The 57,671-nt window shown below is 46.1% G+C and carries 59 protein-coding genes (2 of these 59 only partly in view); 36 read left to right on the forward strand and 23 right to left on the reverse strand.

The annotated features are described in order from the left end of the window. Positions 1 to 69, reverse strand: the 5' portion of a protein-coding gene (locus tag MKY24_RS02835) for a dihydrofolate reductase family protein (protein WP_023986793.1). It extends 471 nt beyond the left edge of the window; 69 of the gene's 540 nt are visible here — the first part of the coding sequence; the start codon lies at positions 67 to 69; its stop codon lies off the left edge, out of view. Positions 70 to 175: 106 nt separating this feature from the next. On the opposite strand from MKY24_RS02835, the gene MKY24_RS02840 reads away from it, so the two are divergent. From MKY24_RS02840 to MKY24_RS02880, 9 genes are all read left to right on the forward strand, one after another. Beyond that, positions 176 to 1,129: a YafY family protein gene (locus MKY24_RS02840; protein ID WP_023986794.1), complete on the forward strand. Its 954-nt coding sequence runs from the start codon at positions 176 to 178 to the stop codon at positions 1,127 to 1,129. A gap of 157 nt (positions 1,130 to 1,286) precedes the next feature. Further along, positions 1,287 to 4,412 carry a DEAD/DEAH box helicase gene (locus MKY24_RS02845; protein WP_254348746.1) on the forward strand — a complete coding sequence of 1,042 codons (3,126 nt, stop codon included), beginning with the start codon at positions 1,287 to 1,289 and terminating at the stop codon, positions 4,410 to 4,412. Positions 4,413 to 4,432: 20 nt separating this feature from the next. Continuing rightward, positions 4,433 to 5,158, forward strand: coding sequence for a phosphoribosylglycinamide synthetase (locus tag MKY24_RS02850; RefSeq protein WP_339201385.1), 726 nt, complete (start codon positions 4,433 to 4,435; stop codon positions 5,156 to 5,158). A 151-nt stretch (positions 5,159 to 5,309) separates the two neighbouring features. Continuing rightward, a complete protein-coding gene (locus MKY24_RS02855; RefSeq protein ID WP_076295416.1) occupies positions 5,310 to 6,215 on the forward strand; it encodes a M15 family metallopeptidase in 906 nt (301 codons plus the stop codon). Between the two features lie 90 nt (positions 6,216 to 6,305). Beyond that, positions 6,306 to 6,863 carry a hypothetical protein gene (locus tag MKY24_RS02860; RefSeq protein ID WP_226887799.1) on the forward strand — a complete coding sequence of 186 codons (558 nt, stop codon included), beginning with the start codon at positions 6,306 to 6,308 and terminating at the stop codon, positions 6,861 to 6,863. Continuing rightward, the gene (locus MKY24_RS02865) at positions 6,863 to 7,201 is read left to right on the forward strand and encodes a hypothetical protein (RefSeq protein ID WP_023986799.1); all 339 of its coding nucleotides are present in this window, start codon (positions 6,863 to 6,865) and stop codon (positions 7,199 to 7,201) included. The genes MKY24_RS02860 and MKY24_RS02865 overlap by 1 nt, the downstream gene beginning before the upstream one ends. 1 nt (position 7,202) lies before the next feature. Next, positions 7,203 to 8,636, forward strand: a complete 1,434-nt coding sequence (locus MKY24_RS02870) for a glutathionylspermidine synthase family protein (RefSeq protein ID WP_076295415.1) — start codon at positions 7,203 to 7,205, stop codon at positions 8,634 to 8,636. A gap of 94 nt (positions 8,637 to 8,730) precedes the next feature. Beyond that, positions 8,731 to 9,144, forward strand: coding sequence for a DUF350 domain-containing protein (locus tag MKY24_RS02875; protein ID WP_023986801.1), 414 nt, complete (start codon positions 8,731 to 8,733; stop codon positions 9,142 to 9,144). A 227-nt stretch (positions 9,145 to 9,371) separates the two neighbouring features. Then, complete coding sequence (locus tag MKY24_RS02880; protein ID WP_071559383.1) at positions 9,372 to 10,448, forward strand: Gfo/Idh/MocA family oxidoreductase; 1,077 nt, start codon at positions 9,372 to 9,374, stop codon at positions 10,446 to 10,448. 158 nt (positions 10,449 to 10,606) lie between these two features. Here MKY24_RS02880 and MKY24_RS02885 read toward each other — a convergent pair whose 3' ends face one another. Next, positions 10,607 to 11,107, reverse strand: a complete 501-nt coding sequence (locus MKY24_RS02885; RefSeq protein WP_071559382.1) for an NUDIX domain-containing protein — start codon at positions 11,105 to 11,107, stop codon at positions 10,607 to 10,609. Between the two features lie 135 nt (positions 11,108 to 11,242). Next, entirely contained in the window at positions 11,243 to 12,712 is a 1,470-nt protein-coding gene (locus MKY24_RS02890) for an MFS transporter (RefSeq protein ID WP_071559381.1), read from the reverse strand. Between the two features lie 164 nt (positions 12,713 to 12,876). Here MKY24_RS02890 and MKY24_RS02895 point away from each other — a divergent pair, with 164 nt between their 5' ends. Next, positions 12,877 to 13,302, forward strand: a complete 426-nt coding sequence (locus MKY24_RS02895; RefSeq protein ID WP_023986805.1) for a MarR family transcriptional regulator — start codon at positions 12,877 to 12,879, stop codon at positions 13,300 to 13,302. A 94-nt stretch (positions 13,303 to 13,396) separates the two neighbouring features. On the opposite strand, the gene MKY24_RS02900 is transcribed toward MKY24_RS02895, so the two are convergent. Then, positions 13,397 to 13,975 carry a TetR/AcrR family transcriptional regulator gene (locus MKY24_RS02900; protein ID WP_028541135.1) on the reverse strand — a complete coding sequence of 193 codons (579 nt, stop codon included), beginning with the start codon at positions 13,973 to 13,975 and terminating at the stop codon, positions 13,397 to 13,399. 188 nt (positions 13,976 to 14,163) lie between these two features. Here MKY24_RS02900 and MKY24_RS02905 point away from each other — a divergent pair, with 188 nt between their 5' ends. After that, entirely contained in the window at positions 14,164 to 15,387 is a 1,224-nt protein-coding gene (locus MKY24_RS02905) for an MFS transporter (protein ID WP_023986807.1), read from the forward strand. A gap of 17 nt (positions 15,388 to 15,404) precedes the next feature. On the opposite strand, the gene MKY24_RS02910 is transcribed toward MKY24_RS02905, so the two are convergent. Next, positions 15,405 to 15,833 (reverse strand): DUF3995 domain-containing protein, encoded by a 429-nt coding sequence (locus MKY24_RS02910; protein ID WP_339201386.1) that lies wholly within the window; start codon positions 15,831 to 15,833, stop codon positions 15,405 to 15,407. Positions 15,834 to 15,854: 21 nt separating this feature from the next. Beyond that, on the reverse strand, positions 15,855 to 16,409 hold the full coding sequence (locus MKY24_RS02915) for a TetR/AcrR family transcriptional regulator (protein ID WP_339201387.1): 555 nt from the start codon (positions 16,407 to 16,409) through the stop codon (positions 15,855 to 15,857). Between the two features lie 120 nt (positions 16,410 to 16,529). Here MKY24_RS02915 and MKY24_RS02920 point away from each other — a divergent pair, with 120 nt between their 5' ends. Together MKY24_RS02920 and thrS are read left to right on the forward strand one after the other, a co-directional pair. Beyond that, positions 16,530 to 16,664, forward strand: coding sequence for a hypothetical protein (locus MKY24_RS02920; protein WP_256715626.1), 135 nt, complete (start codon positions 16,530 to 16,532; stop codon positions 16,662 to 16,664). Between the two features lie 299 nt (positions 16,665 to 16,963). Next, positions 16,964 to 18,877: a threonine--tRNA ligase gene (gene thrS, locus MKY24_RS02925; protein ID WP_068941249.1), complete on the forward strand. Its 1,914-nt coding sequence runs from the start codon at positions 16,964 to 16,966 to the stop codon at positions 18,875 to 18,877. Between the two features lie 158 nt (positions 18,878 to 19,035). Here thrS and MKY24_RS02930 read toward each other — a convergent pair whose 3' ends face one another. Next, positions 19,036 to 19,836, reverse strand: coding sequence for a GTP pyrophosphokinase family protein (locus MKY24_RS02930; RefSeq protein WP_053324541.1), 801 nt, complete (start codon positions 19,834 to 19,836; stop codon positions 19,036 to 19,038). Positions 19,837 to 20,110: 274 nt separating this feature from the next. Between MKY24_RS02930 and MKY24_RS02935 the strand changes: the two genes are divergently transcribed. The 3 genes from MKY24_RS02935 to MKY24_RS02945 are packed head-to-tail and all read left to right on the forward strand — an operon-like array spanning position 20,111 to position 22,262. Further along, positions 20,111 to 20,572: an S-ribosylhomocysteine lyase gene (locus tag MKY24_RS02935; protein WP_007428584.1), complete on the forward strand. Its 462-nt coding sequence runs from the start codon at positions 20,111 to 20,113 to the stop codon at positions 20,570 to 20,572. Between the two features lie 5 nt (positions 20,573 to 20,577). Next, positions 20,578 to 21,348, forward strand: a complete 771-nt coding sequence (locus tag MKY24_RS02940) for an SDR family NAD(P)-dependent oxidoreductase (protein WP_339201388.1) — start codon at positions 20,578 to 20,580, stop codon at positions 21,346 to 21,348. Positions 21,349 to 21,377: 29 nt separating this feature from the next. Beyond that, entirely contained in the window at positions 21,378 to 22,262 is an 885-nt protein-coding gene (locus MKY24_RS02945; RefSeq protein WP_025719774.1) for a MetQ/NlpA family ABC transporter substrate-binding protein, read from the forward strand. Between the two features lie 55 nt (positions 22,263 to 22,317). Here the strand turns inward: MKY24_RS02945 and MKY24_RS02950 are convergent, their stop codons facing one another. After that, positions 22,318 to 23,160, reverse strand: a complete 843-nt coding sequence (locus MKY24_RS02950) for an AraC family transcriptional regulator (protein WP_023986815.1) — start codon at positions 23,158 to 23,160, stop codon at positions 22,318 to 22,320. Positions 23,161 to 23,399: 239 nt separating this feature from the next. Here MKY24_RS02950 and MKY24_RS02955 point away from each other — a divergent pair, with 239 nt between their 5' ends. After that, entirely contained in the window at positions 23,400 to 25,583 is a 2,184-nt protein-coding gene (locus MKY24_RS02955; RefSeq protein WP_339201389.1) for an alpha-galactosidase, read from the forward strand. Between the two features lie 242 nt (positions 25,584 to 25,825). On the opposite strand, the gene MKY24_RS02960 is transcribed toward MKY24_RS02955, so the two are convergent. Continuing rightward, positions 25,826 to 26,719 carry an AraC family transcriptional regulator gene (locus MKY24_RS02960; RefSeq protein ID WP_071559375.1) on the reverse strand — a complete coding sequence of 298 codons (894 nt, stop codon included), beginning with the start codon at positions 26,717 to 26,719 and terminating at the stop codon, positions 25,826 to 25,828. Positions 26,720 to 26,960: 241 nt separating this feature from the next. Here MKY24_RS02960 and MKY24_RS02965 point away from each other — a divergent pair, with 241 nt between their 5' ends. Then, positions 26,961 to 27,782, forward strand: coding sequence for a DMT family transporter (locus tag MKY24_RS02965; protein WP_233903876.1), 822 nt, complete (start codon positions 26,961 to 26,963; stop codon positions 27,780 to 27,782). 56 nt (positions 27,783 to 27,838) lie between these two features. Beyond that, the gene (gene csaA, locus MKY24_RS02970; protein ID WP_053324545.1) at positions 27,839 to 28,171 is read left to right on the forward strand and encodes a chaperone CsaA; all 333 of its coding nucleotides are present in this window, start codon (positions 27,839 to 27,841) and stop codon (positions 28,169 to 28,171) included. 266 nt (positions 28,172 to 28,437) lie between these two features. Here csaA and MKY24_RS02975 read toward each other — a convergent pair whose 3' ends face one another. Beyond that, positions 28,438 to 30,864 (reverse strand): UvrD-helicase domain-containing protein, encoded by a 2,427-nt coding sequence (locus tag MKY24_RS02975; RefSeq protein ID WP_023986820.1) that lies wholly within the window; start codon positions 30,862 to 30,864, stop codon positions 28,438 to 28,440. 311 nt (positions 30,865 to 31,175) lie between these two features. On the opposite strand from MKY24_RS02975, the gene MKY24_RS02980 reads away from it, so the two are divergent. Beyond that, on the forward strand, positions 31,176 to 32,027 hold the full coding sequence (locus MKY24_RS02980; protein ID WP_028541128.1) for a zinc ribbon domain-containing protein: 852 nt from the start codon (positions 31,176 to 31,178) through the stop codon (positions 32,025 to 32,027). 65 nt (positions 32,028 to 32,092) lie between these two features. Next, on the forward strand, positions 32,093 to 32,881 hold the full coding sequence (locus MKY24_RS02985; RefSeq protein ID WP_023986822.1) for a TrmB family transcriptional regulator: 789 nt from the start codon (positions 32,093 to 32,095) through the stop codon (positions 32,879 to 32,881). A 7-nt stretch (positions 32,882 to 32,888) separates the two neighbouring features. Here the strand turns inward: MKY24_RS02985 and MKY24_RS02990 are convergent, their stop codons facing one another. Continuing rightward, positions 32,889 to 33,521, reverse strand: a complete 633-nt coding sequence (locus MKY24_RS02990) for an NUDIX domain-containing protein (protein ID WP_053324547.1) — start codon at positions 33,519 to 33,521, stop codon at positions 32,889 to 32,891. Positions 33,522 to 33,693: 172 nt separating this feature from the next. Here MKY24_RS02990 and MKY24_RS02995 point away from each other — a divergent pair, with 172 nt between their 5' ends. Together MKY24_RS02995 and MKY24_RS03000 are read left to right on the forward strand one after the other, a co-directional pair. Further along, the gene (locus MKY24_RS02995) at positions 33,694 to 33,987 is read left to right on the forward strand and encodes a hypothetical protein (protein ID WP_023986824.1); all 294 of its coding nucleotides are present in this window, start codon (positions 33,694 to 33,696) and stop codon (positions 33,985 to 33,987) included. Positions 33,988 to 34,059: 72 nt separating this feature from the next. Next, positions 34,060 to 34,761 carry a histidine phosphatase family protein gene (locus MKY24_RS03000; protein ID WP_023986825.1) on the forward strand — a complete coding sequence of 234 codons (702 nt, stop codon included), beginning with the start codon at positions 34,060 to 34,062 and terminating at the stop codon, positions 34,759 to 34,761. A gap of 85 nt (positions 34,762 to 34,846) precedes the next feature. On the opposite strand, the gene mscL is transcribed toward MKY24_RS03000, so the two are convergent. Then, a complete protein-coding gene (gene mscL / locus MKY24_RS03005) occupies positions 34,847 to 35,341 on the reverse strand; it encodes a large conductance mechanosensitive channel protein MscL (protein WP_023986826.1) in 495 nt (164 codons plus the stop codon). A gap of 151 nt (positions 35,342 to 35,492) precedes the next feature. Here mscL and MKY24_RS03010 point away from each other — a divergent pair, with 151 nt between their 5' ends. Both MKY24_RS03010 and MKY24_RS03015 read left to right on the forward strand, forming a co-directional pair. Next, entirely contained in the window at positions 35,493 to 35,936 is a 444-nt protein-coding gene (locus tag MKY24_RS03010; RefSeq protein WP_023986827.1) for a carboxymuconolactone decarboxylase family protein, read from the forward strand. A gap of 19 nt (positions 35,937 to 35,955) precedes the next feature. Further along, on the forward strand, positions 35,956 to 36,915 hold the full coding sequence (locus MKY24_RS03015; RefSeq protein ID WP_028541124.1) for a sigma-70 family RNA polymerase sigma factor: 960 nt from the start codon (positions 35,956 to 35,958) through the stop codon (positions 36,913 to 36,915). A 56-nt stretch (positions 36,916 to 36,971) separates the two neighbouring features. On the opposite strand, the gene MKY24_RS03020 is transcribed toward MKY24_RS03015, so the two are convergent. The 4 genes from MKY24_RS03020 to MKY24_RS03035 all read right to left on the reverse strand — a co-directional run bounded on the left by MKY24_RS03020 (position 36,972) and on the right by MKY24_RS03035 (position 40,204). Continuing rightward, the gene (locus MKY24_RS03020) at positions 36,972 to 37,310 is read right to left on the reverse strand and encodes a DUF4870 domain-containing protein (protein WP_023986829.1); all 339 of its coding nucleotides are present in this window, start codon (positions 37,308 to 37,310) and stop codon (positions 36,972 to 36,974) included. Between the two features lie 348 nt (positions 37,311 to 37,658). Further along, positions 37,659 to 37,940, reverse strand: a complete 282-nt coding sequence (locus MKY24_RS03025) for a hypothetical protein (protein WP_023986830.1) — start codon at positions 37,938 to 37,940, stop codon at positions 37,659 to 37,661. 31 nt (positions 37,941 to 37,971) lie between these two features. Next, the gene (locus MKY24_RS03030; protein WP_068941260.1) at positions 37,972 to 39,123 is read right to left on the reverse strand and encodes a glycosyltransferase; all 1,152 of its coding nucleotides are present in this window, start codon (positions 39,121 to 39,123) and stop codon (positions 37,972 to 37,974) included. Positions 39,124 to 39,166: 43 nt separating this feature from the next. Beyond that, positions 39,167 to 40,204: a serine hydrolase gene (locus MKY24_RS03035; RefSeq protein WP_069079838.1), complete on the reverse strand. Its 1,038-nt coding sequence runs from the start codon at positions 40,202 to 40,204 to the stop codon at positions 39,167 to 39,169. A gap of 366 nt (positions 40,205 to 40,570) precedes the next feature. Between MKY24_RS03035 and MKY24_RS03040 the strand changes: the two genes are divergently transcribed. After that, entirely contained in the window at positions 40,571 to 40,759 is a 189-nt protein-coding gene (locus tag MKY24_RS03040; protein ID WP_007428354.1) for a hypothetical protein, read from the forward strand. Positions 40,760 to 40,864: 105 nt separating this feature from the next. Continuing rightward, the gene (gene map / locus MKY24_RS03045) at positions 40,865 to 41,647 is read left to right on the forward strand and encodes a type I methionyl aminopeptidase (protein WP_081327425.1); all 783 of its coding nucleotides are present in this window, start codon (positions 40,865 to 40,867) and stop codon (positions 41,645 to 41,647) included. A 66-nt stretch (positions 41,648 to 41,713) separates the two neighbouring features. Here map and MKY24_RS03050 read toward each other — a convergent pair whose 3' ends face one another. After that, entirely contained in the window at positions 41,714 to 43,000 is a 1,287-nt protein-coding gene (locus MKY24_RS03050) for a hypothetical protein (RefSeq protein ID WP_069079839.1), read from the reverse strand. Positions 43,001 to 43,147: 147 nt separating this feature from the next. Between MKY24_RS03050 and MKY24_RS03055 the strand changes: the two genes are divergently transcribed. Beyond that, complete coding sequence (locus tag MKY24_RS03055) at positions 43,148 to 43,660, forward strand: GNAT family N-acetyltransferase (RefSeq protein WP_075153691.1); 513 nt, start codon at positions 43,148 to 43,150, stop codon at positions 43,658 to 43,660. On the opposite strand, the gene MKY24_RS03060 is transcribed toward MKY24_RS03055, so the two are convergent. Both MKY24_RS03060 and MKY24_RS03065 read right to left on the reverse strand, forming a co-directional pair. Next, positions 43,649 to 44,908, reverse strand: coding sequence for a DUF438 domain-containing protein (locus MKY24_RS03060; RefSeq protein ID WP_075153692.1), 1,260 nt, complete (start codon positions 44,906 to 44,908; stop codon positions 43,649 to 43,651). The two genes, MKY24_RS03055 and MKY24_RS03060, sit on opposite strands and share 12 nt — an antisense overlap. Positions 44,909 to 44,922: 14 nt before the next feature. Further along, positions 44,923 to 45,150 carry a DUF1858 domain-containing protein gene (locus tag MKY24_RS03065; RefSeq protein WP_028541118.1) on the reverse strand — a complete coding sequence of 76 codons (228 nt, stop codon included), beginning with the start codon at positions 45,148 to 45,150 and terminating at the stop codon, positions 44,923 to 44,925. A 235-nt stretch (positions 45,151 to 45,385) separates the two neighbouring features. On the opposite strand from MKY24_RS03065, the gene MKY24_RS03070 reads away from it, so the two are divergent. From MKY24_RS03070 to MKY24_RS03100, 7 genes are all read left to right on the forward strand, one after another. Continuing rightward, a complete protein-coding gene (locus MKY24_RS03070) occupies positions 45,386 to 46,105 on the forward strand; it encodes a hypothetical protein (protein ID WP_053324551.1) in 720 nt (239 codons plus the stop codon). Positions 46,106 to 46,146: 41 nt separating this feature from the next. Beyond that, a complete protein-coding gene (locus MKY24_RS03075) occupies positions 46,147 to 46,548 on the forward strand; it encodes a GntR family transcriptional regulator (protein WP_023986839.1) in 402 nt (133 codons plus the stop codon). A 41-nt stretch (positions 46,549 to 46,589) separates the two neighbouring features. Further along, entirely contained in the window at positions 46,590 to 47,525 is a 936-nt protein-coding gene (locus tag MKY24_RS03080; protein WP_081376928.1) for an ABC transporter ATP-binding protein, read from the forward strand. A gap of 2 nt (positions 47,526 to 47,527) precedes the next feature. Further along, the gene (locus tag MKY24_RS03085; protein ID WP_068941272.1) at positions 47,528 to 48,430 is read left to right on the forward strand and encodes an ATP-binding cassette domain-containing protein; all 903 of its coding nucleotides are present in this window, start codon (positions 47,528 to 47,530) and stop codon (positions 48,428 to 48,430) included. Then, positions 48,423 to 49,742: an ABC transporter permease gene (locus MKY24_RS03090; RefSeq protein ID WP_069079840.1), complete on the forward strand. Its 1,320-nt coding sequence runs from the start codon at positions 48,423 to 48,425 to the stop codon at positions 49,740 to 49,742. The genes MKY24_RS03085 and MKY24_RS03090 overlap by 8 nt, the downstream gene beginning before the upstream one ends. A gap of 333 nt (positions 49,743 to 50,075) precedes the next feature. After that, a complete protein-coding gene (locus MKY24_RS03095) occupies positions 50,076 to 50,213 on the forward strand; it encodes a hypothetical protein (RefSeq protein ID WP_158451739.1) in 138 nt (45 codons plus the stop codon). After that, complete coding sequence (locus MKY24_RS03100) at positions 50,162 to 50,479, forward strand: recombinase family protein (protein ID WP_339201390.1); 318 nt, start codon at positions 50,162 to 50,164, stop codon at positions 50,477 to 50,479. The genes MKY24_RS03095 and MKY24_RS03100 overlap by 52 nt, the downstream gene beginning before the upstream one ends. A gap of 260 nt (positions 50,480 to 50,739) precedes the next feature. Here MKY24_RS03100 and MKY24_RS03105 read toward each other — a convergent pair whose 3' ends face one another. The 3 genes from MKY24_RS03105 to MKY24_RS03115 are packed head-to-tail and all read right to left on the reverse strand — an operon-like array spanning position 50,740 to position 53,457. Then, positions 50,740 to 52,017, reverse strand: a complete 1,278-nt coding sequence (locus MKY24_RS03105) for an MFS transporter (protein ID WP_028541115.1) — start codon at positions 52,015 to 52,017, stop codon at positions 50,740 to 50,742. Positions 52,018 to 52,070: 53 nt separating this feature from the next. Then, on the reverse strand, positions 52,071 to 52,550 hold the full coding sequence (locus MKY24_RS03110) for a GNAT family N-acetyltransferase (protein ID WP_028541114.1): 480 nt from the start codon (positions 52,548 to 52,550) through the stop codon (positions 52,071 to 52,073). A 55-nt stretch (positions 52,551 to 52,605) separates the two neighbouring features. After that, entirely contained in the window at positions 52,606 to 53,457 is an 852-nt protein-coding gene (locus MKY24_RS03115; RefSeq protein WP_339201392.1) for an MBL fold metallo-hydrolase, read from the reverse strand. 206 nt (positions 53,458 to 53,663) lie between these two features. Between MKY24_RS03115 and MKY24_RS03120 the strand changes: the two genes are divergently transcribed. Further along, positions 53,664 to 54,557, forward strand: a complete 894-nt coding sequence (locus tag MKY24_RS03120; RefSeq protein ID WP_023986846.1) for a LysR family transcriptional regulator — start codon at positions 53,664 to 53,666, stop codon at positions 54,555 to 54,557. Between the two features lie 1,308 nt (positions 54,558 to 55,865). Here the strand turns inward: MKY24_RS03120 and MKY24_RS03125 are convergent. Next, a protein-coding gene (locus MKY24_RS03125) for a helix-turn-helix domain-containing protein (protein ID WP_339201394.1) crosses the window boundary here: on the reverse strand, positions 55,866 to 57,671 show its 3' portion. 723 nt of this gene lie beyond the right edge of the window; only the last 1,806 of its 2,529 coding nucleotides appear in the window; its start codon lies beyond the right edge, outside the window; it ends in the stop codon at positions 55,866 to 55,868.

Here is a 57,671-nt window from a genome sequence, read left to right on the forward strand (position 1 = left end):
CAAAGCGATATACCCGTCGAGACTCATGGCAATATACAGCACAACTGCGTTTGATTTCAAATCCTCCATAGTTCATTCACTCCTTTCTATTTCCTAATGTTACAATGTATTTATGACATCCTATGTCGTAGTTAAACGGTCATTTTAAATTAATTTTTGAATCGAGGGGTACCTTATGAACGAACGCAGGATTGCTCTTATGAGGATACTGGATTCCCGAAAAAAATATACGGCGCGTGAGCTGGCTGAACGTTTTGGTGTCTCCGTCAGGACGATACAAAGAGATCTCGACTATTTGCAGCAGACCGGGTTACCCCTTTATACCGAAATGGGTCCTCATGGCGGGTATCGGGCACTCCCCAATCGGCTTCTTCCTCCCCTTCATCTTGCTCGCGACGAGGCTCTGGGTCTTTTCCTCATGCTGCAACTGTTGGAGAACATTCCAGATATCCCTTTTGGCTCGGTTCGTGGACATTTATCTGAGCATTATTATGCCGAGCTTCCACAGGATGTGCAGGACAGTATCGATCAATTAAAGGAGTACATTTCTTTTCGTATGCTGCCGACTCACGCAGAGTCACCCTACACCTCAATCATTTTGGAGGCTGCGCTGAATAAGCGCCGGGTGAATATGCATTACCGCTCGGTTTCCGGTGAAAAGTGGACCGAAGTATATCCGATTGGACTGTATTTTGATCACGGATATTGGTACATGCCAGCGCATAGCAGAGACCGTATCATTCTGTACCGTTCAGATCGGGTGATCACAATAACGATGCGGGACGAAACCTTGGACAGCCTTCCCACACTTCAGGAATGGTTGGCTTCGGAGGATTCCCGTATAGGAATTCCGTCCAAAATAAAATTTACCGCAATGGGTGCCAGGCTGGCCGGGTCAGATACCCTCTTCCAAAATGTTTCCCATCAAGAAGGGCAGGGTCAGGAATGGCAGGGATATATTCCGGTCGAAGAGTTTAGATATGTGTCCCGACTTTTGCTAAAATACGGGCCAGAGGCCGAGGTCATATATCCGAAAGAGCTGCGGATGAGGGTGAAGGAATTGCTGCAAGACAGCCTGAACCCTTATCTGAAGGATGCAAAAGCAGATGATGAAGAAAAAGACAATTAATCCTGTAAATTGATTCTCTTATTTATAGTTAACCACATGAATATTTAAGGTTATTAACTTATGACTTTCCATTTATTTTTGTGATAAAGTTTTGAAAAGAGCCCGTTTTCGTATATGATGAAGAGTAATAATTCAAAAGGCTGGACGGGAGACAGATATGAATCAACCGCTTTATGGAATATGGCTCGGAGATGTGTTTTTTTGCTTTTCTGGTGAGACGTCGGAACCACGTATCGATGCGTGGAGCAGTGTAATCCGCAGGCTGACGCTAAAGGGAGACCTTCGGCCGTTTCGGCAGGCTGCGTTGCGTCTTGCTGAGGTACGGATACCGAACACTGCTCGTGTGGAAACCGCGGGCAGAGGTGGCAAAAGACGTTCCATGCTGGGGCGTACATTGGAGGGTTTGGCGCTGGAACCGCGCGAGACGATGGCACTGTTGACCCGCATGGACGAGAAGGGCTGTGCGGCATCGGGCATTACGCTGGGCGAGGAAATGCAATATTGGCAAAAAGCTGCTTATTTCGCGCTAGAGCTGATGCAGCGGGGCGAAATTGCGCCATCGCTTACAGAGGCGCGTCCATCGGGACCGCGCCGTCGTGGTCCGGAAGCGGCTGTCGGGGTGTGGATTCCTCGACTGTGTCAAGAGGAGGACATACGCCGCTTTTATGAGCTGGCTACTGCAATGCCGGCTGTTTGTATGGCGGCTCCGGCTGTTTTTGCGGGCAAGGAGCCTGAAACACGTGAGGATGCAGCAGGAATCGTGCTGTACTCCTTCTTGTGTGCGGTCATCCATGCGGAAACGACCGCGGTGCTGGCAGCCTCAGACCGTGAGCTGGGCCGATATCGCGCAGAGTATCGGCGCGGAGGATCGCCGCTGGCAGAGCTGTGGTGGAACAGTCTGCTGACAGGTTCCCGCCCGGTGGCGATTCAGGGAACGCCCGCGGAGATGGAGGAGCTGGTGCTTCAAGCGTCCTCTCTTGAGGGAAGCGCAATGCCTGTCACGGAACGGGAAGACAAAGAGCCTATAGAAGGGCAACTGCGGTTGTGCCTTCGTTTGGAGCCTTCGCTGGAAGAGAGTGTGAAGGAATGGCGCATTACCTTTTGGGCAGAAAGCGATGCTGAGCCGGGGTTGCGACTGCCTGCTCTGGCACTGTGGGCGCATCCTGAACGTGATCTGGTTCGAGGCGGAATTGTATATCGTCAAGTGCAGGCGCAACTGTTAATGAGGCTCGGACAGGCGGCTGAAGCGGCACCTATATTGCAAGAAGCGTTGAATCGTCCTTATCCCGAGGGGCTGACACTGGAGCCAGAGTTGTTCTTCCGCTTCCTGACGGAAGCCGTTCCTGCACTACAAAAGAACGGTATCACCGTGCAAATGCCTTCACGCTGGAGCCGGGAGGGCCGAAGACGTGCAGGCTTGCGGCTCAAAATGCGTTCGACAGAGCAGGGTGCCAAGCCAGATGGTGTGATTGCCGATACATCGTCTGTCGGCATTAACCGCATGATTTCGTTTGATGCCGAGGCTGTGCTGGGTGATACGATTTTGACGATGGAGGAACTGGAAAGCATCGTCGCGGCCAATTTGCCGTATGTACGTCTCGGAGGGGAATGGATCGAGGTCGATCCCAAGGAAATCCGTCAGGTGCTGCGCTTTATCAAGCGCGGGGAAAACGGTGAGATGAGCTTGTCCGAATGGATGCATCTAGCTGCAGAAAATGAAAGTGCAGGCGAGGCCTCATGGAAGGGCTTGTCCATCTTTGGCGCGGAATCCGCCGGATTGCTTGCGTCCTTGGCTGAGGGCGGCGTACTCCGTTCGGTAGAGCCACGGCCTGTGCCGGAGACGCTGCATGGCGCATTACGGCCCTATCAAGAGCGCGGCTTTCAATGGCTGGCTGCGATGCGTGGATTGGGCTTTGGCGTCTGCCTTGCGGACGACATGGGACTTGGTAAAACGATTCAGGTCATCACCTGCCTGCTCGACGGTGGCATAGGCGCAGATGATCAACGTCCGGCGTTGATCATCTGTCCGACGTCCTTGCTTGGCAACTGGCAGCGCGAGTTGAAGCGCTTTTCACCGGATTTGTCACTGTATATTCACCATGGCAACCAGCGACTCCACGGCGAGCTGTTTCAGGAAAGTGTACGTGAGTATGATATCGTCCTCACTACCTATCATTTGGCGGGCCGGGACGGCAGCGATTTATCTGCGGTATACTGGTCGTCCATCGTGTTGGATGAGGCGCAATATATAAAAAATGCACGAACAAAGCAAGCACAAAGCGTCATGAAGCTGTCTGCACCACACCGGATTGCCATGACAGGTACTCCGGTAGAAAATCGGCTGAGCGAGCTGTGGTCTATTTTTCAATTCCTGAATCCAGGTTACCTTGGTACGGCTTCTTCATTTCGCCAACGGTACAGTCTGGCGGGAGAGGAGCGGGGGTCCGCGTTGCGTGAGCTTCATCGGCTCGTCTCCCCGTTCATGCTGCGTCGTCTCAAAAGCGACCCAGATATACGCAAGGATTTGCCAGAGAAGCTGGAGTTGAAATCCTACTGTGTACTGACACCAGAGCAGGCCGGATTGTATCGGGGCGTGGTGGATCAATTATTGGGAACACTGGATGGGCAGATCGGTATGGCTCGCAAAGGGCTTGTTCTGTCTTCGCTGACCAAGTTGAAGCAGATTTGTGATCATCCGGGTTTGATCATTCCGGGTCGCGCTGATAGTGGTAAAACTGAAAACTCGGGCAAAATGGAGCGACTGCTGGAATTGGTAGAGACGATTCGCGAGAACGGCGAATCGGCGCTGATATTCACCCAATATGTGTCGATGGGAGAATTGCTGGTCTCTCGTTTGGCCAAAATCTTCGGGGAAGAGCCGTATTTTCTGCATGGAGGACTGGCGAAAACCAGACGTGATGAAATTGTTCACAACTTCCAGCAGGGAGAAGGGCCGAATATATTCGTACTTTCCCTGCGTGCAGGTGGCGTGGGTCTGAACCTGACACGTGCCAGCCATGTCATTCACTATGACCGCTGGTGGAATCCAGCAGTGGAAAACCAGGCGACGGACCGCGTATTCCGTATTGGTCAAAGCCGCAATGTACAAGTGCACAAGCTGATTTGCCAAGGTACGCTGGAGGAGCGGATCGACGAGCTGATTGAGAGCAAAAAGGCACTTTCCGAGCAGGTTGTCGGCTCCGGTGAACATTGGCTCACCGAAATGTCTGATGATGAATTGCGCGGTCTGATTGCGCTGCAAAATGATGTATGGATTGAGTGAGCAGAGAAAGGATGAAGGCGATGACGAGGCCGCGAGTGAAGCTAAAAGTAACTGACGGTCAATGGATAGCGGAATTAGACGGAAAGGGGTTGGGAGGCGAATCAACGGGTGTACCTTCCACACATGCTGTCCAATGGACTGGCCCAGCGCCTGTACTTAACCCCGAACAGCGGAAGGCATGGTTGGAGCAGCTAAAAGCAGATCCTTTGGATATCTACCATTTTTTGCAAGGGGAAACCTGTCTATCGCTGGATGAGATCGTTCAGCTAGCAGCTGAGACAGCCACTTCTAGCATGGAGGATGGCGTGGGTGTAGTCGACGATGTGAAGAAAGCTCTTCAAGCCGGTCTGGAAAGCGAGCCGCAGACCTGTCTGGAACTGATCGGAATGTCGCGGGAAGAGCTGCTGGAGTACGTATTTAGTGCTTGGGCCGGAGAGTTATCCCATGTGCAGGGGACATCCCCCGCGCTTGAGTCTACCTCACGGCCAGAGGGCGGACGTAGCGGATCGGCAGCGATTAGCGAATGGATTGCAGAGTCTGCGGCAGAAGGAGCATTGCATCGTCCCGGTGCGAGCTTTCACGCGATTGAGATTCGTCTGCCGCAGAAGCTTGCTCCTAAGAAGGAAGCGGATATTACGGCTTTGCTGCCGGGTTTACCCCGTGCGGAAGAGGCATTGAAACTCATACGTGAACGGGTAGCTGAGCGGGCCCGAGCTGCAATCCCGCAAAAACGTCATACTCCGTAACAATTCGGGTATATACTTCCTTTTTCGAGTCTATTCGCCTTCATCGAACAGGATAACGGCTTCGAAGAGTGCCAAAAGTTCAGTTACAATGGGGAAACGGAAAAGTGACGGCAAGTCATGCATCAATTGCAATATTGGAGGAGATACCAGCATGAAACGACATATACAACAGACGCGAGCATCTAAGCGCTGGACCAAAGCACTCATTCCAGGGCTGATCCTGCCAGGGCTATTACTGGCAGCCTGCCAGCAGGGAGGATCAGGTGGACAGGAAAGCGAGCCGTTGAAGTCATCTACAGCGGTACAGGAGAATGTGCAGCCTTCCGCCCAGCCGGATGCGGACAATGGCAGCACTAGCGCTGGACAAGCCTCTGCGGGTACAGAAGGCGGACAAGCCGACCCTGTGATGGCGTTGCGGAGCCAGAGTGCGCTGCAAGCCACGGTTAAGGAAGAGGATGGAACCGCGATCGTCACCAATGCGACTTCTGATACAGTCGTTGTGAACAAAAAGCGCAGCTTGCCTGTAGGCTATGTCCCCGATGATCTGGTGGAGCCGCAGGTACCATTTTCCTTCGAGGGACCGCATGAAAAACGGCATTTGCGTAAGGAAGCGGCAGAGGCACTGGAGAAGCTGTTCGACGGGGCTGAAAAAGACGGCATTGAGCTGCGTGCGGTATCGGGATACCGTTCCTATAAGCGTCAGGTATCTATTTTCAACAACAATGTAAAGACAAAGGGGCAGGAATATGCCTCTAAAGTTAGCGCTGTACCGGGTACGAGTGAGCATCAGACAGGTTTGTCCATTGATGTATCCAGCCCAAGCGTAGGTAATGTGCTGGAGCAATCCTTCGGAGCTTCCAAGGAAGGCGAATGGCTGGAAAAACATGCACCGGAATACGGATTTATTATTCGTTATATGAAGGGTAAGGAAGATGTAACCGGCTATGTGTACGAGCCTTGGCATATCCGTTATGTGGGAATAGACATTGCGGAGGATGTAGCCAAGCAGGGGATGACGCTGGAGGAATATTTCGACGAGAACAATATCAAGCTGTAGCAGCTAAAATCAAGCCGTAATCCTAGGGATTGCGGCTTTTTGTCGTGTTTTTCTTCCAAATTGAACCTTTTCAAGGTAGAATCTCGTATAGTGAACGACGACAGAAGCGCTTTGATTTGTTGCAAACCTCATGACAGAAGCGTACAGGAAGGGAAGGGAATCATCATTTATTATTCATTAACGTATCGCGAATGGTCGGAAGACACTCAAAAGGAACTGCGCAGCCTGACACGGGAATCCGTATCGGGAGATGAGCTGTTTCTACGCAAGCTTGTAGACGCTACGCGTCTCCATGACAAACTATGGTCGCATATATCGAATGAAAGTGAGGAACATACGGATCATTCCGTCTATGTGACTGAATTTACAGGGGAACGTGCAAAGCCTTACGGTGCCTCCATCACAGACCTCGTGCTTGCCAGTGAGGGAGGTTACACTTCCACATTCAGTGCAATGTACTGGATATGGCATGAACCTGCATTCCGTAGTATGGATCAGCGGGAAGGTTCAGTATTTACTTTGGAGTTGGCCCAACGACTATTAGATCACTATACAGTATTGGGTGGCAAAACATATGAATTTATATATTCGGTACTGGACCCTCAGCTGAAAAAGGTACATCTGTTTGTGAAGGAGGTCGATCTGTGATGGAGCATTCTTGGGAAAAAATGAAATCCAAGCCCGGCTCTCGTACACGGATGGCGGCCTTTGCCCTGATGTTGGCTGTCCCGGCCGCTCTGACGGGTTGCGGTGACGACGAGTATTATGACTGCGATGAGCTTCCTGTATCGGAACAAACGGCGTGTCGGGATTCAGGCAGCAGCGGGTATTACTATGGTGGATCGACATATTATAGTGGAGGTTCCTCATACCATAGTAGTCGTTCATCTTCCAGTTCTTACCGAAAAAGCTCATCCTCATCTTCCAGCTCACACAGCGGTTTTGGCAGCAGCGGCTCACGCAGCGGCTTTTTCTCTGGGGGTTAAGATGAGCATGCGTAAGATTCGGCAATTGCCTTATGAACATGATGAGCTTTTTAAGGGTGAAATCAGCCGTAGAATTCCGTATCATCGCATGTATGGTAAATCCTATTGCGTGCCAGCCTTAACGGTATATCGGGAAAGCGAGCTGGCAGAGCTTCAGACTGCTTCTGAGGCGGTACATCGTATTTATCGCAAGGTTCAGCAATTCGTCCAGCGCTATATGCCGGATGAATACCTGGTGGAACGGTTGGGGATTCATCCGGGCTTGCTGCGTGCTGCACGAATGGAGGCCGAGCCGGATGGGATAACCCGCCAGGACTGGATTGTGGGGGAAGCGGGTATCAAGTGCATAGAGAATAACACCGATACCCCAACCGGGATTCCCGAGGTGGCTTATCTTGAAGGAAAGCTGCTGGAGGTGCTGAGTAGGGATGGAATATCGGCGGATGACAATGCATTACATGGACCCTCATCTGGAATGGACGAGGCGATTCAGTCTGCCTTGACGGAGTTCATTCATTTTTATAGCAATAAGGGATTAGGAACAAAGGTGTATTTCACTTGCTATGACTGGCACATCGAGGATCAGACGAACACCAAATATATTATGCATTTATGTGGACAAGCCGGGTTTGAAGTGGTTTATGCGCCTTTGGAAGAACTGGAGATTATCCCGAATGAAGGATTGTATCACCGGGGAGAGCAGATCCACATTCTCTATCGCCTGTATCCGCTGGAATATCTAATTGATGACCGGGAGGAGGATACGGGGCTTGAGGTGGGGCAGGCGCTAATGGATATGGTGGCAGACGGGAAAATAGGATTAATCAACCCGCCGCAGCATATCATTACCCAGAGCAAAGGGTTCACCGCAACCGTGTGGTCGCTATATGAGCGCAATGAGCAGACACCAGAGTTCTGTGGTTTTCGTTTGTTTGACGATCGCGAGCTGGAGGTGATACGAACCTACCTGCTACCTACGTATTTTGAACCCTCGGTGTTTATGCAAAATAAAGAGCCTTATGTGGCCAAAGGTATATGGGGGCGGGAGGGTAAAGGGACGCACTTGATTGAACATCCTCAATCCGAAGAGATGCTGAAAGGTGCTTTGGGAGAGGTTGAACCTGCGCAGACTGACAACCCTGATCTGCTTCACCAAGCTGATGGTCCACGAACGCCTGAGCAGGAGGAAGCCGCACATATTGCCGCTTATTACGAGGGACAGCCTAAGATTTATCAGCGGCTGTGGCCGATGCAGAGCGCAGAGGTACAGACCGAGGAAGGGCTATTTCACGGCTATGTGCTGACAGGCATATTCGTGATCGGGGGGCGTTTTGCGGGTGTCCTGCCGCGAATCGGTGAAAAGGTAACAGGTGATATGGCCTATTATTGCGCCGCCGCTGTTGCCACCGTACCTCCTAATCCGCCCGTTATATAAGCTGAATTAAACAATGTACCATATTCGAACATATCTGTTATTTTCACAAGTGAGGATTTTGCAAAATCCTGAAGTATCATAAGGAGGAAGAAAATTGGACTCTCATATCAGTTTGGGCAACGCATTGGGCAATGTAGGTATCGGCCTGCTTATCCTGTTTGCCATCTTAATCGTAGGTTATTTTGTGTTCAGCTTGCTGACACGTTATAACGATAATCAAGAAATCGCACGCGGCAATGAGGCGGCAGGCATCTATATGGGTGCAAAGCTGCTAGGTCTGTGTATCATCGTGGGAATGGTGTCGTACAGCAGTCATTCATGGCTAGATATGCTAACCTGGTCGGCTGTGGGCATTGTAGTGCTGTGTCTGGTCTATGTGATTTTTGATCTGGTGACGCCGCGTACCAAAGTGTGTGAGGAAATTGCCAACGGCAATGTGGCTCTGGCACAGCTGCTGCGCTCGGTCATCGTCGGGGTGTCTTTTGTGGTAGGTACATTTTTGATGTAGTCGATATAGAGAAGGGATACAAAGGATCTGCAACACCGGACAACGGAGCTGCAGATCCTTTTTTATGGAACATTGTATTCACTGCCCGGCATCAGACTGTTGAATTGAAGGTTGTGACGATCACTTCCTGTGGGGACTATTCTACAAAGCAACGGGTGATACTGCATAGCAAAAAGGAATTTGCTACAGAGTTCAAACCAAATAGAAGAGAAGGGAATTCTGAACATATGAGTACCTCCACCTCCCCAACCAAACAAGTTCGGATGGGTATCATTGGCCTGGGTCTGATCGCTGAATATCACATGAGATCACTGCACACCATCTCGGGGGTATCTATTGTGGCCGTTAGTGATGTGAATCCCAATCGCCTTCAAGCCATCGGAGAACAATTGCAACTACCTGCTTCCAAGCGGTACGCCCATTATGAAGCATTAATCCGTGACCCAGAGGTAGATGCGATTCTGTCGCTGACACCCAATGATGTGCATTTTGACATTATTCGTATTGCGCTGGAAGAACACAAAGCTGTACTGGCAGAAAAACCATTGACTCTTACATGGGAAGAAGCGGATCAGTTGAAAAAGCTATACAAAGCGAATCCGGTGCCTTTGCTGGTTCACTATAAGCATCGCTACGGGGCGGCCTTCCAATATACCAAGCAACTGCTGGATGAGCAAAAGCTGGGTAAAATCTATAACATTCAATTTCGTTATCTAATGGATGCATTTGCGCCATATCGTCAGCATCCATATACATGGCGTCACAATTTAGCCAAGGCTGGTTCTGGAGTAGTGGGGGATACAGCCTCACATATCATTGATCTGGCCCGTTTTTTGGTGGGTGAATTTAAAAGTGTCGCAGCGCTGTTACATACCATTACACCCGAGCGGTTCGATCCGATCACGGGTCTGCCTGTAAAAGTAGATGTGGAAGATCTTGCTGCCTTTCATGGCATCGTAGGCGACAATACCGTGGGAACCTTTATCACTCATAAAAATGCCATCGGCATACGGCACGATATCGAAGTCGATATCTATGGAGAACTTGGTACGCTGCACGCCAGCCTCAATAACCCGGAAAGTATCCGCATTGTGCTGCGTGACTTGGAACACCCAGGTACCGAATACGAGACTTGGGCTGTCCCTGTAATCTATAATCATACGGCTTATGAAGATTTTGTTGAGCTGGCAAGGGGAAAATCTGTGGATCGTGCTCCCATATTCGAGGACGGCTACAAAAATCAGTGGGTACTTGAAAAAATACTGCAATCCTGGAAAGAGAATGGACGTTTAGTAGAAATGTAGGGGATGTGAGGGGAATAGCTGAAATTCCAGCAATGACAAAGAGTATAAACATGCTGTGACCCGCAAGAGGGTTCCTTTGAAGAGCAGCCATCTTGCGGTTTAGCAATTCAATATATTCTGTAAATTCATCATTTTGGCATCGCCACGCTTATATCACTTCAAATGAATCCTGCCTCAATCTTTTCAATAATGGTCAGCAAGAAGGATTCCGCTAAGCTGTTTTTCAAAATAGCTTGCTTGGCTTCCTCCAGTGTAAACCAACGTGCTTGATCTACCTCCGTACTAAGAACATCCAACTGATCGTCATTCACAATGGATACAAAATTCAGCATCAGTGTATTGCTTCGTTCAAAATACTCACTGCGCATATATTGATACTCATCGACTTGTAATCCTACTTCTTCCTTAACTTCACGCACCAATGTCTGCTCGGCGGATTCACCCTTGCTCACATAACCTGCCAATAAAATGAAGCCCTGAATATTGTACTGCTGTATGAGCAGCACCTTATCTCTCTGACTATTCAATACAGCGGTACTGATCGCAGTGCTGAATATCGGGAAACGAAAGACCTGGCATGTATGACAAAAGGGGATAGGGCCCTCACCTTCACACTCCTTCACCATCAATTTTGTTCCGCATTCATAGCAATATTTCATGTAAGCGCCACCCTTGTATCACATTTTTAAAATTGTAAATGTTGTTTTTAATGCCGTGTTTGTACTGCAATACTCATCATCTTAATCCTACGATTATTGTTCTGTCTACGGACGCTTTATTTCTTCTCTTGGTCTTTATCCCTTTTCTTGCTGCGTTTTTGCCCGTCTAGCCCCAATCAGCCGCCAGCCTGTTAACAATGCCGCCACAAGACAGATGGACGCGGACGTCATAAAGACTACATGCATGCCTGCCAGAAAAATTTCTGGATGACCCGGGACCAAGCCGGTGACCCGATAACCAGCCTCTTTACTCATAATATAAAAGAGGATCGATGTGGCCAAAGTGATCCCCACAACCATGCCGACGTTGCGAACCAGCGAATTGACACTCCCGGCTGAGCCGAGCTGTGTGCGGGGTACCGTGGACATAATCAGCGAGTTGTTCGGCGATTGGAATAAACCACTGCCAATGCCCAGCATGGCAATCCACAGACCCACGAGCGGGATGGAGCTGCCTGCATGCAGTTGGGCCAATCCAATTTGGGCAATGACCATAACGACCAGCCCGGCGAATGTAAGCAGTTCAGATCCGATTTTATCGGAAAGTGCACCGCTGAGAGGGGCCACAATAACCATCGAGATGGGGAGCAGCATCAGCAGGAACCCGGCATGAAAAGGCGACAAGTTCAGCATATTCTGCGCATAGAAAGGCGAAATGATGTTAAAGCAAAAATTAGCGACGAACACCAGAAAAGCACACAAAATACTGAGCGAAAATAACGGATTTTTGAATAGCGCGAGCTGTAACAGCGGCCCAGAACGACGAAGTTCCAACCTAATGAACATGGCAAAAGCAACTACAGCCACCACCAGCGAAGCAACGATACGTTTGTCTCCATACCCGACCTGCTGTCCCAGCAACAATCCGACGAACAAAGTGAGAATAAAAATAGCAAACACCAAGCTACCGGGAATGTCAATTTTATCTTTCACCTTGATCAAATCCTTCGGCAAAAGCTTCCAGCCAAGAAAGACAGCTACCAGCCCTACCGGTACATTGACCCAGAAAATATACTGCCAGCCCAGCGACGAGACAATAATACCGCCCAAGCTTGGCCCGGCGATACTGCCCAGAGAAACGAAGGTTCCAATGAGGCCAAGTGCTTTGCCCCGTTCATTGGACGGGAAGATATCTGTCACGATCCCCTGGCTGTTCGCCATGGTCATGGACGCTCCAAACGCCTGAATAATACGGGAAATCAGCAGCATAGAGAGCGAAGAGCTAAGACCGCACAATAGGGAGCCAAGAATGAATACGATTGTGCCGATTTTGAATATTTTGATTTTACCAACGATATCTCCAAGCTTGCCAAAAAATAAGATAGCGGTACATATCGCCATTAAATAGGCGGTTGTCACCCATTCAATCTGTGCCACGGGTAAATGTAACGTGCGAGACAACACAGGAAGAGCGATATTGACGATGCTTCCATCCAATGTGGACATAAATGTAAACAGATTCAAAACAATTAAAATCAGCCAACGTTTCTTCTGGACGTCGATATTCTCTTGATAGGTTGTAGCCGTTATAGCAGTTGAACTCATCATTACACCTCGTTATCGTTAACAATTTCTATTTAGTTGCACGCGCAACTAAATGAACGGTTCTAGTGTACAGCAAATTAGTTGCGTGTGCAACAATGTTATTGTAAACTTTGCTTTGGTCCCAACTGGGGATGTGTCATTTTTAAGCCAATGAGGTGTATTTGATGAGAAAAAAACAACCGATTGGAAAGCTAATTTCCCACCTGTACCGTCGTAATCAAAAAATATTGTCCAAAAAACTGACTCCTTACGGAATCGGCAGTGGAGGACAACACAGCTTTTTAAAGCTCATTTTGCAGCGGCCGGGCATTACACAAGAGCAGTTGACGAATGAACTTAAATTTGACAAGGCAACCACGGCACGCTCTGTGAAACAATTGGAGGAATCAGGCTACATTGAACGGAAAACAGACCCAAATGACCGCCGTTCCCATCTTTTGTCTCCTACGGCCAAGGCGCTAGAATTTTCCCCTGTCCTACAAGGAATATTGGACGAGTCCAATGTCAGCCTTGTCTACAATCTATCCGAAGAGGAAGAGGAGCTTCTTATCGATTTACTGCAAAAAATTAGTATAGACCCTGACGAATAAACAAATCAGGAGTTAGCCAGAGGATCGTGGCAGGTAAAAGAAAAAGCAGCCCTCACAGAGGATACTCTGTGAGGGCTGCTTGATGCCACGTCATTCAGTCCAAGCCAATTCCTTTGAACGCATTTATGACTAACTGTCGCACATAGGAATCGTCTAATGGATAACCGGTTACCAACAATCGATAAAAAACCGGCCCATAAATGAGATCGATACATAATTCAATATCGAGATTTTCCTTCAATTCTCCGCGCTCTATTCCGCGCTCAATAAGAAGCCTAGCCTCAAGTCGCCGAGGGTGGAAATATCGGGTCCGGTATGCCTCTGACAATCCTGAATCAAGTTGCCCTTCGCCTATTAACTCCGTAATGATTTTACCCTCTCGGCTTATTAAGAACCGCACTAAATTCGTGGCATGAATGAGAATGTCATCTAATACACAACCCGTGTCGGGCACGGGCAATCTTGCTATGGTGGCTGACAGGAAGCCATCCATCACTACTGCAGCTTTGTTAGGCCACCATTTATAAATGGTGGCTTTGCTAACTTTCGCTCGCTCAGCAATTTTTTCTACCGTAACCGCCCCAAAGCCTTGCTCCAACAGTAGATCATAGGAAGCGTTAAGGATAGATTTTTGCGTCTCGACATTACGTGGACGTCCTCTTTTGCTCTGCACTGGAATGCTCACCTTCTTAACGGATATAAGTAAACGCGAAAAATAAACTATACGTTCAGTATATCAAATATTATGTGAAATAAAAAAGTTGATTTCGCCTATTTACAAAACGAAACGTTCAGTATATTATTTGATTATATAATTAATGAACTATACGTTTAGTATTTAAATTAATGAGGAGGATTATCATGCAAAGAGAACAACAAGCCTTAGAAAGTAACCGTATCTCAAATTGGATGATGTTTTTGTTGGCAGCCGCATGCGGCCTTATTGTTGCCAACCTGTACTATGCTCAAACCCTTGTAGGACCTATTCACATTGCTATGGGTCTTTCTTCTACAGCAGCGGGCTTCATTGTCACCTTGACTCAAATCGGTTATGTGGTGGGATTGCTATTTATCGTACCGCTCAGCGACATTATTGAAAATCGACGGCTCATGGTCATATCGCTAATCATCACAGTCTGTGCATTGGTTGTTGCCGCTTTTGCCACCAATGCCCCGTTGTTCCTGACCGCATCCTTATTCATTGGAATTGGATCTGTGGTAGCCCAAATACTGGTGCCGTACGCCACCTATTTAGCATCCGAAGAGCAGCGCGGCCGCGTTGTTGGGAATGTCATGAGCGGACTCTTGCTAGGCATTATGTTCGCACGGCCAGTAGCAAGCTTTATCACCAGCATCTGGGGATGGCAAGCCGTATTTATTTTGTCAGCCATTGTCTTGACGCTGTTGACGATTCTGCTCTCGCGAGCTCTTCCAGAGCGCAAGCCTGTGCCTACGGTATCTTACAGTAAATTGATTTTCTCGTTAGGCACTCTTTTAAAACAAACGCCTGCATTGCGTCGCCGTGCCCTCTATCAAGCCTGCCTATTTGGGGCCTTCAGCCTATTTTGGACTGTTGTTCCTTTACGATTGGCGGATGATTTCGGAATGTCTCAACAAGGGATTGCATTGTTTGCTTTGGTAGGCGTAGGCGGTGCAGTAGCTGCTCCGATTGCTGGGAGATTGGCTGATAAAGGCTGGAGCAAAGGTTTAACCGGGTTAGCTATGATCATTGCAGCCTTGTCTTTTTTGCTCATCTATCTTTTTCAAAGTCATTCGACCGTTGCGCTCGTACTTCTCTTTATTTCAGCGATTACACTGGATATGGCTGTATCGGGAAACCTTGTACTTGGACAACGTGTGATTTACTCCTTGGGAAGTGAAGCGAGAGGGCGTTTGAACGGATTATTCATGTCTATTTTTTTCATAGGCGGAGCGATTGGATCATCATTAGGGGGTTGGTCGTATGCGTTAGGAGGTTGGAATTTCAGTTCTCTGATTGGAGTCGTCCTGCCTGTGCTGGCTTTGCTGTACTTTTTCACTGAGAAAGAAACGAGTGGAGACGTGCGAAAGAAACAAACCACCTGATAGAGGTCAGCTTTAAGCTATGCCGTACGCAAAAACATAATGATTAAAGTGGCTGTTCCCAAGAGAAAACAAAGGGGCGAGTAGAGCACAGTGTCCCACTTTGCAAAAACAGTTCCTTTTTTTCTCTTGAAGAACCCTACCCATTTGAAATCTCCTATAGAACGTAAAATAAATATGCACGATAATAAACCTGCACCGTAGGAATGAAAGGAACTGAAAAACAGGAATTGTGTAACTCCACCTAGTTCTAGTACGAACCAAGCGGCTAAAGCTAGTAGAATAGCTACAATTGATGTCCCTATCTTGGAGGGCTCAAAGAGCAAAGCTGTTCCTGTGCTTGGGATCGCTGCCTTTGCACCTTTTTGTCCGCCGAATACCCAATATAGATGCATGCCGCTCAGTACCCATAGAATTCCGCCAACTGCCCATGTAAGTAACTCCAACATGTGGCACCCTCCTTAATTGAATTAATTCGAAATCCACTCTGTCCAAATCATGTGAATATGCCGTTGAATGGCTTCGTCACTTAATGTCTCTTGCTTGTGACGCTCATACCAGCCTAAGTAGTAATGGTACAACATCCATGATCTCTGAAAGGCTTTCTCTGGTTGCATTCCCTTCTGTATTAAAAGCTGCTTCATAAACTCCATTCTCATCTGTTCGACTTCATTGAGCAGGGAATGGTAAGTATCATCCTTCAATGACAGTTTTCGCAGATAAAACAGAAAATCTCCTCGTTTCGTCTTTCCGAACATCTGGGTTAACAACTCTCTGATCCGCTCATCTGCGGCAGCATGGATGATGGACGCTGCAATAACCTGTTGTGTCGTCTGTTCCTTCCATGTCTCCACAATCTGTCTAATGTAGCTGCTGCGATTGTTAAAATACCAATAAAAACTACTCTTACTGCACCCTAAAGCAACGGCCATTTTCTCAACTACGAGTTGATCAATCCCACCCTGTTCAAAACGTTCGATTCCTTTCTGAATCCATTGTTCTTCTGTGACAATAATTTTAGGCATCTCTCCCTCTCCCTCTCCCTTTCTGTACGGTATCGTCTAGATGAGTATATATTATAGTGTTTTTAGAGCTGTGTAAATATGGGCACATTAGCTCCCTGAGCCAGCTGATGCATAGGAGGCATGAACTTACATAAACGCCCACTTGAAATACCTGCGAATTTGATCTATAATGCTGTAGCATATAGTGATATTCAAGGCATTGACCAAAGACATGATTTCCTTGAAGGGCCGTTCAGAGAGAAAAGACGAGGCTGAGAGCTTTTCCGGCAACCGCATGTGAAGTTACCCCTTTGTAGCCGTGACGTTGAACATGTAGCTGTGCAATCTGGCAGTAACATCAGTAAACGCCTACCGCTTTATCCCCGTTAACGGATACCAATGGAGGGTCACGCATGTCGTGCATGAGTATGTTCCGATGAACATAAATGTACGCACAGGAGCGGGCCGAACTAGGGTGGAACCACGAGCTGAACGCACTCGTCCCTTGAGGGAGAGAGGCGTTTTTTTGCGTTCAATTTTGATATAGCACACAATTTGAAATGGAGGCTTTAATCGTGAGTATTCAAGTGAAATTGCCGGATGGAGCCGTACGCGAGTACGAGCAGGGCGTAACGATCGCCGACGTGGCGGGTTCGATCAGCTCCGGGCTGAAAAAGAACGCAGTAGCAGGTAAAGTGAACGGGAAGGCTGTAGATCTGAACACCGTTTTGGATCAGAACGTTGACCTTGAAATTATTACGCTGGACGGTGCAGACGGTCTGGAAATTTACCGCCACAGTACAGCGCATTTGCTCGCTCAGGCGCTCAAACGCATTTACGGTGAGAAAAACGTGAAGCTGGGTATCGGTCCGGTCATCGACAGCGGCTTCTACTATGACATTGATATCGAAAACCCATTGTCCGTTGACGACTTGGCCAAGATCGAGAAGGAAATGACGAAGATCGCACAGGAAAATCTGCCGATTACACGTCGTGTGGTTAGCCGTGAGGAAGCCACTCGTATTTTTGGAGAGTTGGAAGATCCACTGAAGCTGGAACTGATTCGTGATTTGCCGGAAGAAGCGGAAATTACAATCTATGATCAAGGCGAATTTTTTGACCTGTGTCGTGGCCCGCATTTGCCATCTACTGGCCGCATCAAAGCTTTTAAACTGTTGAGTGTAGCGGGCGCATACTGGAGAGGCGATTCCAACAACAAGATGCTGCAACGTATCTACGGAACAGCATTCCCGAAAAAAGCACAACTGGATGAGCACCTGCATTTGCTGGAAGAAGCGAAAAAACGCGACCATCGCAAGCTGGGTAAAGAGCTGGAACTGTTCATGTTCTCCGAAGAAGCACCGGGCATGCCGTTCTACCTGCCTAAAGGTATGGTTGTCCGCACTGCATTGGAAGATTACTCCCGTGACATTCAACGTCTGCATGGCTATGAGGAAGTACGTACACCGCTGATGATGAACAATCGTCTGTGGGAACAATCGGGACACTATGAGCATTACAAGGAAAACATGTACTTCTCCGAAGTGGATGAAACTACATTTGCTCTGAAACCGATGAACTGTCCAGGGCATATGCTTGTGTTTAAAAATGAGCTTCACTCCTACCGCGATCTGCCAATTCGTATAGCCGAATTTGGACAAGTGCATCGCCATGAGCTGTCCGGCGCGTTGAACGGTATGATGCGTGTTCGTACATTCTGCCAGGATGATGCGCATATTTTCGTCACACCAGGTCAGATTGAACAAGAAATTACAGACGTGATTAAGCTGATTAACGAAATGTATAGTGTGTTTGGCTTTGACTTCACAGTGGAATTGTCCACACGTCCAGATGACTTTATGGGCGAGCCAGTGCTGTGGGATCAAGCGGAACAAGCTCTGCAAAACGTGCTGGATCACCTGGGCATCAACTACCGTATTAATGCGGGAGATGGAGCATTTTACGGTCCAAAAATTGACTTCCACATTCTCGATGCGCTCAAACGCAGCTGGCAGTGCGGAACGATCCAATTGGACTTCCAAATGCCTGAAAAATTCGACCTCACTTATGTGGGCGAGGACAACCAGAAGCACCGTCCAGTCGTTATTCATCGTGCCATCTACGGTTCGATTGACCGCTTCATGGGCATCCTGACTGAGCATTTTACAGGTGCATTCCCATTGTGGTTGGCTCCTGTTCATGCGAAGCTGTTGCCAGTATCCGAGAACTATATCGAGACTGCTAATGAGATACAGGATGTGTTGCTGAAAGCAGGTCTGCGCGTCGAAGTGGATACTCGCAATGAGAAGCTTGGTTATAAAATCCGCGAGGCGCAATTGGAGAAGGTTCCATATATGTTCGTTATCGGGGAAAATGAAAAAACAACCGGTACTGTAGCGGTTCGTAAACGCGGCGAAGGCGATCTGGGATCACTCAGCATTGCGGACATCGTAGAGAAAATCAGCACAGAAATTCGCGACAAGCAGTAATATTTGATCGAAAAAATGTGTAAAAGAGCCATCAAAACCATGATGAACGTGGTTTTGATGGCTCTTATTTATACCCAATACATAAGAATCCAGCGTAAGAATGAACCATAGTTGTTGCAGCCTCGACTGAATTCTTAAGTTATCTTGTGCACAAAAACTTAGCAGGTTTGTGGCCGTGAAGTGGCGTGATCTGCAGGGAGGTAGAGTGTCTTCAAGGACGACTCTTCGGATTGTTTCGCCGGGGATTCTTCCGCATCCTGTTCCTCGCTAAGCGATAAAATTTCGCCGCGCAACTTCAGCATTTTCTGATCCAGCTCGTAGGTTGCACGTGCGGCTTCGGTCAATCCATTAACGACATGTTCAGGCACTTTCTTATCGAACTTATAGTACAAAATATGCTCCATACTGGCCCAGAAATCCATAGCCAATGTGCGCAATTGAATTTCAACCTTGATCCAGCGTGTGCCCTCAAACAGGATCAGCGGAATTTCCACAATGACATGTAGGCTCTGATAGCCGTTGGGCTTAGGATGGGCTATATAGTCCTTGACCTCCAGAATACGAATGTCTTCCCGTGTGTGAAGATGATCCATCAGACGATAAATATCTTTCACAAAAGCGCATACCACGCGCATTCCCGCGATATCATGAATTTCACGCAATATATTGTCCAAGGTCACTTCATGCCCTTTGCGCCGAACCTTTTCCACGATGCTGTGGGGCTCTTTGATCCGGGTTTTAATATGCTCAATCGGGCTAAAACCGTCTAACAGCTTCCATTCCGTCTGAATCAGCTTAATTTTATTCTTTAATTCCTCCAGAGCCAGCTGATAAAGGACGGGAATCTTTCTCCACTCCTCTAGTTGCTTGGCGTTAACACTGTTTTGATCCAGCTGTAGCTGAAATTCCTGCAAGGGTAATGGGACAGCATTCAGGTGCTTCCAATCCGGTTCATTCACAGAGCATTCTCCTAAATGAGGCTTATGATGTCCTCGATCTTTTTCGTAAAAATGCATTATCGTATACATTGTACACTATGTCAAAACCTACAGGCAAAGGAGCGACGGTCAAAGAAAAAAGAAATACAACAAGAATTATGGTGGTAAAACCGAGTAATCCGATGTATAATTACAAAAATGCTGATTTGGAGCATTTAATTCTTTGAAAAAATCACAAATGTAGAGTATCCATCATTAGATTAAAAATATAAATTACAGAAAAGAGGAAAAGAAAATGGCAAAAGTAGAAAGTTTTCAATTAGATCACACGATTGTAAAGGCTCCTTATGTAAGAGCAGCGGGAGTAGAGCATGACGAAAAAGGAAGCACAGTACAAAAGTATGACTTGAGATTTTTGCAACCTAATGAAGACGCACTTCCGACAGCAGCTGTACATACGCTGGAGCACTTATTAGCGACGTACCTGAGAGATGAAATCAAAGGAATTATTGATATCTCTCCTATGGGATGCAGAACGGGGTTCTACTTGATTTTGTGGAATGAACATGAGCCAGAGGAAATTGCACTCGCTTTGGAAAAAACCTTGAAAAGAATTCTGGAAACGACAGAGGTTCCGGCTGTTACTGCTTTGGAATGCGGGAACTACAAGGACCACTCTCTTTTTTCAGCGCAGGAATATGTGAAGATTGTATTAGAGGCGGGTATTAGCCGCGATCCTTTCGAAAGAGTATTTTAAAATCTATGATTTCGATTGACCTATCTCATCAGACAGCGGTAGTGACAGGCGGCAAGTCAGGCATAGGCAAGGGAATTGTAGAGCTTTTCATTAAAAGCGGAGCTAAAGTGATTTCTGCTGATATTTCTTATGAAGAGCCGTATAGAGTGGTCAATCCACAGTTGGTTGAAACGCAATTGGACATATCCAAACCGGATGATATCGAAAGATGGTGCGATCTACTAATCAGCGAAGCGGGAGTGCCTGATATATTGGTGAACTGTGCTGGTACTTCTACGATGGATTATGTCATTGATAGTGAGTTGGCTGATTGGGAGAAAGTATTTTCGATCAATTCAACTGGGCTGTATGTAGCGTCCAAACGGTTTGCCAAGGAAATGGTGGATGCTCGTAAATCAGGACGAATTATCCAAATTGCTTCGCAGGCTGGAAAAAATGGATATCGGGCGATGGGCGGATATTGTGCTTCCAAACATGCGGTTCTCGGCTTGACCAAGGTGATGGCCATTGAGCTTGCCCGGCAAAATATTTTGGTAAATGCGGTCTGCCCCGGCATTGTAGAAACGCCGATGAAGCATCGTGAACGGATTGAAGGGGGCGTCATTCGCGGAATGACCGCTCAAGAAATATACGAAGAAGATTGTTCACAGGTACCTTTGGGGAGAACGGCTGAGGTGGAGGATGTCGCCAATGTGGTGCTATTTCTGGCAAGTCCGCTCTCTGCATATATGACAGGACAAGCGATTAATGTTACAGGTGGAATGACGATGCACTAGCATACTAGCATGATCTGGGGGAAAACAACATGAGGAAATCGTTCGTTTTACTATTAGGGATTAGTTTATTATTGGTTGCCGCAGGATGTGGTAATAAAAGTTCAGACAGCAATGGCTCCAGCGCCGCTTCCGGTTCGGAAACGCAAAAAGTAGTCATCGGCTCCATGGGCTCTGACGCCCAGATATGGAAGCATATTGCCCAGTCCCAGGCCGCCAAGGATGCCAAGCTGGACATTGAAGTGAAAGAAATTAACGGCGGAATCGAAACGAACAATGCGACCAAAGAAGGCGAAGTAGATGTGAATGCATTCCAATCGTGGGCGTACCTGGTTAGCTATAACAAAGAGAGCAAAGCCGATTTGAAGGCTATAGCCACAACCTACCTGGAGCCTATGGGGATTTATTCGCAAAAATTCAAAAGCATCGATGAAGTGACCGACGGGGCTCTGGTAGCTTTGGCAGATAACCCGGCCAATACAGCAAGAGGTTTAAAGTTATTGGAAGCCTCCGGTTTGATTAAGCTTAAGGCTGACTTTAATGATGCCTTGGGTACTGTCAATGATATTACTAGCAATCCTAAAAACCTGAAATTTGAACTAATTGATGACAAAACAGGACCACGAGTGATTCAAGATGTAGGCTTGGTGCTGATTGGGAATACAATTGCTTTAGAAGGGGGTCTGAATGTACTGAAAGATTCCTTGTTCCATGAGGAGATCAGTCAGGCAACCAAAAATAATATTAACGTCCTGGTGACTTCATCTGATAAGGCGAATGACAAAGGGCTGCAAAAGTTAGCGGATCTCTATCATAACGAGGATACTCAAAAATACATTAAAGATGAATTTGGCGGTACCAAAGTAGAGGTTAAAGAGCCGGTTTCTTATTTGGAAGGACAAACTACAACAAAATAAACTTATGAGATCAGCCAGTTTTTCTGGCTGATCTTTTTTGTTCGTAAGAGGCCTCTTACCAGTAGTCGGCTTGACTTTGAGCATGGGTTTCAGTTCGATAATGTTTGGGGGAGAATCCCTTTACCTTTTTAAAAATTTTCGAGAAGAGTAAAGAGTCGTTATAGCCGACTGAACGGGAAATATCACCTATCGAAAGTTCAGCGTTTCCCATCATTTCACATGCTTTGTTGATCCTATAGCGAACCAAATAATCCTGAATGCTTGTGTTTACTTGTTGTTTGAATAACGAACATAAATAGCTTCGATTGAGTCCGATAAAATTTGCAATGTGCTCAATGGTAATTTTCTGAGCATAATTCATTTCAATAAAATCCTTCACTTTTTCCACGTAAATTTCCGCCCGGCTTTCCTTTTGTTCGGGGGGCGTTACCGGGCCGAACTCTATAAGCTCCGATAACATTAAGCATAGCAGACCGGTTAGTCTGGTTTCCCGAGCTTTATGGCATCCACTTGATTCATTCATGAGCTGCAAATATTGATAAATCAAATGGTCTCCTTCAAAGTTGAGGATTGGACGCGTCATCGTTAGACCTGCTTGCTTGAGGAGTGTTTCTGCCAGTGCCCCGTCAAATCCAAACCAGCAATAAGACCAAGGATTCACTACATCGGCTTGATAATAAGTAATGACCTGGGGGCAGATTAGAAACCACTGTCCTTTCCGTAAGCGATAACTGAACCCACCGACCTCGAAGGTACCTTCTCCGTCCAAAATATAATGAAGCAGATAGTGATCTCTTATCGCAGGTCCAAAAAAGTGACTCGGTATGCATTCCTCTATGCCAAACTGAGTTAGATACAATTCAGAATGCTGCTTACTACGCGGCAAATATTCTATCACGCTAAATCTCCTTATGTAAATTATCAAGCATTATAACATAAATAGTGAGCACCATGCCATGTACTTCATATCTAAAATTAATATATCATTTCTGTAGAACCTATTGCGACTAACGAGGAGCTTATCAAGCTTTACACCATGTGAACTTAGTTGGTGGTGTTACAAAAAGGTTCTTCTATGTCCTTTTTTAGGTGCGGATTTCCGAGGGGTATGATCTAGAGGGAGGGGTTGTTTTTCCAATGGGTATCATTGTTCAAGAGCAAACGGGGCTGTTTCATCTACAGTCGTCGGGCATGAGTTATATTATTCAGATTGTGGATGGATTTCCTGTGCATGTATATTGGGGAGATAGGCTGAAGCACCGCGAATCAATGACCGATCTATTGCTTCACACTTCTGCGACGGCTGGATTGGATCGGCTACCGCAAGAGTACCCGCAGTATGGGAGTGGGGACTTCCGTAACCCTGCGTATCAAGTAGAACTTGAAGATGGAACTCGTATCACGGAGTTAAAGTGCGACGGTTACCGGATCATCAAGGGAAAGCCATCATTAACCGGGCTTCCGGCCGTATATACCGAGAATGAAGACGAAGCGGATACGTTGGAACTGGAGTTAAAAGATGACTTTTCAGGTCTTAAAGTTGTTCTTCTTTACACCGTCTTCGCGGATCGAAACGTAATCGCTCGTTCGGCTCGTTTGAGTAATACGGGAGCCAAGAATCTTCGACTTCTCCGTGCTCTAAGTGCCAGTGTCGATTTTTCAGGTAAAAGCGATTTAGAGTTCATGTATCTTTCGGGAGCATGGGCTCGGGAGGGGAATATTACCCGCAAACCGATTCTTCAAGGTGAAACCCGAATTGATAGTAAAAGGGGCATGAGCAGCCATCAACTCAACCCTTTTGCTGCATTGGTCACTCGGGGAACAACGGAAAGCTATGGTGAGGTATTCGGCTTTAGCCTCGTGTACAGCGGGGGCTTTGAGGCGGGAGCGGAAATAGATTCATTTGGCTCTACACGGTTTAACATCGGCGTGAACTCCTTTGACTTTTCGTGGTTACTGAGCCCAAGGGAGAGTTTCCAAACGCCAGAAGCCGTTATGGTTTACTCCGGTCAAGGACTGGGAGATATGTCGCGGACGTATCATCGCTTGTATCGGACTCGACTTTGCCGAGGGAAATATCGGGACGAAGAACGCCCTATTCTGGTCAATAACTGGGAAGCTACCTATTTTGACTTCAATGCAGATAAGTTGGTATCGATAGCGAAAGAGGGGGCTGAGCTAGGCATCGAACTATTTGTCTTAGATGACGGTTGGTTCGGAAAACGGGATTCCGACAATTCGTCTCTCGGCGATTGGTACGAGGATCGTCGGAAGCTGCCAGACGGACTCGCGGATGTCGCGAACCGTATCAATCGGCTGGGTCTTAAATTCGGGCTCTGGTTCGAGCCAGAGATGATCTCTCCGGACAGTGAGTTGTACCGGGAGCATCCGGACTGGTGCCTCCACGTTCCGGGACGCAGGCGCAGCGAAGCCAGATGGCAGCTAGTGCTGGACTATACTCGCAAGGAAGTGCGCGATTTCATCTACGATTCGCTTGTTGCCATTTTCTCCAGCGTGCCAGTCTCTTATGTGAAATGGGATATGAACCGCTGCCTGACGGAAATCGGTTCCGCTGCTCTGCCGCCGGAACGCCAATCCGAGACTGCCCATCGCTATGTTCTTGGATTGTATGAGCTGTTGGAGCGCATCACCACCGAATTTCCGCATATTCTTTTCGAGAGCTGTTCAAGTGGCGGAGGGCGCTTTGATCCAGGAATGCTTTACTACATGCCCCAAGTCTGGACTAGTGATAATACCGATGCGGTGGAACGCCTGAAAATCCAATATGGAACTAGCCTTGTCTATCCTGTAAGCGCAACCGGGGCGCATGTCTCGGCAGTTCCGAACCATCAAGTTGGACGCATAACGCCCCTTGATTTTCGAGGTGATGTCGCCATGTCCGGAAATTTTGGATATGAGCTTGATCTCACGAAATTCACCGATGAGGAAAAAGAGACGGTCAAACGCCAAATCGCAGTATACAAGCAGATACGTGGCTTAGTACAGAAAGGTGACTTGTATCGCTTAAAGAACCCGTTTGAAGATAACGAATCGGCTTGGATGTTTGTTTCTGAAGACCAAGAGGATGCCATCGTCTACTATTTCCAAGTGATGGCTGTCCCGAACGCGCCTTGGCGAGCCCTGCGCCTTGACGGACTAAATCCAGAGCTCGAATATGAAGTTAAGTCAGGAAATAGCGGGCAAAAGTCTATCCATGGGGGGGATCGGCTTATGAAGTTGGGCCTCCCTCTTCTCTACAGACAGAAAGACTATGAAAGTGGATGGTTCAGGCTTCGGGCAATAAGGTCCGGTAAGGCTTAAGCATCAGTACAACAGTATAATTGCCGAAAGAGAGAAAACAATCGATGGAGTTATGCCCCTTTTTATATGAAAAGGGGCATTTTGCGTACAGCAGCTGTACTGATTGAGGAGGGGGAAGCCATTTTTTTATACGAATGATGAATGACATGAAACTGAGGAAGATGTAGGAGTTACATTTGAATTTTGATTGAAAACAGGATCATCAACAGAGTAAGTCGTTACGCTGACGGCTGCTTCATTCCTTAATTAATGAATTCATTTCTAAATTTCCGGAATTCATTAGGTGTTTTTTTATGATGTTTCTTAAAAGACTGAATGAAGTGATTTACATGATTGAACCCCACTCTGTGGGCTATTTCAGTTATTGTAGAATCTGTTGAAATTAATAACTCACTGCTTTTCTTGATACGGTACTTAATTAAGTAGTCGTAAGGTGTCATATGAATAGTTCTCTTAAAACTACGAGTGCATTCCGAAATACTTAAATGTGCTATAGCAGCAATTTCTTGCAGTGTTATATTGTCTGAGTAGTTTTGATGGATAAAGCTGAGCATTAATTGAAGTCGCTCCTGTTGCAATTTTATGTATTTAGGTGCTTCCTCAGAAGACAGCGAAATATTAGATATTAAGACTAACCATAATTGTACCGTTTTGATGGAAACCTCGTATTCCCAGCCCCATTTTTTTTTCATATCAAATTTCTGTTTCATATCCCAAAGCATTTGCAGTATTTGAATTTGCCATTCAACATCTCCTTTGATTACGAATGACAATAAGAGAGAGTTTGTATAAGGCAGTACATAATTTTTTTCCATCGCACTATCTGCATAAAAGGCCAACAGCTTCTCAGGGAAATTAAAACTGACATATTGACCGTTATGTGTAAGGTGTGTAGTAACGTGAAGAACACCTTTATTAATTAAAATGGCCTGACCTGTTTCTAATTCATGATCAATGCCGTTAACTTGTATCACTAGCTTTCCTTTGGTAACCAAAGTGATTTGTAGTTCCTCATGCCAATGTAAATCGTTGAATCCTCTACCTTCAGGATTACTTGCATGAATAGTATGGGTGTACATGATGTATGGAAATGAAACATCGGGATATAGAATGGTCTCATGCAATTGTTTTTCCATTTTAGCGAGGTCCTTTCTGATGACGATATTTCTATATAAATTAAAGATATAGTTACACAAATAAAATAAAAGTGGTGATATTATTATACCAGATCTTCGGCTTATCATTACAATCCTGTGCACAGGCGATTGGATAAGACATCTTGGAGGCGTACATGTGAAAATAAATCAATCGTCGTTACCATTTCATCCGTATATTTTGCTTTTAATCAGCATACTGTCTGTTTCTATCTCATCCATCATGATAAAATCCTCAGATACTCCAACCTCTGTGGCTGGGATGTACAGATTGTATATGTCAGTACTCATAATGCTTCCTTTTGTACCTTGGAAAATGTTCCGTTCCTTAGAAATGAACAAAAAAGATTGGAGTACCGTTTTCATAGCTGGTCTTTTTCTCGGGTTATATTTCTTATTCTGGATGGAATCTTTAGTATATACCTCAGTTGCGAGCTCCATGGTCATTCTATCGTTACAGCCTTTATTTGTAATGATGGGTTCATACTTTATGTTCAGAGAACGAGCAAACATATTGACCATTCTTTGTTTGATCGCCGCTCTTGTCGGTTCAATCATTATAGCTTGGGGAGACATTGGGATTTCGAGAGAGGCATTAATCGGAGATGGATTATCTTTAGTAGGAACAATTTTGGTTTCAGCATATATGTTGGCAGGACAGAAAGTAAGCCACAAAATAAATGCAAATGTATATAGTGTTATTGTTTTTTTTATTGGTGGCAGCGTCATGCTGGTCTACAATTTGTTGAATCATTATTCCTTGATCGAATATGACTCGTCGGATTGGGTGTATTTCTTTTTACTTGCAGTAATTCCAACTATTTTTGGACAATATATTTTTAATTTGTTGTTGAAATCGATGGGTGCAACTACGGTCTCAGTTGGTATTATTGGAGAGCCTGTTCTTGCCATAATTCTCGCCTACTTATTCTTGGGAGAAATAATCTCTGCATTTCAATTCATAGGTGGAATCATGACTTTATTCGGTATGGGGATGTATTTTTGGGCAAAATCTTTAAAGTATACTACGGTTGCAAAATATTAAATTTGAAATTCATTATCGCGAAATTGAAGAAAACAATCGATGAGGAGAATGTTTAGATGGCAACGATTGATGATTTTTTGAAACTAGATATTCGAGTTGGAACCATAATTAAAGCTGAGTTTTTTGCAGAAGCAAAAGTACCTGCTATTAAACTTGAAATTGATTTTGGACAAGATATCGGAATAAAAGCTTCGAGTGCACAAATCACAAAAAGATATGTGGCTGAAGATATTATAGGGGAACAAATCATAGGTGTAGTCAACTTTCCACCTCGACGGATAGCAGGCTTTAAGTCAGAGGTGTTAGTCCTTGGAGGAATTCCCGAAAAGGGGGATGTGGTTTTATTGAAACCAGATATCAAACTACCTAATGGAACACCTATTGGATGATTGATCGGCTGTTTAATCAGTAAAATATATAACTTCACAACAGGCAGGACATTGAACCTAACGGGATACGATCGTTCAATAGCAAGTTGAAACAGAAAGCGGCAGACTAGGACTTTATTTTCACGTCCTAGTCTGCCGCTTTTTCTATTATTGGTCTGTCTAAAGCTTATTTGATTCATTAAAATCTGCAACAATTAGGCTGGAAATCACGGGTGTCACCAGTCCAGTAAAAGCACAATTCTCCATACCAGCTATATGCCTTATACCTATCTGGCCGGGATGCTGCGCGTCCCCTCTGTCATCGGGGAGGCGCAGAGCGGGCACACCGGCGGTGTGCTTGTGCTAGCCGCGCTTGTACGGCGTCCGCTTGTTGTGTCGCGCCGCATCCACGCCTTGCAGGCGTCGTCGGTGCATTTCCACACGGGCACGTTGATGCGTGGCTCCGCCTGAGACCCTGCCACCGACGAGGTCGTCCGTGTCGTAGCACTGCCTGGTCCCGGCCTGCTGCTCACGCGGGTCGCTGTGCCAGACGCTGGCGATCCAGCGCCAGCACGGCTGCTATACCCGGAAGCACCCTTCGGTTGGCCGAAGCTGCTGCGGCGTGCTTCTGGCTTGGAAACCTCAGGGGTGACCCCATAGGCTTCCAGCAGGAAGCGTGACACGGCGGCAGGCTTGCCATGATTAGAGGCGGGAGAGGTGATGTACAGCAACTCCTTCGCCCGGGTGACGGCCACGTAAGCGAGGCGGCGCTCTTCTTCAAGCGCTGCATCGTTATCCACAGCCGTAGTCGGGGCGGCGCCTGCCCGCCGATCCTCCGGCAGCTCGCTGTGCAGCGCCGAGCTGTGCGGCAGAATGCCTTCGCTGGCTCCGATCCAATATACGCAAGGGAATTCCAGCCCCTTGGCGCGGTGGATCGTCATGAGCCGAACAGCATCGCTGTCTTCCTCTCTGCGCAGCGATTCCATTTGGCGGTGACGCTCGGAAAGCTCGTCCGCAAAGCTGACGAACGCCTCCACGGTGTCAAACCGCTTGGCTGCCGTTTCGAGCTCCTCCAGACTTTCTTGCATCGTTTCCTTATAATGAGTCCACGCGCCCGTATCTCCGCTTTCCAAATATTTGTCATAAAAGATGCGCCGCATTTCTTGAATGGCATAGGCGGGTTTCATTGTAGTGAGACTGCGAATCAGACGAATACGCTCTTTCACCTGCTCACGCTGAAAATCACGTAGTCGATCCCAGCGGCTGAGATGAATCAACGGGTATTTTTTAGCCTGCTGTTTCTCCTCGCGCATAATCCATTCCATACCCGCCTCACGGGAGACGTACAGCGGCCCAAGAGTGCTCGGAATGGATTCCATACGCCGGGGATTCAGCGACAAGCGCAGGTGATCCATTAAGGGACGAATCAGGGACTGATCATAAAATACAGCTCCTGCTCCGTACTGAATAAATGGGACATCTCGCATAATTAATTGCTCAAAAATAGATCGGCTTCCGCTGGCTGTCCGGTGCAAAATAGCGATATCCCGGTAGCGCAGCCGACCTTCCTCTACCTGTCCGAGTAGATGGGTAACAATATGCCCCGCTTCCTCCTCGGGTCCGGATGGGGTGGCAAACTGCGGCGGCAAGCCTTCACGCCCGGCAGCTGAAAGACGTTTGGAGCGTCGATGAACATTTTTGGCGACAATGTTAGAGCCCAGCCCCAAAATCCGCGCATCGCTGCGATAATTAATATCCAGGGTAATGACCTTTGCATCCTTATAGACTTTGTCAAACTCTAGAATGGATTCCTGGCGTGCCCCATTAAAGGTATAGATCGTCTGGTCATCATCCCCCACGACCATCAGATTGCGATGTCGGGCAGCCAATCGCTGCACCATCTCATATTGCAGGGCATTCGTATCCTGAAATTCATCGACCATGATATGTGAAAAACGCTGCTGAAGCGGCTTAAGCACATCCGGGTCACGCAGCAGTGCGGAGGCACGCAACAGAATATCGTCAAAATCCATTTTATTGCGCTCCTGTTTCCACGCTTCATAGGCGAGCATGGCACGCTTGGCATCCGATTCCTCGCGCACGGTTTCCGGTAGCTGGTCCGCGCTGCGGCCTTCCGCTTTCCAAGCGGAGAGAGCAGACAGCAGGCTTTCCGGCTGGAAAGCCTCGCTGAGTCCAAGCTGCCGCAGCATCATTTTCATGACGGTATGCTGGGCCTGCGTTTCACCGAACACTTCATCTTGCACGCCGCGATGACGCAGCATCGCCAAAGCGAATGAGTGAAACGTGCGAGCCTGAACTGCACGTGCAGCGGCAGGGCGCACACCGGGTAATCCCGCGATGCGCAGTTTCATTTCGGCAGCTGCCTTGCTGGTGAAGGTCACCAGCAGAATGGACGATGCAGGGACATCCCGCATCGCCATCAGGTAGCCTGCGCGGGCAGCCAGCACTGTGGTTTTGCCGCAGCCAGCCCCTGCAAGGGTCAGAAGGGGGCCTTTGCCGTGGCGGACGGCCTGGATCTGCGGGCGGTTCAGGTGAATGCCGGCGTTCTCTAAAGCACGAAAATAGGCCGAGTCTTGGTCGGTGTCGGGCACCAGCGTCATACTGGTATCCATGGAAGCACGACGTGCCTGAGGGCTCGACGTTGAATAAGGAACCCCGATGGGTCGGGGGTAAAAAGAAGGATTTGGGTCCATAATCCTGAAACCCCTTTCGTTCTTAAAATCTTCCATTTTCACAAATGGGGGTAGTTTTTGGTATGATAGAGTTCTAGTCAGCTTTAGCTGACGATAAGAACAAGGCGATGGACTAAAATAATGCTGAAATTCATGCGGATCTTGCCGGAGCGACAGAACGTCAATACGTTGACGCTAATGCCAATAGCCTTCAAACAGGCAATATGACCGCATTCCATTATACAGGAGTTCGAGGTTTGCCAACAGAAAAAAACTTTGGGATATACGGACGGTATAGTGAAATCCGGCTGGATAATGGGGAGGAAATAACGATGAAGCTGATTCAACGTATAAAGGAAGGCGCTAATCGCGCAACAGAAAAGGCGCAGCATGCTGTCGAGATTAGTAAGATCAATTCACAAATTACAACGATTCAGCAGGAAATGGATGTTCATTTCTTACGAATGGGTCAGATCTTTTACGAAGGTTACCGTGCATCCGACATGTCGGTGGCAGAAACCGAGATGACACAGCTATCCACTGCATGTGATGAGCTTCAGGATGAAATTGACGAGCTGCGCAGTAGAATTGCAGAATTGAAAAACGCTCATTTATGCACCTGTGGAGCGGTTGTGCCTCTGGATGCGAACTTTTGCCCCAAATGCGGACGCAAGCTCAATGAAGGACAGGCTGCTTCCAAACAAGTAGCTGCTGTGCGTGAAGAGGTGCCAACGGACGTCTATTCTTTTGATCTGCGCAAGCCAGAGGTAGTGAAGGATGCTGCGCCTGCTTACACGGAGTATGCAGAACAGGAAGTAGTCGATCGGCATGAACAGGAACAGGATGAGCGGTATGAAACACACGAACCAGCGGGACTAGACCGCGATTACACAGTATCTGATTTTACACCGGAAGAAAAAGCGGCATTCGACGCTGAGTGGGAGCGCCGTCGTCAGGAAGAACTGGAAAAAGAACACCGTCGTCTTGAAGAACTGGAACGCGAGCGTGAGCGCCAGGAGGAGCTGGACGAGCGAATCCGATATTGGAAGGCCAACAACTCCGGGGCCGAGAAGCCGGCAACGCCGTCTGCACAAGTACGTGAAAATGTAAAATGCCAAATCTGTACTGCAGAACTACCTAAAGGGTCCAAATGGTGCCCGCGTTGCGGAGCTGAACAGATTTGACGCAGCCGAACAGGCTGCTGCAGGACACAGACATAACGCCGGGCAGCATAGGGGGAACAGAATATATGGAGCGTTTGCTGCATCATCTGCGGAATCTGGGTTTTACGGAAATGGAAGCCAAGGTTATGGTCGAGCTTTCGAGGCAAAATGCGGCTTCCGGCTATGAAGTGGCTAAGCGTCTGGGTGCATCGCGCTCCAACGTGTACGCGGCTTTACAGCGTTTGGCCGGGCAGGGATACCTCAGAACCAGTGCTGGAGAGCCTGTACGTTACAGCATGCTGCCACCGGGTGAACTGACCCGGATGATCGAAGGACAAATGCAGGAGTCCCTACGCGCAGTGGAGAAAGAAATGCCACGAACAGAACCAACCAAGCCGACCTTTTATAATGCGGAAGGCGATCGGAAGGTGCTGGAAAGTCTGACACGTGAATTGGAACGGGCAGAGCATGAGATTGTGTTGGATTTGTGGCGCGAGGAAGCTGAGCTGCTGCGGACAGAGTTGGAGAAAGCTGAGAGTCGAGGTGTGCGTCTGCTCTGGTCCTGCGATAACGGAGAAAGCATGATGGGACCGTGGTTACCGTCTGGGTCTGGTACAGACGGACAGGAACCAGCAGGGCGGAAGTTTTCTTTTGTTATTGATCGGCGTTGGTGCATGCTGGGTATGCGGGGAGAGAATTGCCCGACACAGGCGCTTATTACCGAGCATCCGGTAATGACAGGCCTGCTGCTTAATCATTTTGCTCAGGATCTTATTCTGTATGAGCTGGAGCATGATATGGGCAGAGAACTGTCGACCCGGTATGGCTGGCGGTATGAAGGCATTATCGGCAAATATATGTCAGCTGGAGAATAGCTAAAGATTACCGGGTAGGAAGTTCCATCAGTGCCCGGCATATAGATGTAATATAGCCCGCCTTATGAGGCACGAATTGATCCGATGTAATCAGGCGGCGGTTTTTTTCTGGATTTGGCCCCGACGTAATGCCATGGGCTTCGATAAAGGGAATATGGCCTTCAAAAAGGGCCAGTGCTTGGTCAAGATCTGCTTCGTACAGTCCGGCTACTTCTTCTTGCTGGAGGTGATAAGCTTCCAATGGCTGGTTCGATAGCAGTCCAAACACCGAGCTAACCTCCCGATCCCAAAAAGAGGTGCCCTGTGCGGTACCTTTGCTTTCATACCGAACGGTCATCAGCGGTGTTAATGAGGTAAAGGGAACATGAATGCCCAGTTCTTCCTCCAGCTCACGAGCCGCCTGAGACATATCTTCGCCTGCCGTCAAGTGACCGGCTGCTGTAATATCGTAGCATCCGGGGAAGGTGTCCTTCGTATCCTGACGCTGTTGGAACAGCAAGCGACGGCCTGTCGAAGTGTCTCGTGCTAGCCAGCAGTGAAAGGTATGGTGCCAGTATCCCTTGGCATGTGCGTCTTGTCGCGAGGCTGTGCCAAGAGGGTTGTCTTCATCATCGTAGATATCCAGAAGCTCGCTAGTCATCGTGGTTCCTCCTATAGTAAGCAGAAATCAAAGGTCTACTTTACAGTATAACGTGTTTTCTGTCCTGACGATATGAAGGCGGGTGTGGAATGTGGAGTGGCATTTGGGGTATGCTGGGAACATGAGGATTTGCAACATCACACAGATTTACGATTGAAAGGAGCGATTTTACATGGAATGTATAGTACATTTTCGAGTCATGCATCCGGAGGAACCCAAGGAACTGCGCGGGTTGATTATGCTGGAAAGCGGAGGCAAGCCGGGGATTGATCAAATCACGGATATGTTCAAAAATATGGGCTATGATGTCCGCCCAGACAATCCGGAGGAATTGATTTTTAAACCAGTCGATGTCAGAGCTAATTATACATATATCCGGGTTATTGAACTGGATACAGGTGAGGAAGTCTACCAGGAAGACAGGGATTTGCGCGCGATTTTGGAAAATTTGCTGAATAAACGTTAAAGATCAGGAGAACTAATCGATGGAATGAGATAAAGTGATCCTGTCGCCATTCATAGGAACGGAGAACCAATAATGAGATTGTATATTATCCGACACGCAGACCCCGATTACCCCAATAACACCATCACGCCGGAGGGGCATTTGGAAGCCCAGGCACTGGCCAAACGGCTTTCCAGTCACGGACTGGATCGAATTTATGCCTCTCCTTTGGGGCGGGCTTTGGATACAATGCGCTACACCGCCGACTCTCTGGGTATGACTCATGAAGTGGAACACTGGACACAGGAGCTGGCTCTAAAGCTGGAGGAAACTCCATACGGCCGTCTTTCCCATTGGGATTTGCCAGGTGAAGTGATCCGTTCCGAAATGCCCCTGCCGACTCATGACTCTTGGCAGGAGATTTCCTATTATCAGGGAACGCAGAGTCCCGAAACCTTCGAGCGGCTGAAGCTTCATTCCGATGAATTCCTGAAACGGCAAGGCTTTGAGCGGGTGGAGGGCAGGTACCGGATTCTGAAGCATACCGAAGATCAGGTGGCCGTATTTTGTCATGGCGGCTTCGGGCTGACCTGGCTTGCTCATCTGTTGGAGCTGCCATTGGCCTTGGTCTGGTCCGGCTTTTGGATGCCGCCTAGCTCCGTAACCACGATCTTGTTTGATGAGCGCTCTCAGGAATGGGCAGTTCCCCGTTGCATCGGCTTCGGTGATGTTTCCCATCTGTACGCTGAGGGCTTGCCCGTCAGACCCCGTGGCATTATCACCAATTTCAACTAATCAGATCTCTCACACCATACCAAAACGGCTTAAGACGGTACATCGTCTTAAGCCGTTTGTTGTAGTCATATAGGTGTGGGTTGAGTCAGCGTGCTTCGACGTACCCCTCCAGCTTGGAAGTGCAATGTGCGCAACGGGTAGCGGCTACAGGAATTTCGGATAGGCAATGTGGACATTCCTTGATCGTTTTTTCCTGAGGAGGTTTTTCTTCCTCTTTGCGTTTCAGCATGTTAATCCCTTTGACCAGCATGAACACACAGAAGGCTACGATCAGGAAGTCCAGCAGGACGTTAATGAACTGACCATAGGCGAGGACTGCAATCCCTGCTTCCTTGGCCTGTGCCAAAGTCATGCGTGTACCGTCAGCATTTAAAGGATCGGCAGCTCGTAAAGCTACATACAAGTCTGGAAAATTCATGCCGCCCAGAAGTTTACCAATCGGAGGCATGATAATATCGTTTACCACAGAAGTGACAATCTTGCCAAACGCTCCACCGATGATAACACCGACCGCGAGGTCAATCACGTTACCTCGTACAGCGAATTCTTTAAACTCTTTTATAATACCTTTTCCGCTCATATGAGTGCTCACCTTCTTTACATAAAATCATTTATCTATAATACATGCTATGTCAATGGAGGGCAATTCCCAATTGATGTATTGCACTTTGTCACAAAATCACATGTTCATTTGTCTTCTATATGTAAACCAATAATGGAGGCGATGTATCGTGAGTTTGAGATTCAATCACAGAGCAGTGAGTCCTAGCACATTCAAGGTAATGATGGAGATGGAAAAATACATTTCCGGTCGTTTTACAGACAAAGTATTGTACGAACTACTGAAAATTAGAGTATCCCAAATCAATGGATGTTCCTATTGTCTGGATATGCATGCGAAGGATTTGCTCAAGCTGGGGGATTATGCTGACCACATTTTGCAGCTAGCCTTATGGCGGGAGGTTCCTTTGTTCACGGAAAAAGAACGTGTTATGCTTGAATTAGCTGAAGCGGTTACCCGTATCTCTGAACAAGGGGTACCTACGGATTTGTACAATAGGGTCAGAGAACATTTTACAGAGGAAGAATACGTAGATTTGATTACCGCGGTTAACGTGATTAACAGTTGGAACCGGATTGCGATTGCAACGGGAATGTATCCGGGCATTCTTTAAATGAACAGGGGGCTATGCTTTGTCTGGCAAAGAACACAGAATTGAACAAGAATCGGTGGATTTAAATCTGGAGGAGCTGTATCAGAGATATCGCAAATATTCTTTTGCCATTGCTTATCGCATGCTTGGAACGGTTACGGATGCCGAGGATGTAGTTCAAGACTGCTTTGTCGAGCTGAAGAATAAGCCCCTGGATGATATACACAATCCCAAAGCCTATGTAGCCAAAATGACGATGAATCGGTGTCTGAATCTGTTGAACTCTGCGCGCAAGCAAAGAGAGACATATGTAGGACAGTGGCTGCCGGAGCCGTTGGGTGAAAGCGCAGATCTCCCTGCGGATTGGTTAGAGCGTAAAGACATGATATCTTACGCTTTTCTGGTTTTGCTGGAGCAGCTAAAGCCGATAGAGCGGGCTGTTTTTGTGCTGAGGGAAGCTTTTCAATATGATTACAAAGATATTGCGGAATTGCTGGGGAAGACTGAGAGCAACTGTCGTCAGTTGTTCAGTCGCTCCCGTCGTATTCTATCTTCAGGAGAATCTGCTCTTGAGGCTCAGTCCAGTCGTAATATGAATAACTCATCCCGAATAAAACTACTAGAACGTTTTACAACCGCCTTTCTTGCCTACGATGTGACTGCTATGCTGGAACTACTGGCTGAACAACCTGTATTCGTGTCAGATGGCGGAGGTAATGTGCATACGGTGATGAGACCGATGGTTGTGCGCAAAGGCGTTCTTGCCCTGTTGACTTCTCGTCGGGTATTAACCGTTTTACGAGAAAGAGATGTGTTCCACACCGTCATCAATGGCGAGGTCCAGCTGGCATTTCTGGAAGATGGAAAAGTGAGAGAAACCTTATGTCTCAGACTGACACCGGACGGGGAGCATATTCAGAGTTTTTATTTAATGGTTAACCCAGATAAGTTGGGATACATTCATATAGGACAGAAGAAGCGAACATGCGATAAAAAGTAATCATCGAAACAGCAAAAACCTTGAATCCTGCTAAGGATCAAGGTTTTTTGTTGTCTTCACAACTGCCGGGCTTGATGAAGAGCCAGATCACCTACCCAGGGAAGCTTGAGCCACTTGCCTTGTCCCGCGCGAATTAACAGGATGACCCACAATACAAGGCCTGCCAGCGTTAGCAGGGAAGCGAGCAGAGGACCGAGCAGCGGAATGAATCCAACAAGCACATGCCCGATCATGAGGGTGACAAACAGAAATATGGATTGCAGCGCGTGAAATAATACAAATCGACTTTTCTTTTCCAGCATGACAAAGGCCAGTGCGCCAATAAATGCGAACAGATAGCACAGGACAGCTGCTATATTTTCATCCAATCCCGTGGAAGACTTATAGACTGACATGTCAGGCAAATCCCCCTTTATAAGTTATCCGTACTATACAAGCTATGAGGACAGGAATTAAAGATATGCCCGAAACGCCAGAAAAAGTTCAATCAGGGAATGTGTATAAAAACACGAAAAAGACTGAACGAAAAGGATTCGCTCAGTCATTCACAGGGTTATACACAGGTTTTGCACATGTTGTACGCATTTTATCCACTATACGCCACTACTTGTCCACAAAATAAGCATTGGTTATGCACAAATTGTGCACAAACTGTAGACAATATAGCGATTAAGCTCATTTTGCACACAGATTGTCCACAAAATATCAACAGATTGGTATTAACCGTGGATAAGTTGTCTTATTTAGCGATCTCCGCGTTGTAAACGACGGCGTGGATGTGTGATTTTACCCTTTTTATCCTCATCGTCCTCTTTGGGGATAAGTCGTTCATCAGTACGTCCTTCATGATGATTATCAAAGGCGTATTCGGTCATTTTCCACTCGGAAGTACCCAGAACAACATCAGCGGGAAAATGCTGACCTCTGTGCAAATGCTGCTCATGTCCATCCTCATCAATATAAACACCATCCACTTCTACCTTTTCTCCTGTTAGTGGGAGCAAATCCTTCCCTTTGTGTTCCATAGGTATCCCCTCCGTCTGACTTTATTCTTCGTTAATTTGTCCGGACGGAAGGTCTTTTATCCACAAGCTGATGCAAAATATCCTCGGCAATCTGGTCTGCGGGATGAGGTTTACGAAGCAGCTCAATCGCCTGCATCATCTCTTCGGCAAGAGAGGGGGTGGAAATCAGGTCGAGACAATGCTGAATCAGCTCCTCCGTAGTGCGAGCAATACGGGCAGCTCCTTTTTGCTGCAAATACAGAGCATTATTTAGCTCCTGACCGGGTACGGGCTTGAACACAAGAATAGGTAAACCGGATGCAATGCTTTCCGAGAGTGTGATGCCGCCGGGCTTCGTAATCACCAGATTGCTCGCACGCATAAGTGCTGGGACAAAGTCCACGAATCCATAGGTGTAAATGTTTGGGTGGTCTGCATACAGCGCATCCACTTCTGCTTTCAGTTGCTGGTTACGTCCGCAGACGATCAGTAGCCGCAACTGAGGAAGCTGGCTTAATTGCCGACAGATATCCAGTATGCCGGATAGCACACCATAGGCGCCAGCCATAATGAGTAGCGTAGTAGTCTCAGACTGTAGTGATGGAATTACCTGTTCCTGAACAGGAATTTCGTCGGCAGACATGTTATAAAAAGAAGCGTGAATCGGAATACCCGTAGCGATAATGCGTTCAATAGGTATTCCCCGCTGGGCGGCTTCCTGCTGGATATCCTCAGTGGCTACATAGTAGCGGTCAATATCGGGATGCAGCCAGCGCCCATGCAGATCGAAATCTGTAACCACGTTGACAATAGGCAAATTCATTCCCATTTTGCGGCGTAACGCCGGGAGCGCGAGCTGCGGGAACGTATGTATCACGAGATCCGGCAACTCCTTTTTCAGAGTGAGCGTAAGTTGACGCATTCCGAATGAATGCAACACATGGCCGAAGGCCGATTTAGCCTGCATACCGCGCGTGATGTTATAGACCCAGCCGTAAAGCTGAGGAATGGTTTTGAAGCTTTGCATATATACAAATTTGGTCAGACCGTTCAACCAGGGATGAGATTCAGCCATCAGGTCGAGAAGTTGTACCTCGCAGCGTCCGAGTCTTCGCAAACTGTCCATAATTGCCCGAGCGGCCTGCACATGGCCTTCCCCGTAACTGGCGTATAATATTAGAATTTTTGGTGCTGAGACTTCCATGATTGTTTAGCCCCCTATATTCAATAAGCACATGAAGCTCATATCAGGAACGTTCTAAGTTGCGCGAGGATACGGCTGGCAAAACGTAGCGCTCCAGCAGTGTTCGCGGATTTTTCCAACGGCTCACCTTGCTGTCTGCTGTAAATACCACGACTGCGTTCGCTTCTGGCACAAGATAAATTTGCTGTCCTCCATGTCCGTGCGCACACGCGTAGTTGATGCCGTGGAGTCGTCCTGTCCACCATTGGAATCCGTAATCTCCGAATTCTGGATAGCCTTCAACCTGTCGCTGTGTCGCCTGATGCAGCCAATCGGCCGGAATCAATTCTTTTCCGTTCCAGCTGCCTTGATGAAGGCAGCAATCGCCGAATTTAGCCATGTCACGCGATGTCAGATATAGCCCGATGTGTCCCATGGTGTAGCCCTCTGGATCTTGTGCCCAACCACTTCTTCCAAAACCTAAGGGTTCGAACAGATGCTGGAGAGCGTACGTATAGGCGTCAATCCCACAGCATTGGGTCAGCAGCACGGACAACAGGTGCGAATCAACACTACGATATTGGAATACACCGAGTTGATCCTCCTGCACAGGTAAACGTAGGGCAAAGGACGGCCAGCTTTTGCTGCGATGAAAACGGTGGATAAAAGCTTCTCCGAGCTTTTTGCCCGTCTGCCAATACAAGCCGGATGTCATGGTCAACAGATGGCGAATCGTAATCTGCTCTAGCAGTGTTTCCTTCCGCCTAGGTAAATACTCAGACAACAGCTTATGCACAGCCGTCTCTGGCCCGGGCATATCACCGCGAGCCATAGCTATGCCGATGAGCGTGGAAGTGAAGCTTTTGGTCGCGGATCGCAAATCGTTCAGAGAGCTTACTTCATGCCCGTTATAATAGCGTTCCCAGATCAGTTTGCCGTGGCGCAGCAGCAGGAAACTGTGCATTTTAGGAAACTTGGCTTGGATTTCACGGTCTGCCTGATCAAGAAGGGAGACGCTGATGCCCTCCTCTTCACAAGTTCCTATGTTCAGGGCAGACATACGGGCAACAGGTGCAGTGAACAGCGGAGCATAGCGGCTCATCCTTTTCCCTCCTTGTTATGTTTATTTATTTTACCCCAAACACATACACTCCAAAAACCGATAAATAAGGTATACCCTCCTGTGCAACAGCTGATTGAGTACCCCAAATGACATGATGCGTAAAAGATAGGTAAAATCAATGTAAATTTACTGGAAAGCTGAAAGCTGTATCTGAATATGTTATAATGGGGTAGTGATTCAGCCAAAAGAAAATCGGTTAATAATAGTGTCAGGTACATGCCTTGTATAAGGTGTTCCCGACCTAAGCTGCAATTAGACATACTACTTCACTGCATAAGGACATCAATACTTTTCGGCATTCTCTTCAACGGAGCACTTATTTTCAACGTTTTGGGAGGGAGTTACATGGCAACGAAAGGTCACAATGAAGTTAAGGAAAGTCTGCGGGAAATGACTCGAATTTTCCGGCCTAAGGATCCCAAAAAATTTGTAAAGGAATATGTGCGAAAATACCGGATTACAGGAGGGTATGAGGAAGAGTTGACCATGGTGGTGGAAAACGAACTCGGTCGCATAAATTCTTCAGTATCTTAAAGGGTTCGATTACCCGAAAAACTAGAAATACGACTTTTATAAACCGTCTATCCACAGAGGAGACGGTTTTTTTGTGTCCGCCCTGCATACAATGGGATAGGTTTAGTGAATTTGTATGCTCAAAGGAGGCGGATTCCAATAGAGATAGCGATACGAACACCGGAGGAAATCGGCTACATGAGGGAGGCCGGACGTATTTTGGCAGATTGCCATCGTGCGCTGGAAAGTCGTATTCTTCCGGGAATCACAACGCTTGAAATCGATGCTTGGGTGGAGCAGTTTTTAAGCAAGCGTGGAGCCACGCCTGAACAAAAGGGCTATAAAGGTTTCCCTTATGCCACCTGCGCTTCGGTCAACGAGGTAGTATGTCACGGTTTTCCCTCGGAGCGGGTGCTTCATGATGGGGATATTGTGACCATCGACATTGTGGTTAACAAAGATGGTTGGCTGGCTGACCGAGGATGGACCTATGCGGTAGGTAACATTAGCCGCCCGGTAGCACGACTGTTGCGGCAGACCCATAGGGCATTGGTACGCGGTATCGAGGTTGCCCGCCCGGGGAGGACGTTGGGGGATATCGGGCATGCTGTGGAAAAAGCGGCAGGCTGGCGGCGGTTCGGCAACGTCAAGCCTCTGATCGGGCATGGCATTGGCCGCCAAATGCATGAGCCGCCAGAGGTTCTGCACTACGGTCGTCCCAAAACGGGATTACCACTGCGCGAAGGGATGGTGATTACCATTGAGCCGGTATTTACCCTCGGAACCGAGGGGGCCGTGCTCTGGGGGGATGATGGCTGGACCATCAGCACAGCAGATGGCAGTTGGGGGGCTCAATACGAGCACACGATTGCGATTACAAAGAACGGCCCTTATATTTTGACCTCATAAAAGAGAGTTGTGCCATAGGGAGTCAATGTGCGGGGCGTTCGCATAAGGCTCTCTAGGTAAGTTTTTTCAGGATGACACATTCATCGTGGTTGTAGAGATTTTTCGGTAAAGCAACAGATAAATCCCCAGCTCGACAGGGGAGGAAACAGCCATCACAATTCCCGCCACTTTGCCGTCCAGTCCTGGAAAAAAGCAGATACACAGAATAAGCGCGAGAATCGCAAAGCTTACAGAAAACAGCCTGCCGATAAAGATAGGTTTGGTATTACCGATTAATATTGACCTTCCAATAAAATATTCCACCCAAGGATAAAATGCGACATAGACAGCCAGTATGCGAAGCAATCCTCTGGTTTCTAGCAACAATTCTCCTTCCAATCCCAATACATTCCGTAACACAGCATCGCCAGCAAATCCGAAGGAAAGTAACAGGAGTAGCAGCGGCGACAGGATAGACAAAAAGCTCAAAAATATCAGCACTTCCCTGCGCTTGGACGTATAAAATTGAATCACAATTTGATGCAAAGAGCTGCAAAACCAGACCAATAGATTTAGGATTTGCAGTGCTACAGAAAAGGATGCCACGGCCAGAAGTGGATCAGTTGTATTGTTCAGCGCAGCTTGGATGGAAGGATTCAGGATAACCAGCACCAGCGCCGAATATAGCAAAGGAAGATAAAAAGGTAGAAGATGCTTCGCATGATGGATGGTTTGCTCCGCGTTGTCAGGAGGCAGCTTTCTTTTGAGAACTCGGCCTTCTAAAAAAGTAACGACCAGCTCTATGAGAATACCTGCAATAAAAATGGCGGCACCGACTCGTCCGTCATTCGTCCAGCCAGCACGGATCAAAAACCAGGAAGCAATTAGCATCACGATAATACGTATGGACGAGCTGAATGTCATCCATGCCGTTCGGTGCTTGTTAATAATAAGTCCCTGATATATGTTACGGACAGCTACCAATATGTATAGTAAAGTAAGAACCTGAAATACGTTCTTGGTGGGTTCGATCAATACTGGGGACACACCAAATACATATTGAAAGACCAGATTGCCTACGGGCGTCAACCCGATGCTCCAGCCTATGATCAATACAGCCACAGCGACGAACGTACATAAAATACCGATAGAATGAACGGACTTGCGATCATAACCGAATTTCGTGGTCATTTGCCGTACAGCGGTTAACGGAGTTTCCAACAGTAGGCACAGGCTGACGGCGACCGCATAGCTGCTTAATGTAAACGAAGGATGTTCCGAACGAGCAAGCACGGCATTGACGATGACATGCGTTAGTGCAGCAATTAATGACGAAATGCCAAGCGGCACATAAAATGAAACGATTTTATTCAAGTCGAATCCTCCAGTAATGAACGAGTAGTGTAGTGAACGGTTATCCTATCCAACTTCACTAAACAATGAATATTCTTATTATAGATCAAGATTTGGATCGTCGATATAATAGAGTGCATAATATTGGAAACTAGGAGTGGAACTCACATGAACATCAGGGAAGCAACGATATCAGATGCCGAGGGCATCGCCAAGGTGCACGTAGATTGCTGGAGGACGACGTACAAAGATATAATGCCTGCCCAGGTTCTGGAACAGCTTTCCTATGAGCAAAGAACAGAACTGTGGAATGCGAATCTATCCAGTGAAGACGGCCATCGGGTATACGTTGCTGAAAATGAGAAGGGGGAAATCATCGGATTTGTGAGTGGGGGTCCGGAAAAGTCAGGTGAATATCCCCCGTATGGGGGAGAAATAACGGCTATTTACGTTTTGAGTGAATACCATAGTTTAGGCTTGGGAAAGAGACTATTTTTACGTCTGCTTCAACATTTTAATAGTATGGATATTCACTCTGTAATCGTATGGGTGCTAGCAGATAATCCAGCATGTACTTTTTATGAAAAGCTGGGGGCCAAGCTTATAGTAGAACAACATATTATAAATATGAGTGGCAAAAACCTGAACATGTTGGCTTACGGTTGGACACTATTCGGATAGAATACGCTTTTGTCCTTCCAAGGCACGAATTGGTGCGATATTTTGCGTAAATTCCAACGTTCCCAGATAGTGGCCCTCAGCATCACGGATGGCAAAATAACGGATGTAGACAAATTTGTCCTTGATTGGAATCCAAAAATCTTCAGCATCCTTGCGGCCTGCTTTAAAATCTTCCAGCAGCTTCTCAACGACATGCACGCTTTGGGGTGGGTGGCAATTCTGTACGGTACGACCAATGACGGCTTTCGTGCGCGCGAAGATTCGTTCCTTACCATGGGAAAAATAGCGAACAACATCATTTTCATCGATAAAAGTCAGGTCAACGGGTAGATGATTCAACAGCAGTTCCAATTGTTGTACGGATATAATCCCCGTCTCGAATCTCACGAAGCCTTGCGGTGTTCCGGATGTGCCTTCCGTTTGCTCAAGGGCTTCTGCAGGTTCCTCTGCCCGTTCGGGTATCCATTCACGTTCGGGAGCGGTCAGGCAGAACCCGATTTCCTCGCTTTCCCGGGCTATTTTCAGCCACTCATCCTCTGTCAGCTTACTGAGTGCCATCGGTAGCAAAATATTTTCTTCCTTGAATATCATTTCATTCACTTCGCTCATGATATGGGCAAGTGCCTTCCCAATCTGTTCACGATCTCCGTTATATTCGGTGAGCAGACTCTTTGCCTCCTTAATCGCGGCACGAATGCTGTCGTCCACACCCCACATAACTTTAGTTGGACCAAAAATCCCATAGCGTTCTAGATAAGGAAAGACCAGATTTTCTTTGCGGCTATAGTGCTTGTCGAGATCGAGCAGCAGACTTAAATCTTCCAGTAGCTTGTAGATGATTTTGGGGCTGTCGTCCTTTTGAAATTGGTCCGCGTGCAATGACAACCTGAAGTTGACCAATCGTTCGATCTCTCGATTTTCCAGCTTGAAGGTATGAACGGGATGTCCCGGTTGTTCCTCTGGTCCTGAAGGACGGTGAATATCCTCAATGGAACCCTTGAATATCGATGTATGCACGGAACAAAGACGCTGCACTTCCGATACGGGAATTCCCTCCTCAGTCATCAATGCATGCTCCATAGCCGAAATTTCGGCTACGCTTACTCCGCCAACAGCCTCTGCGAAACGCGCTTTGACTTCCTCCACGCTTTTCCCGGCATGTAATTCTTTTATAATTTCCTTTAGCGTTTGTTGGCGTTCCGTTAATTCCTGTGCTGTATGTTCACGGTTGTTAATTAGCTCGCTCATGATCGTTAGCTCCTTTATTTTTGAATGGTAAAACCATGTTGCAAAAACGTGCGTTCCACGGTTTCCATAGCTACTTTTTTTAATGCAATACCTTTGGACAGTGTCATAAAACGACCTGCGGTTTGTAACATGCCAGGCTTGGCGATATCGTGAAAACCCAGCTCTACCATAATGTCCTTCACTTCGGGGTGACGGTTAACAAGGTTAAATATCGGCTCATCCCAGTGCAGTAGCTTATCCATTTGTTCATCCCCTTGATTGAGAACGTTTATCATTTACAGAGTAGCATAGGTCCTGGCGAGCTTTTGTGATTGTACGCACAATTTACATTCAGGTGTTGACAGTTGTAATTCATGGTTTATATACTGTGTATAAGGATATATACAGTAATAACACTGATTACTGTAATAACAACTTCGTATGAAGAGAGAATGAGGTCGTCATTACAGGCAGTGCAGAAGGGATCAGGATAAGAAAATGACAATCATCAAACAGGCATGGAAGATTACCCGGCACGATTTTCGCAACAATCCATATGTCATGCTGTGGACATTGCTGTTTATTGCGTATTTGGGATTTACCATGAGTTTTGCTGTAAGTGTGCATTGGGATGAGCGTGGAAACTTGAGTCCAGTAGCCGATTTTATCATGCTGGTGTTGATTCCGTTTCTCGGATTCATTTATAACCGTCGTGCATTTAAATATCTTCAGGAAGATTCCTATACGCATATGCTAGCCTTTTTCCGCACCTTGCCTATACCGATGAATGCGGTGATTATGAGTCGAATTCAACAGGCGCTTTTGGCGTTTGTTATGAATAGTGTAATATTTTTCACTCTCTTTTTTACGTTGTCAGCTACGTTTCGGGTATATGCGAGTACAGGTTTCTTTGTATCGTTTGCACTTACCTGGATAGGCTACGGAATGCTGATTCAAGCCATTTATATTCATTTAGAATTTCTTAAAAAAGGAAAATCCTACTTTTGGATATCCATTGTCATCATGCTTATTTGTGGGATAGTTACGATTATAGTTCGAGTATGTGGGGCCAATCTGGTATCGATAACGGCATTTTATAGCAAGGAATGGCAGCTGTTGTCTCCGGTAATGTGGGGAGCGCTGCTGGCAGGAGTTCTGGGTATGTGCGTGTCCTATAGGGTGACACAGCGTAGGCTTATGAAACGGGACTTAACTTAGCGGTATGTGTACAAAGATAGATAAAAAGGGGGGAGAAGCAGGTGAATATACCAGTGCAAATTGATGAGAATAGCGCGGAACCACTGTATGCGCAGATTGAAAAGCAACTTCGTTCACTCATCGTAACCGGACAGATTGCAGCGGGAACGCTGCTTCCCTCCATTCGGGAGTTTGCAGGGACGCTCCGCTGCAGCGTCATCACCGTCCGGCGGGTCTATCAGGATTTGGAGAACGAGGGCTTGCTTCGTACCCGGCAGGGGACGGGCACCTTCGTAGCTCTGGTTGAGGACGATAAGCGCTCAGGTTACCGCCTTAAAGCAGTGACTGAGGCGTTGGAAACGGCGATTGACACAGGCATCGCTGTGCAGATGACAGAACAGGAATTGTGGGAGCTTTTCGCAGAAATGGTGAAGAGAAGGTATGAAGTCCAAGTGAAGGAGTGAGGCCCGTGAAGAACGATGTAAATCATCATGTGGAAGTTCCTATGGGGATACAGATAAAAACACCCATTATTGAGATGAGCGAGGTCTATAAAACCCGGGGTAACCGGGAAATTGGACCGATTAATCTAACCATTGAACCGGGATATGTAGTCGCTTTGGCTGGACATAACGGATCGGGCAAAAGTACATTGATTCACCTGCTGACTCAGCTTATCCACCCGGATTCCGGTGAAATCCGTTGGTTCGGTCAAGCGTATCCAGACGGCATGCCAGCAGATACACGACAATGGGTTGGGTATGTGTCAGAGCAGCCAACCCGTGAGGAAGATCGACTCACAGCAGAAGCAGCAGCGGCTTTTCGAGCCTTGTGGTATCCCGGCTGGGATGAAACACGTTTTCAGCGTCTGATGGAACGATTTCAGGTTCCTCAGCATACGAAATTATCGCGTATGTCCAAGGGAGAGCGCCGTAAGTTTGAGCTGGCTGCAGCCTTGGCGCCTCACCCCCGTTTGTTGCTGCTGGATGAGCCTTCGTCGGGTTTAGACCCTTTTGCCTGGAAAATCATGCTGGAAGAACTGCGGGATTGTATGGAGAACGGCAAAACGACGGTCATTATTGCTACTCATATTATAGACGAGATTAAGCGTTTGGCGGATTATATTGTTCTGATGCATGATGGCAGGCTGCTCGGCAAGCTGGAAAAAGACCATTTGCTCGAAAATAGCAAGGAAATGTGGTTTGAAGGCACGCCAGAGGAGGCATCGGAGCTTCCGGGAGTGGTAGAGACGGAGAGCGAAGGCGGATTGCAACGAATTGTAACGTTGGCAGCCGGAGAGACCAGCGCCATATTGGAACAAGCGGGCATTCGCCCCATCCGTGTGCGGCGTTTGGAACTGGATGATATTTTAGTACATTGGTCTGCGGGACAACTATCAGAAGATGTGGAGATATATACGCAGAAAAAAGGAGCGGAGTAATCATGAGCATACTGCAATTGAAAGAGGTCGTGAAGCAATATGGGAACCACACGGCGGTGAACGGAATTTCGCTGAATGTGAACGGCGGGGAGATTTACGGACTACTGGGAGGCAATGGAGCAGGCAAAACGACAACGATGCGCATGGTGCTCGGCCTGATTTACCCTGATGGAGGAAACATTCAATATGAGGGCAAGCCCTACAGCAAGGAGCTCCAACGGACGATGGGTTATTTGCCTGAGGAGCGAGGGTTGTACCCCAAGGTGAAGGTGAGCGAGCAAATTAACTATTTGGGCAGGCTGCGCGGCATGTCGGCCAAGGAGGCGGACAAAAGTCTACGCTACTGGCTGGAGCGCTTTGGGGTGCCGGAATATTACGACAAGCGGATTGAGGAGCTATCCAAGGGGAATCAGCAGAAAATGGGTTTTATTGCTGCTGTAGTGCATCGCCCGACGCTGCTTATTTTGGATGAGGCCTTCAGTGGGCTTGATCCGGTGAACGTTGAATTGCTTAAGGATACGGTGAAAGAGCTGCGGGATGATGGGGCTGCGATTTTATTCTCGACCCACCGCATGGAGCATGTGGAGGAACTATGCCGCCATATTACGATTTTGCATCGCTCAAATACAGTTGTGCAGGGAAGTGTGCAGGAGATTAAGGGCCGTTACCCACGTGAAAAAGTTCGTCTCATTACTACAGGTGAAGTGAACGGACTGGAGCAGCTGCCCGGCGTGCGCCGTGCAGAGCCTATGGATCGCGGCTGGATGCTGCATATTGAGCAGCCGGATGCGGCGAAGTTGATTTTACAAACGGCGTTGGAGCAAACGGATGTGGAGCATTTTGAGATCAAGGAACCTACGCTGAACGAGATTTTCATAAGAGAGGTGGGTGATTCCCATGAATAGACTGGGTACGGTGATCGGTTTTACGTTTCGTCAGAAGGCGAGAACCAAATCTTTTATCATTACAACGCTGGTACTGGCCTTGCTCATTACAATTGGTATGAATCTGCCGTATTTGATTTCATTGTTTAAAGGAGATGGGGCAGGAGGTTCGGGCACAACGGCAGCCGAGCATCATCGCTTGGGACTGATTGCTGGGAGCCAGATAGAAGTGGCGAATCAGCTGGAGCAATTCACCAAGAAGCAATCCAACCCGGCAGCCATCTGGGTGCGTTATGAAAACGTACAAACGCCGGCAATGGAGCAAGCCTTGAAAAACGGGGAGCTGCAAGGTTACGTGCAGTTCACGGAGCCTGCCACCAAGGGAGACACGTTTCCTAAAGTGGAGTACGTCTCTGTAGAAAAAGAGCCATCTCCTGCTGTAATTACATTGTTGCAGACGGGACTTCAGGAAGCTAAGGTCAAAGCCATTATGGGCGGCAATGCATTGACCAGCGATCAAATTCGTGAAATTAGCACACCTGTAATGGTGGATAGCAGGGAAGTAGACAGTCCATCTGAGGCAGGAGGAGCTGTGGGGACAGAGGAAAAAGAAACCTCTATGATTAACTATGGTTTGGTCTATGTACTGATGATTTTATTCTTCACCTCCTCCATGATGACGGGAAATATGATTGCTGCAGAGGTGACATCGGAAAAAAGCTCACGTATCATGGAGATTCTTATCACAAGCGTTTCACCGCTGACCCAGATGTTCGGAAAAATTATCGGCATCTTCCTGGTCGGCCTGCTGCAAATTGCTGTTTTTGCAGCCGTTGTATGTGCCAACCTTATGCTGCCGCATAATAATGTCATTCTTAGCTCAGCCGGGCTGGATCTGTCGCAACTGAATATCGCGGTGTTGGGCTATGGTCTGGTATTCTACATCCTCGGCTACTTTCTGTACGCAGTATTGTTCGCTGCGGTGGGCTCCATCGTTAGCCGTACCGAGGAGTTGGGACAGGCGATCATGCCGATTACCGTGCTGTCACTGGCAGCCTTTTATATCGGTATCTTCAATATCGCCGCACCTGATACGATTTTCGTAAAAGTGGCCGGGTACATCCCATTTTTCTCGCCAACCGTCATGCTGCTGCGGATTGGTCTGGAGCGGGCGAGCCTGCTGGAAATCTGGCTGTCCCTTGGTATTCTGGTCGCCTCCATTTTGTTGTTCGGTTGGCTGGCTGCCAAGATCTACCGTACGGGTGTCTTAATGTATGGTAAACGTCCTTCATTCAAAGAGTTAAGAAAAGCTATGAAGGCTTACAAGATTTAAGAAGCTGTTGTCGATGTGTGATGTGTGGTGTCAGAATTAATGAGAATTTTTTTTCATAATTAGTGAGAAATGAATATTTATGCATCAGTAAACAGTGATTGGACTAGTTTTTAGCTTCTTAGAGTGGTTTTGTGAGTAACCATTATAGCTGAGAAATGTAATTAATAAATGAAATTTTATTTAATATATGTTTTGGACAGAGTGGGGGCCTTGACTCATCAGAAGTACCGATGGATCAAGGCATTTCTACTTTAAATGGTGATGATTAATAATTTGGAGTGAACGAAATTGTAAAAGGAGAAAATTAGTGGTGTTTCTAAACAGAAGCATCAATTGGGTGAACTTCTTTCCAAGATAGCTGCCGATGATACCTTAGTTGTGACTAGAATGGAAGGTCTTGATCGAAATACTGACAGTTGTTGCAGCTGGTTGAACAACTTCGTGAAAGAAACATACATTTTATTATCTTAAACTTAGGAATTGATACAAGAACACCTACTGGTAAATTCTTTTTAACTGTTATGGCAGTATTCAGTGAGCTAGATCGAGAAATGATTAAAGAAAAGCAACGTTCGGGGATAAAATTGGCTAAGCAAAAGGGAAAATATCGAGGAAGGGTAAAAAAAAATACAGATAAACACCCAGGAATGAACCATGCAATTGAATTACGAAAAACAACAGATAAAACTGTAAAGGAAATTTGTACTATTACAGGGGTTAGTCAGGCAGCGTTTTAAAGGAAATAGAGGAAAAAGGAGTATAATAACTGGGGATTATTTTATATGTGGCCTCTCAATCCCCGAATCGTTTCCGTACCCCTCTTAGGAACTAACTACAGGTATTGAACGAATATATTTCATATCCAGTTATCTCCTTACCATTGTTAAATATTATTTTACTATCCAAAGGAATAATATAAATGGGTATGTTGGAAAGCTGATTAACTAACCAGCCAATGACCGATCTGTCTGAAAAATCCCTTCAGTTTCACTCAGTACTAGTTTCCTTTTGCTGTATTAATATTGTTTGACATGAATCCTTTTGTAATCACAGTCGCTAATAAAAAAATAAAACAAATATTTATATTAAATATAATAACTAATTTACTAAATAATGCTACACCAATACTCATACCGATAAAATTGCATAAATTATAAACACCAATACTTATTTTCTTGGATTCTTTCAGTTCCAAATCTAATAAATTATTTAAAGCAACTTGTACAACAGAAAAGGCAATGAAGCAACAAACACTCGTTAAAATGTATACTATGCCTATTTTTGAGTTAAAAATACTAATTAAATAACCTATGAAAAAAATATATAATCCTATTCTATAGAATTTTTTCACATTTTTATTAGTCATATTCTTCCCAATCCCTATACTTGCAAACCCTCCTATTAAAGCACTTATAAAAAATAGGATTCCAGACTGTATGGGATTAAAAGTATAAGAAAAAATATAAGAGAGAAGAAAAACATTTGCTCCTAGCAAAAAAAATAACAAAAAACTAAGACTAGTTATTCTAACAAAAATTGTATTATTAAATATTTTTTTATCAATAATTGGGTAAGAAACGGTATTGATATGGCGAATGAATACTAGGGAAAATAAACTACAAAAAACAATAAAAAGAAAATTAATGTTCAAGGCACATAATAAAAAGAGAATACATAATAATAAATAAAACGTCCCTAACCAATCAAATGGAGTCTTATTTTCTACCTTATTTTCTGGAAAAGTAAAATATAAAATTGGTATAAAAATTATTGCACAACTCATAAATAAAAATAACATGTGCCAATCCGTTATGGATAGAATAATACCACTCAGTAAAGGTCCTAAACCTGATCCTAAAGCCATAGCAAAGCTTATAAAAGCAAGACCTATCGGTAATAATGCTCGATCAAGTACATCTATAATTGCAACCATTGTCAGTGAAATAAAGGCTGCCCCTCCGACTCCTTGTGCCATTCTAGATAATACAAGTAAATAAAAATGATCCATAAAAAAGCCCAAGATAGAGAAAAGAACAAAGATAACTAAAGCAAATAGATATAGTTTTTTTAATTGAATGCTTTCAGCAAGCTTACTGTATATTATTGAACCTACTGTAACCATAATTGAATACCCTAAGATAAACCAACTGCTAAAAGATATAGAAATATTTAAGTCTTTAGCAATTGGTACGAGAGCTAAATTAAAAAAGAAACTATTCATTACTCCGAGTAATACAGTACTTAGTAAACAAAACAATATAATCTTATTCTTCAAAGACAAACCCTCCGTTTAACTATTCCATAAAAATAAGACCTTCTTTCCTTTTGTTATAGTTCTAATAGAAATATAATTGAATTGCGGTCAGGATAATCATATTTAATTGGCAAATCTTCTTTATCAATCTCTTTAAATCCAGCCTTTTTATAGAAACCGTGTGACCTAGTGGCTTTAGATGGGGTATCTAAAATTATCTTAGAAAAACCTTGTTTCTTAGCAAAATCAAGCAGTGCTTCATAAAGCTTTTTTCCTGTCCCAAATTCTTTACCACGGTAGTCTTTATAAACAAAAAATTTCTTTAATACAGCAACCTCCTTATTTTTCTTTTGCAAACCAATTGAACCTACGACCTCTCCGTTATCATTTAACGCTATCCAAAAATTACCGCCATCATTTATATAATTTGAATGAATGTCCAGAATGTCCGGTTGTTCTTTAAGACTAATACCCACTTCATATTCGACATTCTGTACATGCAATATTAATTTAATGACTTCTTCTTTATAACTATCATCGTAAACCGTAATCATTTATTAACTCCTCCAACCGTGTTTATTAAAAGAATGCTATTATATATACCTTTTATTAAGATTTCGCTGCTTTTGCTGCTCCCCAAAGTGCACCTGGATTAGCTCTATTTGGATAGAGTTCTAACATCTTATGGTAGAGCTCCTGTGCTGTTTCCGTTATTTCATTCAATCGGTTAAAATCTCGGATGTAATTTTGTGTCTCGGCGATAATTTTGGGATTATCTTCATTTTCGGGATTCTTATGTCCAGCAACCACTGCACGTGGTTTTAGTACCTCAAGTTTGTCGAGCGCAGCTATCCACTCAATTCGAGTTTCGTTAGTGGTTTCAGCCAAGTAAAGATGAATGTCGTTATAAGTTGCATCCCCTGAAACGATTAAATCAATTGATGGGACGTGTAGAGACGTTGTATCTCCAGTATCAGTAAACCCAGTATTCACCACGATAAGTTTTTGTCCTTCTAGCTCGAACTCACTTCCTTCAAGTTCCTGAGCGACGACTAGATCCTCAGGTATCTCACCAGGAAAGAGTTTATGCCAGAAAGATTCAGGAGATATTTGTTCTTGCATGGCTTTGACAGCACCTGGAGTTGCTATCGCTCTTGCATCAGGGAAACGATCTAAAAGCATCTTTATACCAAAGAAATGATCACCATGACCATGAGTGATATAGATTGTGGTTAAGTTTTTACCACTTTTGACAACCCAATCTACCAATGCTTGATTTTCTTTAATAGTAAGAAATGTATCAATGAGGACTGCGTCTTGTTCACCATAGATAAGCGTGACCGTATTTGCCACCCACTTCAGCAAATCTTGTCCTTCTGGTAAATCTCTACTGAGACCTTGACGCTTTGACACTAACACATCCCAGTTTAGGGGATTTTTTTTGATTTTAACTTCCGTCATGTCATTTCTCCTCCCTGACTATTTAGCGTTGTAAATACTTTAATTAAAAGGTACGTCCAGAATGGTTTTCACATAATATCCTTCTGTTTTCAAATTTCCTTAAGATTAACCCGGAACTAATTGTTAGTAAAATTGAAATTCGAGAAGTTATCCATTGATTTTTTTGATACTATAGAATTGAGATTAAATTGAAAGTTGGTGAACTGATGGAAATACGTCATTTTATTACATTTAAAAAAGTTATTCAATTTGGTAGCTTTACACAAGCAGCAGAACATTTAGGTTACACTCAATCCACGGTCACTTCTCATATTCAAGCACTTGAAGAACATTTGGGTGCACCTCTATTTGATCGGATGGGTCGAAAGGTAAGATTGACTGATATAGGCAAGAAATTATTGCACTATACTCAAGAAATTTTGGATACTTACGGGAAAATCGAAAGCATTGTAAATGATGGTGATGAAATAAGAGGCGAGTTAAGGATTGCTGCTCCTGAATCTTTAACGGTTTATCGACTTGAACCTATATTAAGAGAATATAGAAATAAGTTTCCCCATGTAAGCATCATTCTAAGTAACGCTACTTGCGGAGATAACAAGAGAGCAATACTTAATGGTAGTGCAGATATTGCATTTCTTATGATGCCAACGTTTCAGGATTCAGATTTAATCGTACATTCTTTATTGGACGAGCCTATTGTCCTTGTTGGAAGTCATGACAACCCGCTGAATGTTTTAGATCAAAGCTATGAAAACCAAAAGTTAAACGAGTGTTTGATCACGAATGAGAAAGAATGCAGTTATCGAACCATGTTTGAAGAATATCTTCGAGAAAGAGGAATCTTACTTTCCAACACGATGGAACTTTGGAGTATTGAGGCGATAAAACGTTGCGTAATGAGTGGGCTGGGTATTGCTTGTTTACCATTAATAACTGTAAATAATGAAATCAAGGATGGAAGGTTAAAGGTTATTCCTTGCAAAGGTGATCTTAAACAGATCTCAGCCCAAGTTGTTTATCATAAAAACAAGTGGATTTCCCCCGCTCTATCAAAGTTTATCGATATTACATTGAAACACACAAGAGACTGGTCATGAGAGGAAATTATTTGTTAAGGCAACCGGAGGCCTTAGTTACATTTTCTCCTCCATAATAGCAGCTTAAAGCATGAAAAATAGGCAAATGATTCAGACTCAAGCGACCCTCATTTTGAAATCTTAATACCTATAGCTAAACCATAAACGGTTTTTCTTGAAACGGGCGCTGTAATGGAGTAACGAAAAAAGTCTTATTTCCCAGAATTTATCGAAAAATCAGGCTTTTAATATGAGGATTTCCTTAACGTTGTAATTCCGCATTTTCCTGACGTTACCCCGTAAAGAAATATTAGAAAAGGTAAAGACGGGCACACAACTTTATTGTATACCGCACAGGGGGAAATAATTGTAGTTGACTCGCTAGTACACAACTTTATTGTTCGAAGAAAGTGGTGTCATATTAAATAAGAAAATTTTTAGATTAAACGAGAAAATTATCATAATTGATGTTCGAAGAAAATAAAGTTGTAGACTGGAGTTGCTGATTTTACGCGATTGTCCATTTCAAAGGTCGTCAGCTTTTGAGAAATATGTTTTTCGACTGATCCGACAAATGCAACAGCGGCAGATAAGGAAGCGAAAATAAAATCCTAGACTGGCCGCTGTTGTGGTCAACATTCAACATCGTGTCCCGTTAGCCAAATAACACTGCAGTTTGTAAGAGAGCGTCCAGCCGCTCTGGGTCTATGTTCTGCAGCGACGCCCCAATCTCATGCATGTGGCGCCTTGCTTCCTCCAGCTTGGCGACAAGCTGCTTCTTGCTCTCTGGCTGAGGAGGCGTATATTGTAGGTCGGGGTAGTACCAGCGAAGCTGTCACAGCCCGTAAAGTAAACCAGTGAAAAGTCCGGTTTTTGTTGGTATCGTAACCATAGTTCTGCTGTGCACTCGTTATTCTGGTTCAACGTGGTTTCCAAGGCGCAAATTGAATTACTTTCATCATATGAGAGGGCTCAAGAAAAAAGATTATTCGAAGTTTATATCTTTAATGCTTTATTTTCCAGTGAATCAGGATTATTAACAATTTTAGTGCGAGGTAATGACCCGTCTGTACTTCTGAAAAAACTGTTAGCTAGGGTGCACCTTCAGTGATTCCGACCTGGATCAGTTCTGGTTACCTGACTTGCGGAAACAGAATCTTTTTCAACACAACATAGGTATGCTCGTTTTGCTTAATGTTGTGTTATGGCGACTTTTGTTGTTATCAAAAAATCCCTTTGGCCACAAGCAAATGAATTTCATCACTTTGTAGTTCAAGGGGGACAGCGTATGGTTCGTCTAGTTTATCTATTCATTCGATTGGCAACCCTCTATATCTCCAAAGCGTAGGCAAGCGCTTGAGCTTGGGTCATCTCTTTCCCTTTGTTCCACCATCTATACCATTCCTGTTCCTGCAAACCCTGCTGAATGGCGCTTACACTCTTACGATGTTCGTCAGGAAAATTGGGTATGCTACCCTCATCATAGGCTTGACGACCTTTCTCGGCTGCTCCAAGAAGGATCGCTGCATCGGTCAGCGCTCCCTGAGCGCATAAGGTAATCCCTAACCCCTCAATTCCTCGGGAGAGAACCCAGGACCCTCGATATATTTGGCTTGCGGCAATGCATTTCTTGAAATATTCGATTGATTGATCCAGCTTCCCGAGTTTCAAAGCGGTATACCCAAGACATTCATAGGGACCGGACACTTCCCACTGATCCTGTACCGTTTCAAAGAGATGTACACTTTCTCTCAGCAATACGGAAGCATCATTGTATCGGTGCTGTTCCAGCCGTATTTTGCCGTATGCATGCAGAGAAGAGGCAAGATTCCATGAGTCATGAGCGCTTCTCGCCAAGTCTGCACTCTGCTGTACAACCGTTTCCGCTTCCTCGATACAATTCTGCTTAATGTGGAGAAAAGCGAGCAAACGCAGGGATGAGGCTAACAGGGAAATCTCTTGTTGTTCACGGGCAATTTCCACACTTCGTGTCGCTGCTTCCATAGCTGTTTTTGTATGGCCCTGTATAAATTGAATAATACTCAATCCATGCCACGCTTTGGCTGAATCCGCACGAAAGGCATGGCTTTCTTCTTCCGTGTACAGAAATCTCTCCAACCAAAACAACCCATCTTTCAACCTGCCTTCGTGAAGCCAGAACCAATACAGATGCGCTGCCATATGAAGACCACTAGGACGGACCTGAACACTTGAATAAGACCATTGAAGTGCAGAACGCAGATTGGCATATTCCCGTCTTACCGCCTCGATGCAGGACTCACGTTCAATGCTCCGAAATTGGGATTCAGCCTGTAGAAGGTACTTCATGTAATACCTCACATGACGCTCATAGAGAGCATCTCGCTTGCGATCATCGGATTCTTCACGGAACTTGTCACTCGCATATTCCTTGATGGCCTCCAGCAGAAAATAGCGAATGGAGCCATAGTGCGAGCTGATTTGTGTGGAGACTAGAGACTTGTTAACTAGGCTCGACAAGAGATCAACCACGTCTACCACAGTTATGCGGTCTTCCCGATCGGGTATGTCTGGTTCACAGATGCAGATTCCTTCCACCGCCTCCAGTGTGAAACCTCCTTCGAATACACTAAGCCGTCTTAATAAAAGACGTTCCCTGCCCGTAAGTAGATTATAGCTCCAGTCAATTGTTGAACGTAACGTTTGGTGCCGGGGCGTGGCTGTTCGTTTGCCTACGGTCAGCAGGGTCAGCTGATTCGTCAGACGTTCTTCAATCTGTTCCAGGGTCAGCATATTCATTCGTGCCACAGCAAGCTCAATCGCTAACGGGATGCCCCCAATTTTCTTGCATATCGAAGCAATCCGTTTCAGATGGGGAAGGGAGACCGCAAAATGGGGAGCCTGAATGCTGGCTCGTTCCAGGAACAGTTGTACGGATTCATAGTTTATCAATTCCGTTTCGGAAAGTTCATCCAGTGTGACTTCATCCACGGGAAAAGAAAGCGGAGGGATTCGGTAAACATACTCTTCTGCAATGTTAAGTGGCTCTCGACTGGTCGCCAAAATGGATAACTCTGGTGCCTCTGCCAGAAGAGACTCGGCCACCGTGGCGATGACATCAATGAGATGCTCACAATTATCGAAAATAAATAGCAT

This window comes from Paenibacillus sp. FSL P2-0322 (genome assembly GCF_037975315.1).
GTDB lineage: Bacteria > Bacillota > Bacilli > Paenibacillales > Paenibacillaceae > Paenibacillus > Paenibacillus polymyxa_B.

Coding starts and splice junctions, on each gene's coding strand:
- MKY24_RS02840 (WP_023986794.1), top strand. CDS start 176: ATGAACGAACGCAGGATTGCTCTTATGAGGATACTGGATTCCCGAAAA.
- MKY24_RS02845 (WP_254348746.1), top strand. CDS start 1,287: ATGAATCAACCGCTTTATGGAATATGGCTCGGAGATGTGTTTTTTTGC.
- MKY24_RS02850 (WP_339201385.1), top strand. CDS start 4,433: ATGACGAGGCCGCGAGTGAAGCTAAAAGTAACTGACGGTCAATGGATA.
- MKY24_RS02855 (WP_076295416.1), top strand. CDS start 5,310: ATGAAACGACATATACAACAGACGCGAGCATCTAAGCGCTGGACCAAA.
- MKY24_RS02865 (WP_023986799.1), top strand. CDS start 6,863: ATGGAGCATTCTTGGGAAAAAATGAAATCCAAGCCCGGCTCTCGTACA.
- MKY24_RS02870 (WP_076295415.1), top strand. CDS start 7,203: ATGAGCATGCGTAAGATTCGGCAATTGCCTTATGAACATGATGAGCTT.
- MKY24_RS02880 (WP_071559383.1), top strand. CDS start 9,372: ATGAGTACCTCCACCTCCCCAACCAAACAAGTTCGGATGGGTATCATT.
- MKY24_RS02885 (WP_071559382.1), bottom strand. CDS start 11,107: ATGAAATATTGCTATGAATGCGGAACAAAATTGATGGTGAAGGAGTGT.
- MKY24_RS02890 (WP_071559381.1), bottom strand. CDS start 12,712: ATGAGTTCAACTGCTATAACGGCTACAACCTATCAAGAGAATATCGAC.
- MKY24_RS02895 (WP_023986805.1), top strand. CDS start 12,877: ATGAGAAAAAAACAACCGATTGGAAAGCTAATTTCCCACCTGTACCGT.
- MKY24_RS02905 (WP_023986807.1), top strand. CDS start 14,164: ATGCAAAGAGAACAACAAGCCTTAGAAAGTAACCGTATCTCAAATTGG.
- MKY24_RS02910 (WP_339201386.1), bottom strand. CDS start 15,833: ATGTTGGAGTTACTTACATGGGCAGTTGGCGGAATTCTATGGGTACTG.
- MKY24_RS02915 (WP_339201387.1), bottom strand. CDS start 16,409: ATGCCTAAAATTATTGTCACAGAAGAACAATGGATTCAGAAAGGAATC.
- MKY24_RS02920 (WP_256715626.1), top strand. CDS start 16,530: ATGAACTTACATAAACGCCCACTTGAAATACCTGCGAATTTGATCTAT.
- MKY24_RS02935 (WP_007428584.1), top strand. CDS start 20,111: ATGGCAAAAGTAGAAAGTTTTCAATTAGATCACACGATTGTAAAGGCT.
- MKY24_RS02940 (WP_339201388.1), top strand. CDS start 20,578: ATGATTTCGATTGACCTATCTCATCAGACAGCGGTAGTGACAGGCGGC.
- MKY24_RS02945 (WP_025719774.1), top strand. CDS start 21,378: ATGAGGAAATCGTTCGTTTTACTATTAGGGATTAGTTTATTATTGGTT.
- MKY24_RS02955 (WP_339201389.1), top strand. CDS start 23,400: ATGGGTATCATTGTTCAAGAGCAAACGGGGCTGTTTCATCTACAGTCG.
- MKY24_RS02960 (WP_071559375.1), bottom strand. CDS start 26,719: ATGGAAAAACAATTGCATGAGACCATTCTATATCCCGATGTTTCATTT.
- MKY24_RS02965 (WP_233903876.1), top strand. CDS start 26,961: ATGATAAAATCCTCAGATACTCCAACCTCTGTGGCTGGGATGTACAGA.
- csaA (WP_053324545.1), top strand. CDS start 27,839: ATGGCAACGATTGATGATTTTTTGAAACTAGATATTCGAGTTGGAACC.
- MKY24_RS02975 (WP_023986820.1), bottom strand. CDS start 30,864: ATGGACCCAAATCCTTCTTTTTACCCCCGACCCATCGGGGTTCCTTAT.
- MKY24_RS02980 (WP_028541128.1), top strand. CDS start 31,176: ATGAAGCTGATTCAACGTATAAAGGAAGGCGCTAATCGCGCAACAGAA.
- MKY24_RS02985 (WP_023986822.1), top strand. CDS start 32,093: ATGGAGCGTTTGCTGCATCATCTGCGGAATCTGGGTTTTACGGAAATG.
- MKY24_RS02990 (WP_053324547.1), bottom strand. CDS start 33,521: ATGACTAGCGAGCTTCTGGATATCTACGATGATGAAGACAACCCTCTT.
- MKY24_RS02995 (WP_023986824.1), top strand. CDS start 33,694: ATGGAATGTATAGTACATTTTCGAGTCATGCATCCGGAGGAACCCAAG.
- MKY24_RS03000 (WP_023986825.1), top strand. CDS start 34,060: ATGAGATTGTATATTATCCGACACGCAGACCCCGATTACCCCAATAAC.
- mscL (WP_023986826.1), bottom strand. CDS start 35,341: ATGAGCGGAAAAGGTATTATAAAAGAGTTTAAAGAATTCGCTGTACGA.
- MKY24_RS03020 (WP_023986829.1), bottom strand. CDS start 37,310: ATGTCAGTCTATAAGTCTTCCACGGGATTGGATGAAAATATAGCAGCT.
- MKY24_RS03025 (WP_023986830.1), bottom strand. CDS start 37,940: ATGGAACACAAAGGGAAGGATTTGCTCCCACTAACAGGAGAAAAGGTA.
- MKY24_RS03030 (WP_068941260.1), bottom strand. CDS start 39,123: ATGGAAGTCTCAGCACCAAAAATTCTAATATTATACGCCAGTTACGGG.
- MKY24_RS03035 (WP_069079838.1), bottom strand. CDS start 40,204: ATGAGCCGCTATGCTCCGCTGTTCACTGCACCTGTTGCCCGTATGTCT.
- MKY24_RS03040 (WP_007428354.1), top strand. CDS start 40,571: ATGGCAACGAAAGGTCACAATGAAGTTAAGGAAAGTCTGCGGGAAATG.
- MKY24_RS03055 (WP_075153691.1), top strand. CDS start 43,148: ATGAACATCAGGGAAGCAACGATATCAGATGCCGAGGGCATCGCCAAG.
- MKY24_RS03060 (WP_075153692.1), bottom strand. CDS start 44,908: ATGAGCGAGCTAATTAACAACCGTGAACATACAGCACAGGAATTAACG.
- MKY24_RS03065 (WP_028541118.1), bottom strand. CDS start 45,150: ATGGATAAGCTACTGCACTGGGATGAGCCGATATTTAACCTTGTTAAC.
- MKY24_RS03070 (WP_053324551.1), top strand. CDS start 45,386: ATGACAATCATCAAACAGGCATGGAAGATTACCCGGCACGATTTTCGC.
- MKY24_RS03080 (WP_081376928.1), top strand. CDS start 46,590: ATGGGGATACAGATAAAAACACCCATTATTGAGATGAGCGAGGTCTAT.
- MKY24_RS03085 (WP_068941272.1), top strand. CDS start 47,528: ATGAGCATACTGCAATTGAAAGAGGTCGTGAAGCAATATGGGAACCAC.
- MKY24_RS03090 (WP_069079840.1), top strand. CDS start 48,423: ATGAATAGACTGGGTACGGTGATCGGTTTTACGTTTCGTCAGAAGGCG.
- MKY24_RS03110 (WP_028541114.1), bottom strand. CDS start 52,550: ATGATTACGGTTTACGATGATAGTTATAAAGAAGAAGTCATTAAATTA.
- MKY24_RS03115 (WP_339201392.1), bottom strand. CDS start 53,457: ATGACGGAAGTTAAAATCAAAAAAAATCCCCTAAACTGGGATGTGTTA.
- MKY24_RS03120 (WP_023986846.1), top strand. CDS start 53,664: ATGGAAATACGTCATTTTATTACATTTAAAAAAGTTATTCAATTTGGT.